Genomic DNA, 57,671 nt, shown 5'->3' on the forward strand with positions numbered 1-57,671 from the left:
TATTAACATAAAGGCGCGTGGGACACACGCCCTCAAAGCTCAATCAATGTCCTCATAGAGGAGTCGTTGAGAAGCCCACACTCACCCGAAGGGGAGTGTGTGGAGTATGTCACAAAGGCTTCTATTACTGGTGACTCATTTTCTAGCATTTCTTTGCCAAATACCTCGATGTAGCAGCGAATAGCTGATTTGATATCTGCTACAGCTTCTTCATAGGTATCGCCCTGACAAACTATAGCTCCTTTGATCCCCAGCGGATAGGCAACATAACCATCAGAGTGTTTTTCGACAATAATTTTGATTTGTTTCATATCTTGTTCGCTTGCTTAAAGAAGTAGATGGTGGGTTAGCAACAGGGTAACCCACCTTACTTTTAATTATCTGGCTCAATCCCCGCTGCTCGCAATTGTGCTGCTAGTCTTTCAGCGCGTTGTTTTTCTTGTTCAGCGCGTTGTCGTTCTTGTTCAGCACGTTGTTTTTCTTGTTCAGCGCGTTGTTTTTCTTGTTCAGCGCGTTGTCGTTCTTCTTCGGCTAATTCTGAACCCCAAAGTAGTAGGTTTCCTTGTTCATCCCACCACCGCAACCATTTTCCTGTGCGGTTTTCACGAGTACCTAACCAGACACCCAGGTAAAGATTCATTTCTGCTATCAAATAACGCTGGTTGTCGTTGGCGGTTTGGACAATGTACCTGCCTGTATTATTGTCTAGGCGATAAACTTCTATGTTGCCGCTATCGGGTTCAAAGATGGCATAGTTAGGGACTTTTAAGACATTTTCATAAAAAAACCATTTACCTGGTGGGTAGGTGGGTTTGATCGAATATTCCCCGCCTTCGGTGTCAGAAAGGAATTCCATGACAATTACGGGGATGTCTCCTTGTAGCTGGGGGGTGTAACTGCGCTTGACTTCTTCTCTATCTACGCTAATTTTGGGGATATACGCCCAATCAGGTGCTTTAATGACAATTTTGCCGTTTAAGGTGGCGCAGATGCCGTAATTAGTTGGTGTGAGGGCGTTGGGTGGAAGTTTGCCTGCTATTTGTAGACTTTCTGTGAGGGCGGCGGCTAAGGCTGGTTGGTTGATGTTGTCCACTGGTTCATCTGGGAGGATGTAATCATCGGGTAGTTTTTCCCAAGTGATTTGGTAGTCTTGGGTAACTGTCATGGTGGGTTTTCCTTGGGTAGGGGGTAAAATTACTCTTCGTTATCGTCGTCGGATTCTAAATCTTCTGCTGTGATTTCTTGATGGGGGATGGCGGCGATAATCGCATCTATTACTTTGGATACTGGTAAAATCTCGATGTTTAGGTCTGGGAATTTTGTTCCTTTGGGAACGATCGCTCTTGTGAATCCTAATTTGGCTGCTTCTTTCAATCTCAGTTCCATTTGGGAAACCGATCGCACTTGTCCCCCTAAGCCAACTTCCCCAATTAACACGGTACCGGGATCAACGATGCGATCGCGAAAACTGGCAACAATGGCGATCGCTATTCCTAAATCTACCGCTGGTTCTTCCACATTCAAACCGCCGGCGGAAGCAACGTAAGAATCCAATTTTGACATGGGTATTCCCACCCGTTTTTCTAACACGGCGAGAATTTGCACCAAGCGGTTATAATCCACGCCAGTACCCGCACGACGGGGAGAAGGGTAACTGGTGGGACTTACCAAAGCTTGTAACTCTACAACTATCGGACGAGTACCTTCGCAAGCCACTACAATGGCAGTACCAGGGGCGGGATCATCGCGGTTGCCTAAAAATAACTCTGAAGGATTAGCAACTTCCCGCAGTCCTTCCGCTACCATTTCAAAGATACCAATTTCGTGAGTTGCCCCAAAGCGGTTTTTGACTGTTCTTAATAACCGATGGGAGGCAAAGCGATCGCCTTCAAAATACAATACTGTATCTACTAAATGTTCTAAAACTTTCGGCCCGGCGATCGCACCTTCTTTGGTGACATGTCCGACAATTAGCATGGTGACATCTTCGTGCTTTGCCACCTTCATCAGTGCTGCTGTACATTCCCGTACTTGCGCTACTGAACCCGGTGCAGATGTTAACGCCGGAAAAAACACGGTTTGGATACTATCAATCACTGCCACATTTGGCTTTAGAGAGTCTATTTCCCGCAAAATTTCTTCTAAATCAGTTTCTGGCAATACATACAAATCTGCACCTATACTGTCAGGATCTACAGGAATTGTGGCATCAACCCCTACTGCCACATCTCCTTCACCAACCACATTTACAGGTTTTGATACTCCCAAACGAGAAGCGCGTAATTTTACCTGTTGTCCTGATTCTTCGCCAGTTACATAGAGAATACGGTATCTCTGCGCTAGCTGATTTGATACCTGTAACAGCAGGGTAGATTTACCAATTCCCGGATCGCCGCCAATTAGTACCATAGAACCGGGGACAACCCCACCGCCCAGCACCCGATCTAATTCTCCATAACCAGATTCCCAACGGGCAATTTGGCGATCGCTAATTTGATCGAAAGTCAGAGAAGCACGTGGTTTAGCTGGTTTACTAGATGATTTGGCATTAGTTTGGGCAGCGTGCCAGCTACCTACCCCCCCACGACCGGGCGTATCTACAGCATAAGGGGCAGGCGTTTGCTCTACTAAAGAGCCATAAGTGCCACATTCTGAACACTTCCCAACCCATTGGGCAGACTCTGCCCCACAATCGTTACAAATGAAAATAGTTTTAGATTTTGCCATTATTAAATCTTGTTAAATAATCTTAATCTTTGATTATTTTCCGGAAAAGACTAAAATCTAATAATAGTAGTAGTTATAGCCTTTTCCAAATTGATAGATGGAATGATATCTTAATATTATGGTATTAAAAATTAATCATGAAAAATTTTAGTTAGGGAGCGTTGAAAAACTTGGAAAGCCATAAAGAAAAAATCCTGGTGGTAGACGACGAAGCCAGCATTCGCCGGATTTTGGAAACGCGCCTTTCCATGATTGGCTACGATGTAGTGACGGCTGGCGACGGGGAAGAAGCTTTGGAAATTTTTCGCAAAACAGAACCTGATTTAGTGGTTTTGGATGTAATGATGCCAAAGCTAGATGGCTACGGTGTCTGTCAAGAATTACGCAAAGAATCAGATGTCCCTATCATCATGCTAACAGCCTTGGGTGATGTAGCCGATCGCATCACCGGGTTGGAATTGGGCGCTGACGACTATGTAGTTAAACCATTTTCTCCCAAAGAGCTAGAAGCCCGTATTCGCTCAGTATTACGACGGGTAGATAAAACCGGTGCTTCTGGTATCCCCAGTTCTGGGGTGATTCATGTCGGGAATATCAAAATCGATACGAATAAGCGACAAGTCTACAAAGGCGATGAGCGCATTCGCCTGACGGGGATGGAGTTTAGCTTGCTAGAGTTATTAGTGAGCCGTTCTGGAGAAGCTTTTTCCCGTTCGGAAATTTTGCAGGAAGTTTGGGGATACACGCCAGAACGCCACGTAGATACTCGCGTCGTAGACGTGCATATCTCTCGTTTACGGGCAAAATTAGAAGACGACCCCAGCAACCCAGAATTAATTCTCACCGCCAGAGGTACTGGTTATCTTTTTCAACGGATAATTGAACCAGGAGAGGAATAAGAGCAGTATCCAAAAGTCAATAGTCTTAGTCTAATGACTAATGACTAATGACCTGTTTGACCCTTCGGGTTCGCCAGTTGCTCATGGGGGAAACCCCCTGTTCTGCGCACTGGCTCACCAATGACTAATGACCTGTTTGACCAATGACTAATGACAAAACCTGATCCGAATCGAGTTTTGCGGCGTCTACCCCTAGTAGTCGGGGGGTTAGGCGCTGTACTGTTGCTGATCAACCGTTTATTAACACCGGAACTTACAGAATCCCAAGCACGGGGGGATGTGCTAGGTGTGATTTTGAGTGCGGTGTTAATTTTGACTGGTTTAATTTGGCAGCAAGTACAACCGCGATCGCCTGATACTGTAGAACTAATTGGGAAAGAAGGTTTTGTCCTCGCACCAGATTTGCCAGAAACCGTGAAAACAGAACTAGCCTGGGCATCGCATTTATTATTGACTAATACAGTCACGCGATCGCTGATAGTTTACTATCAAGGCAAAGTTTTGTTGCGTCGCGGTATTCTGGCTAATAAATCAGAAATTGTACCAGGAGCCATCTTAAAACGGGTACTGGAAACACAAAAGCCGATTTATTTAGTAGCTCTGAAAGTTTATCCCGGTGCAATTGAGTTTGATTATTTGCCAGAAAATACACAAGGTGTAATTTGTCAACCAATTGGCAACCAAGGTGTCCTGATTTTGGCAGCTAATGCACCTCGTAGTTACACCAAACAAGACGAAAACTGGATTGCAGGAATTGCTGATAAATTAGCAGTAACCCTCAGTTGCAATATGCTAGCTGATTCGGAAACTTAAAACTTTATGCAAATTATTTATTGGCTATTGATTGCCCTCATGGTTGTGGGTATCATCGGTGCTGTAGTTCCAGCTATCCCCGGCAGCAGTTTAATTTTAATTGCCATTATCATCTGGGGAATCGTCAGTAGTTCCTTCTCGGCTATTAAGATTCCCCTAATTGTGACAATTATTGTCTTACTCCTGAGTATGGGAGTTGATTTTTTAGCTGGGTACATAGGAGCAAAACAAGCAGGTGCTAGCAAATGGGGACAAATTGGTGCAGTTGTCGGTTTGCTGCTGGGATTTTTCGGATTATTGCCAACTCTGCCTTTTGGTGGGCCGCTTTTAGGAATTTTATTCGGCCCGCTTTTAGGAGCAATTGTCGGTGAGTTCCTTTACCGTCGTGATTTAGGGTTAGCTGTGAAAGCCGGCATCGGAATTACTGTAGGAACGGTGGTAGGGAATTTACTTCAAGGTATTTTAGCCGTTGCTGCTGTGACAGTTTTTATTTTCACCACTTGGTCCCAGGTTTATTGAAAAACACCCCATTGCCAGAAATGTCTTTTGCTAAACTAACTGTAAAGATTTTTTCGCCTCATTAGCGATCGCTTCTATTTCATCATTCACCAAAGTTTCTAAAATAGACTTAGCATCAGCACCACCCAAACGACTCAAAGCTTGGACAACTCTGTAACGGACTTGCCAATCTGAATTAGTCGCAAAAGGAAGCAACAGGGGAATCGCTTCTAAATTTCCCAATTCACCCAAAGAACTAATAGCAGCAGTTTGGATTAACTCATTATCTGAAGCAAGGGCTAGTTTGAGAAGTGCAAAACCTCGCGGATCACCCAACTCTCCCAATGTAGCGATGATGCTGAATTGTACCAACCACTCAGGGGTTGTATGGTAAAGCTCCTGCAAGTCTTCAAAAGCTGCGTGTAGTTTCAAAGCACCCAAACAGTCTGCGGCTGCTGCTTGAACATCAGGTTCGGGATCTTTCAACAAAGCCCGTAATAGATTCAAGGATAACTCTAAATTCTGGGTTCCCAGTGTATCCATTTGACTCACCGCTGAGTAGCGAACACGGGAATTACTATCACCCATAGCAAGTTGAAGCAGTTCAAAGGCGATCGCACTTTCCAAATCCCGGATTTGATTCACTGCACGCAAGCGATCGCCCAAATCCTCAGAACTCAGCAATTGCTTCACAGACTCAGGAGTAATACTCATTTAATTATCCTATGTTTTAAATGTATTTCGTTCAAGCTCTTGACCAATGACTACTCCGCAGCCATTGAGCGAATAATGTCACCACGAGTGAGAATACCAATTACCTGACCCGCGCTGTCAAGTACTGGCAGACGGTGAATACTGCGATCGTGCATCAGCTTGGCAGCTTCCCTTAAAGTCTGATCAGGGGAAATAGTGATGGGATTTTTACTCATTACTTCCCCAACAGTTTGCCCCAGTGCCTTATGCAAATCACGTTCATAAGTAGCGGGATTTTGTAAATAGATGACACTATCCAAAAACATGATGTATGCTGGCGGAGTTACACCAGTTTCTTGCCACATCAAGTCTGTTTCTGATATAATACCAACCAATTTACCGTCATCATCCACAACAAGCAAACCGCTGATACGGCGTTCTGCAAGAGTTTGGATCGCTTCTTTTAGCGGAGTTTCACGCCGGACGACAAGCGGCTCATGAGTCATCACCTCGGCAACAGTTTTAGACATTTGTTTTCTGACACCTTTGATCTAAGTCTCTGGCATCATTGTAGAAAATTGCGGGTCGTAACCGTATGCAGTTAATACATCGTTACTTGTGGACTAGTCCAAACACTGCCTCAACGCGGCGATAATTTGAAAATTCGCCTTGGGGAAAGTAAACTGCTCCAATTCTTCCAAGTTTACCCAGCGAATTTCGTCACATTCGAGCGCTTGGGGAACACCTGCCAGATATCGGCAGTGATGCACCATTAGGGTAACGCGCAGGTGTGTATAGGTATGATCAATAGTGATTAGATGTTCTCCCACTTCAATCGCTATACCCAATTCTTCATCAATTTCTCGCTGTATACACTCTAGAATCGTTTCACCAGGCTCGATTTTACCCCCAGGAAATTCCCACAAACCGCCCATTGCCCCTTCTGGACGACGGCGATCAATTAAAATTTGCTTTTGGTCATTCCAAATTACAGCAACGCCAATGATTTTATGGGGTAGGAAAGAACTGGTTTCATTCATGGTTGATCGAAGAAGATAAAAAATAATTAATCATAAATAACTAAGTAGAGCAACGTAAATAATTAAAGGTTTGTAGTAAGCGGCTCTCAGCCCTACTTTGTAAAGAGAAAGCGGGCATAGCTGCGCTTACCGCGGAGCGTCGACCACAGGAGATAGAGAGGGCTAAAGCCCTCACTACGAGCTAATTTCAGCATTTGTTACTTTACTTAAAATAAACTTGATTTCTTTTTGCATACTTACTTAATCACAAAACTCGGCAGGCTTGATCTCTACCGAGTTTGTATTTATTACCAATTTTATAAATTCGGGGCTAGGGTTGACTTTGGTAGTTGCGCCGCTCCAAAAATGCTAACAATTACTAACAATTGCCCGCTTTTTCTTCCTATTTCTTCCTGGAAGTGTCGGCACTATCTCCAATCAATAAATTTCGTAATTTTGGACGTTTTTATTAAAACTTGGTTAATGCCTAGCTGACAATTAGGGACTGATCTAAGGTATAGTGGGAGGATTTCGCAGAGGAGTATTTTTGAATTGCGCCGCCGCGATTCCTAAATTCCGCACTATTATTCACCTTCGCTATTGTTAGCTTCAGTCCCTTGTAAAGCAATGTCAAAGGTCATTCTCTGTTCTGCGTTACGCAAGAAGTAACCACTAATCATAGCTGAGGCTAACATCCGACCTAGACTTTCTCGACTGGTAGTAATGGTAACGCCAAAGTGTTCTGGAGGCAGGTTCCCCAATAGTCCCATGATATTCCGTTCCATTACCTGAAAAACTTCTCCTGAAGTGGGTTTAGATAGTTGGGTGACTGTCTCTGGACTTAAGGATTTAACGTAATGCCAAAGTAAATTGCTAGTTTCGGACTCACTATTAAAAAATTCGGAAACTCGATTGGATGGGTTACTCACGCTTTGCCTCCTGTACTACCACTTATAACTGTGGAGTTTACGACTGGAATCATAAACACCTATTTGGTATTTGGCTTAGTTGACTAATAGGCGTTCATATCAACTAATGTAACAGGCTATTTCTTTCCTAGTAGTCGGTGTAACCGTACCAAAAGCAGGGTATTTTCTCACCTAATTAGTCATTAGTCATTGGTCATTGGCTACTAATGACTAATGACTAGGGACTTTTGACTAACTGGCCAAATATTCATCCATGTTGGCTTTAGATTTGCGAAGTTTGGTTAAGGCTTCCCGCTCGATTTGCCGGACTCGTTCGCGGCTGATGTTGAGAATTTCACCAATTTTGGCGAGAGTCAAAGCTTGACCATCGATTAACCCAAAGCGCAGTGTAATCACTTCCTTCTGTTGTGGAGTGAGTTCTGCCATTAGGCGTCCTAAGTCATAGGATAGGGAAGATTGCATGACAAACTCTTCTGGAGAAGCGCCTGGGTCTTCTAACATTTCTCCGAGTTCGGTGTCGTAGTTGTCTCCTAGGCGCAAATCTAGGGATAGGGGCAGCCGTGCCTTCTCTAGGTACTCTCGTACCTGCTTCGGGGTCAATTCTAATTCTTGAGCTAGTTCCGAAGCTGTTGGGGCGCGTCCTAGTTGCTGGGATAATTGGCGCTGTGCCTTTTTAATTTTATTTAATTTTTCGGTAATATGAATAGGCAGCCGAATGGTGCGGGCTTTTTCGGCGATCGCACGGGTGATGGCTTGGCGAATCCACCAGTAGGCATAGGTAGAAAACCTATAACCTTTTGTGGGGTCAAATTTTTCCACGCCCCGTTGCATCCCAATGCTACCTTCTTGGATCAAGTCGAGTAAATCGACATTGCGCTTAATGTACTTTTTGGCTACGGATACAACCAGTCGCAAATTAGCTTCTACCATCTTGCGCTTGGCAATTTCCCCATCAGCGATCGCATCGTTCAACTCTGCTGGTTCTAGCTTTGTGGCTGCTGCCCATTCTTCTAGGTTCGGTTGACGACCTAACTGGGTAGCAAGAAATTCCCTTACCTCGTGCAATGCTGTGGCTCGTTGCACCTGTTTACCATAAAAAATTTCCTCTTCATGGGTTAGAAGTGGCACACGGCCGATCTCACGCAGATAAGTCCGCACGAGGTCTGTGGCTGTCTGAGCGGTCTTCATGGCGCTACTCTTTGGTAATGATGGTTTTTCTAGTAGGGTCATTAACTAATAAATGCCTTGGGAGGGTGCTACCCAGTCTGACTGGGAACCCATACTATGGTTTGCAACTTACGCGCCCAATAAAGTCCTTTGCTGCTCATAATTCATCAAATTCAAGCTCTCTTAACTGCTAGACGTTACAGTTATTTCTCTGTTTTTACAAGTATCTACAGTTAGATAAAAGGTAGTGTAAGTAACATTTTTTGTATTTTCCTATCATTAATAATTGTAACATTTATGAGAAGAATTTGACTACCAGTCAGATAGAAATTTTGTGGCTCTTGGAAGTCGTATAGTGCTGCCGTTTGACTCAAGGCAGTCTAGGAGCCACTTTCATAAATTCTCTAAGGAGGAAATAATCTTCCTCATATTTGTTAAAATATCTCAATGATAACTATAATGATTCTCTTATAACAATTGCTTAATTTTTGGTGAGGATTGGGGATTGGGGATTGGGGATTAGGGATTGGGGATTGGGGAGAAAAGGCAAAGGCGAGGAATTTATTACCCATTACCCATTACCCATTACCCATTACCCATTACCCATTACCCATTACCCATTACCCATTACCCATTACCCATTACCCATTACCCATTACCCATTACCCATTACCCATTACCCCTATTGCCCACTAAAGAGTTTTGCCGTAATCTTGGATAGCTTTTACTTCCAGAGTCGTAGTTTGTAAAGAACGGATAGCGGCGACGGTGGCTCTTGCTCCTGCGATGGTAGTAATCATGGGAAGTTTGTAAGCTAAGGCTGTGCGGCGGATTAACCTGGCATCAGTCTGGGCTTCTTCCCCGGAAGGTGTGTTGATAATCAGTTGGATTTTTTGGTTTTTGATGGCATCAATGACATTGGGGCGGCCTTCATGAAGTTTGAGTACTGACTCAATGTTTAAGCCCTGTTCTTGAAGGACGAGACGTGTACCAAAAGTAGCCATTACAGTAAAGCCTAAATCGATAAACTCCTTGACGACAGCCACCGCAGCAGTTTTATCGCGATCGCTCATTGACACAAACACTGTGCCTTTGAGGGGTAAACGCTCTCCAGCACCCAATTCTGCCTTGGCGAAGGCGCGGCCGAAGTCGCTATCAATGCCCATCACTTCACCAGTTGAGCGCATTTCCGGTCCGAGAATGGTATCAGTACCGGGGAATTTATTAAAAGGCAATACTGCTTCTTTAACAGCAATGTGAATGGGGATGACTTCCTCAGTGAAGTTCAACTCCTCTAAGGTTTTACCCGACATGACTAAGGATGCTAGTTTTGCCAGTTGTACCCCCGTTGCTTTAGAAACAAAGGGTACAGTGCGCGAGGCGCGGGGGTTGGCTTCCAAAATGTAAACTTGGGGAGAATAGCTGCTGGCACCAATCACGGCAAATTGAATATTCATCAGCCCCACAACCGAAAGAGCCTGTGCTAATTGGACTGTCCAAGTACGAATTTGATTGAGAACTGCTGGCGGGAGGGAAATAGACGGTAAAGAGCAAGCGGAGTCTCCCGAATGAATCCCTGCTTGTTCAATGTGTTCCATAATACCACCAATCACAACTCTGCCAGTGTGATCGGCGATCGCATCTACATCGACTTCAATGGCATTTTCCAAAAATTTGTCAATGAGAATTGGATGATCTGGTTCTACTAGCACCGCAAAGGTCATGTAGCGCTCTAACTCAGCATCAGAATAGACGATTTCCATCGCCCTTCCCCCCAGCACATAGCTAGGACGCACCACCACCGGATAACCAATGCGTTTGGCGACAATTAGGGAATCTTCGTAACTCCGAGCCATGCCATTGGGCGGTTGGGAAATATTCAACTGTTTGAGAATCTTTTCAAACCGTTCCCGGTTTTCTGCCATATCGATAGAATCTGGCGAAGTTCCCCAAATTTGAGTTTGGATTCCTGATTTTTGAGTTGTGAGAAACTCCTGAAGCGGGATAGCTAACTTTAATGGTGTTTGTCCGCCAAACTGGACGATTATCCCAACAGGATTTTCCGCTTCGATGATGTTGAGGACATCTTCCTTTGTCAACGGCTCAAAGTAAAGGCGATCGCTAGTGTCATAGTCTGTGGAGACTGTCTCCGGGTTGGAGTTGACCATAATCGTCTCATACCCCGCTTCCTTCAAGGCATAAGCAGCGTGACAACAACAATAATCAAACTCAATTCCCTGGCCGATGCGGTTGGGGCCACCACCCAAAATCATCACCTTTGGCTTGGTAGTGGGTAAGACCTCTGTTTCTGCTTCGTAGGTGGAATAGTAATAAGGGGTAAAGGCCTCAAATTCAGCAGCGCAGGTATCCACAGTTTTGTAAACCGGGACGACTTCTAGCTGTTTGCGGTAGGCTCTAACTTCGTCTTCATGGGTTTTGGTAGCATAGGCAATTTGGCGATCGCTATAGCCATCTTGCTTGACTGCATACATTTGCTCTTTTGTTAACTGCTTTAAAGGCGTCCGTTTCAGGAACTTCTCCACCTCCAGCAGATGCTGCATTTTATCTAAAAACCAACGGTCGATAGCGGTGAGTTCGTAGATTTCCTCAATACTGATGCCGCTTTGCATCGCATGACGCACAGCAAAAATGCGATCGGGATTAGGTGTCCGCAACTGGGCGCGAATTTGTTCACCACTGGGTAATTTTTCCGCTTTGTCGCAACCCCAGCCAGCGCGGCCAGTTTCCAGAGAACGCAGGGCCTTTTGGAAGGATTCGTTAAATGTCCGCCCAATAGCCATCGCTTCTCCGACTGACTTCATTTGCGTTGTCAGCACTGCTTCAGAACCAGGAAACTTTTCAAAAGCAAAGCGGGGAATTTTTGTCACCACATAGTCAATTGTCGGCTCAAAAGATGCTGGGGTTTGCTTGGTGATGTCATTTTGCAATTCATTCAAGGTGTAGCCGACAGCTAGCTTGGCCGCTATCTTGGCAATGGGGAAACCCGTAGCTTTAGAAGATAAAGCGGAACTGCGAGATACACGAGGGTTCATTTCAATGACCACTACATCCCCATTAACGGGATTAACGGCAAACTGGATATTAGAACCGCCAGTTTCTACGCCAATTTCGCGGATGATTTTAATTGCCATATCCCGCAGCCGCTGGTATTCCTTGTCGGTGAGGGTTTGAGCGGGTGCGACGGTGATAGAATCGCCGGTATGGATACCCATCGGGTCAATGTTTTCTATAGAGCAGATAATGACAACGTTATCTGCCAAGTCGCGCATCACTTCCAACTCGTATTCTTTCCAACCGAGTAGGGATTGGTCGATGAGAATTTGAGAAACAGGACTGGCATCGATACCTACCTGAGCCATTTCTTCAAATTCTTCTTGGTTATAGGCAATACCACCGCCTGTGCCCCCCATGGTGAAGGCAGGACGGATAATTAGGGGATATGTGCCAATTTGGCGGGCGATCGCTTTTGCTTCTTCTAAAGTTGAGGCTGTGCCACTAGGACATACCGCTACCCCAATTTTTGCCATCGCTTCGTTAAACAGTTTTCTGTCTTCGGCTTTTTCAATCGCCGGTAGTTTAGCGCCAATTAACTCAACGTTGTATTTATCTAAAACACCATTTTTTGCTAAAGCTACAGCCAGGTTGAGGGCGGTTTGCCCTCCCATCGTTGGTAATAAGGCGTCAGGCCGTTCTTTGGCGATCACTTTTTCGACTAGTTCCGGGATTAACGGCTCAATATAAGTGCGATCGGCCGTTTCTGGGTCGGTCATAATAGTCGCAGGATTGGAGTTAACCAACACTACTTCATACCCTTCTTCTCGCAGCGCTTTACAGGCTTGAGTGCCAGAGTAGTCAAACTCACAAGCTTGTCCAATCACAATTGGGCCAGAGCCTAACAGCAGAATTTTCCGGAGGTCATCACGGCGGGGCATAGTCGTTGCCTTGGAGTAGGAGAATACAAATCCTGATCATTTTAAGGGTCTTTATCCCTCCTCATACTGTTTATTATCCAGTTTTCCTGGTTTTGACGATAGAGAGGGGAAAAGAGGACATGGGGGCAATAGGGGGGAATAGGGAATAAATTCCTCGCCTTTGCCTCTTTTCCCCAATCCTCAATTTAATTATTTTCAATTTTTAATTTTTATCTGTCTAAATTTTATTAAATAACGGTCAGAGATAGTTTGTAGTTTATTGCAAATAATTTTTATTTACTTGGCGGACGGTAGGCAAAATCGGCAACTTTTATATTGCACATATATATATGCATCTCTCTCTATTCATTCATCTAAAATATAGGGATAAATCAAAATATTTCTGAACTAGCTAATTAATAATTTATAGCAATTAAATATCTATCTATATGCTAAAAATGGCAGAGCAGGTATAGATACCAATCTCCGCCATTTTTTATCGTCCTTTAAAAGCTACTGCCCAACTTTTTATTTAATCTAGAGCAAATCAATCTAGATTATGAAAAAATTAGTTTTGAGCAGCTTGAACAAATCCCAAGGTTAAGCTGTCTTTGGCGAGGAAGTGAGCCAAATGGTATGCCCGCTCCTCAGTTTTTAACAGAATTTTTTCGTATAAATAGCGTGTACCACGGTCGCCCAAACTCTCTGCCTGAGCGGCTTGACGGCGAATTACACCAATTAAAGCTTGTTCTGCTACCAGGTCATTTTCTACCATCTTGCGGGAAGAGTATGCCCCATCAGCTTCTGGTTCAAAACAGCATAATTCTGCTAATTTACTAAAACTAGCAGCTGGCACACCACCCAGTCCATTTAAACGCTCTCCAATATCATGGATGTGACCTTGGACTTCTTCGTAGCTTTCGTTAAAAAACTGATGCAGAGAGTAAAACTCTGCACCTTCAACTACAAAATGATGCTTTTGGTACTGCAAGTACAGTGCCTGAAAACTAGCTAGTACGACATTAAATCCTTCGACCACTGGGGCAGTTACGCTGTGATCCAGCAAAACAGGATTGTCATAAACCTGACCGAACTTTTGTAATATAGTTTGCGTATCAGACATGGTTCCCCTCTCTTTTTAGCAGTTATCATTTTTAACTGCTTATTCTCTATATATTAACATTTAAAAAAGAAATGCAAGCCTATTCAATTTCACACACTGTTGGCTTTTTGACTGCGGCAAATCTCAAGTTTACTTTTTCCTGGGGTGATGAAAGCCAAGTCCAGCCGTGTTTCTCCACTACTATCCTTGATATATAAGCAAAAATATGCATACCTCATAAGTAGGAAATAAAAAGATAGAGTGGTTGCCAGAATTAATTTTTTTTGCTAACTTATTGATAATAATTTGCACTTAAGGTATCTTAATTGAAGAGCCTAAACTCCCGCAATGTTCTAAAAATAGGGTGTCAAAGGGCGGTAATTACTGCAAATATGTTGCATTTTGAGGGCAATTGTTTTGAAATCGTCTAGTTCAGAAACAGAAATAAAGCAAATTGTTGAGGTGAACTGGGCAGACCGCTGGCAAGTCTATCAACGTCTACAGGAGCTAGATATTCCCTGTTGGTGTGAAGCTAACCAGCCATTGCGGGTTGAAGTTGGTAATCCCATAGCAGCTGTTCAACTTTGGAGCGTGATGCGGCAATTCACAGCCTGTCGTCAAGACCTAATTGGGACTCTTGAGCATAGCTGGCGAAGTCGCTACCGAAAGTTCTAATCAACTACTTATAGCTTGTATTCATCCAAAAACAGGTCAAAAAACATGAGTATATACCAGATGAATGAAGTAGCAGAATTCTGCATTGAGGGCAGATTTCTCGATTTTGTGATCAAAGACGGCTATAAGCTCAAAGGCTTGCTGTTGGGGACTGCTGAAGGAGAATTCTATGTTAAATTAGCTAAACATTTACGGGTCGCTTTTGATTTGCGCTTACCGCGAGGCACTTGGCTGCAAGTGGTAGGTACAAAAAAGTACGACCCGAAAGATGGTCAGGTAACACTAAAAGCTGAACGTGTGATGGCGGCACGGGGACACTTGACTGAAGCTAAGACCATTACCCCACCACAGCAACTACCATCAGTCAATGATGTTAAGGCAAAGTCAGCTAAGGCTAAAGCGACTATTTTGGTGTGTCAAAAGTCAGATTGCATGAAACGCGGTGGTAAAGGGGTTTGCCAGGCGTTAGAGGCGGCTTTAAGCGATCGCGGTTTAGAAGATCAAGTCACCATCAAGGGTACTGGCTGTATGAAAAACTGCAAAGCAGGGCCTAACTTAGTGATGCCAGACAAAACCCGCTACAGCCGGATTCAAGGGCCACAAGTCTCGGCAATTATGGATCAGCACTTTGCTGACAAGAGTCAGGACTTAGCAATAAATATGGCAACTTTAGCCGAAACTACTACTTAAATTTTGAATATTTAATGAGAATAATTAGCTCAGAAATTTATCAGCTGATTCTTTCAACACAGGATCTTAGCTCTTGCAATCTATTTGCAAGAGTTTTAATTATGGCTGAATTAATGTAAATTTTCTTATAGTTGAGTGGGCATAGTCCAGCTTAAGCTCTATGGGGTGCAATACATTTTGACCCTATAGTTAAGTTTTTACAATTCACCTGACGCTAATTGATCAAGATATATAAACTCAGGAGCCTTAACTCCCGCTTCTTCTCTAATTCTCACCAGTTCAGGCGACTCAAAGAATGCTCTTGCATCTACTATTGATGTCCAAGCCGAGAAATGAACTATTTTATTGGGTTCATTTTCATATTTTAAGACCTGATAGATTCTCTCACCAGCTTCTTTTCGGATGCTGGCAGCATTATCAAATACTTTTTTCCAAGCTTCATAATCCTTAACTTCATGAATTATGAGCACATATTGCATTTTTACCTCCATATTACATAGAATCGAGCCGACGACGTAATTGGCTACTGAAGCCATCAATTAACGTAACTACTACCAACAGCACCAGCATCATGGTTGTGGCTTTAGTATATTCAAAACCATCTATATAACTTTTTAACTGAAAGCCGATACCACCGGCTCCGACTACACCCAGCACGGAAGCAGCACGGATATTGTACTCAAACATCCACAAGGTATAACCCAATCCGAGGGGTAGAACTTGGGGGACAATGCCGTATTGGGCAATTTGTAACCGGGATGCACCGATAACTTTTAAAGATTCCAGAGAACGCGGTTCAACAGCTTCAATTGCTTGTTGATAAAATTTAGCCAGGTAGCCAATGGTGTAGATTCCCAAGGCTAAAGTGCCTGCGGGTGCGCCTAAACCGGTGGCGGCGACGAAAATTAGTCCTAAAATAATCGAGGGGACGGAACGCACGGCGTTTTGCAGCAAATTCGCTAACCATTGCAGCCAACGTGGTGCAACATTGTTGGCGCTAGCAACGGCAATGGGGAGAGAAATAATTGCCCCGATGGTAGTTCCCCAAAGAGACATCTGCACGGTTTCAATTAATGCCTTAATTGCTATATCTAAAACTCGCCAATCGGGGGGAAATAACCGGGAGATAAAGTCGGTGATGTAAGGCCAGCTAGAACGAAGCACTTCAAAGTCGACTTGTAAACCTTGTATTGCCCAAGTATAAACCCCAACAATAATTAGGAAGATGAGTAGAGGAATCACCCAGGGGAAGCGGCGTAGGTGTGGGGAATTGAAAAAGTAACTCATGATTCTTTCCTAATGGGGATTTTGTCCTCTAAACTCAAAATTTGGGCAAATTGAGATTGCAGGTTTTCGCACTTTCCGTCATAAACTATCCGTCCGGCATCTAGGACGATCGCACGCTGGGCATATTCGGCGGCTATTCCCAAATCATGCAAAACTGTGACTATAGTTAAGCCTTGCTGGGTGTTGAGTTCTGCTAAAGTCTGCATTACTTGTTGGGAAGCGACGACATCTAAACCGGTGATCGGTTCATCGGCTAAGAGAATTTGTGGTGATTGAATTAAAGCACGTGCGATCGCCACCCGTTGTTGTTGTCCACCGCTGAGTTGACTGGTTTTTTGATGCGTTTGCTCTTTTAAACCCAAATCTTCTAGTAACTGTAATGCTAAGAGGCGATCGCGTTGGGGAAATCCAAACAGGGTTTGTCTCGTTGTTCTGATACCCAAACGACCACATAAAACGTTATCCAGTGCTGATAATTGGCGAATTAGTCCGCCTCCCTGAAATAACATGCCAATTTCTCGGCGAATTTGCGGTAACGTTTGGGGAGACATCTTCAAACCATTGATGTGAATCTCTCCTTTTACCAATGGTACCAACCCAACAAGCGATCGCAGCAAGCTAGACTTACCCGCACCATTAAGTCCCAGCAAAACAACAAACTCACCAGGATTAATCTGGCAATTAATCTCCTTCAGGATGGGACGATTTAGAGATGCAACATAAGCCGTCTCTAAGTTGTGACATTCAATCTGTTTCACGCACTTAAGGATTGGGTAGAAAAATGTTTGTAGTAAGCACAGAGCGTGCTTAATTCAATTAACTATAAGCACAGAGCGTGCTTACTACGAACTGATTATGGATCGATGCCGGCACGTTGGAGGGCGTCCCGGACGGGTGCTAGATGACGGGTATGATCTACTCTCACCAATTCTGTGGAGTTGTATAAGTTGCGTAGCAGTTGATTGTTTTGTGACTGATTTAACTTGAGTAGGGCGTTAATAATTTTTTCTCGGTCAACTACTGGCACATCATCATCAATCGCGATACCGTGAGCGGGGACACCTGAGATTTTATGCAGTATCCGTAACTGACTCTTTTCTTCTGCTGTAATATACGGTGGGAAGAGGGCATATTCTGATACTACAGCCACATCTGCCTGACCGCGCACCACTGCTTGCAAGGCTTTGCTGTAATTACCACCGTAGGAAATTTGACTAAAGAAACTTTCCAGGCGATCGCGATTAGGAACAAATCCCTGTTTTACCAACTCACTGATAGGGAAAATAAACCCTGAACCGGATGTCGGGGAAGTAAAAGCCATTTTTTTGCCCCGCAGTTGTTCAAGGGTAGCTTTGGCTGTATTTTTAGTTTTCAGGTTGCTCTTGTTGGGAACAACAAAGACTGAGTTATAAGTATATCTACCAGAGTAATTTTCCCGGACTTCAGCTAGATACAAGCGGGCCTTTGCCAATTGTTCAGCTTTCAACGCCGGACGGCTGCTCAAAAAAGCTACATCAGCCCGATTTGCTCTCAAGGCTTCTACAGCAGCGGTGTCATCACCTATTTGCGCTTTCACTGGTATTCCCAACTCTTTCGACAAAAGTCTGCCTATAGCATTGGCTTTATTTTGCACATCCGTAGAATCAGCCCGACTAGGAAAAACTATTGTTAAGGTTTTTAACCTTTGGGCAATTAAGCGTGGTGCCTGTTGATTGGCATTAGGATTTGCAATCGCTCCTGGCATTCCCCCCAACGTGCTGATAGCTAAACCCGTAAGCGCCACCAATGCCGCGCCAGCACCCAACAAGCCTTTTTTACTCACACTCATTTGTCGGTCTCCATTAGGAAGTATTATCAATATTTTTGCAAATTACTTGCAACTAGTTCGATAAATGAATCTAGAACTTTTAGGTACAAAAGTCAATATTATGTGTGTAATTGCTCCCTCTAACCCCTTTAAGAAAATGGGCAATGAATCAACTTTTGCCCCTCTTGTTAAGACTACGGTGAACACACAAGTCTCTCTCAATGCAATTTATGGTTGAAATAACCGAGGAAACAAAACCTCACCCTGGTTCTGCTATGCACAACCTGTCCCTCTCCTTGTGAAGGAGAGGGATGTCCGTCAGGACAGGGTGAGGTTTTTCAAGATTTTTGGGTAATTGGATAACTTGTGTGTACACGGTAGCTTTTTAAGGGGAGCCAGTCGCTTGCGGGGGTTCCCCCCGTTGTGCGAACTGGCGTGGATTGGGGGTATCTGCTTTTTTGCAGGGGAGGGTTAAATATGCTTCACCGAATCCTGTTGGCTAAACTAGGAATTATGCGATCGCTTCCAACGGACAAAAATTCCCTGACTGGAACGAAACCCAACATTTCAGCGACTTTGTTGGGTTAAGGGGACACTTATGAAGAAGATTTAGTTGACGTTAAAACAGCTATTTGATGCCATATAGCGGTTGTCGTTTTTTTTTATGCAATACACTTTGACCTCGCTTCCATTCCTCTCCCCTTGCAGGGGAGAGGCTTTGAGGTTTGCTCCCATTCCCAGCAATAAAAGCTTTTCCTTTCCCCTCCCCTCGTAGGGGAGGGTTAGGGAGAGGTTGTTGGGGTTGGGGGTTAGGTCTGTATTGGATTCAACTGCAAACCGCTCGCTATATAGAAATATTTGGTAAAGAGGTTTTAGAAGATAAACCACCGATTTTAGAAGCTTTTGTGGTTGAATTTGAATATCAATTATCCTAAACCGAATAAGTTAGCTATCGCAGGTAATAATTTGTTAGCCTCTTCCACCAACTTAGCAACAGTAGGCAAACCTATAAATAAACCCTTCAACATAGTGATAGCTGTTTTTGCAGTCTTTTGTTTAGTTGCTTCTTGAGGACTTTTCCCTGCTTCTGCTAAATTTTGCACCTGTGATAATGCTTCGGCTTTGTCGTCTGCTGACAAATCTGAAGACTGGGAAATTGCTTCTTGCAACTGCGTTAATAATTTTTTTATTCCTGGCTTATCTACATCTGGTGAATCGGGTAAATCATTGATAGCAATACTCACATTACGGCTGATAGTTCCCAGATTAGCAACAGAACCACCGCCAGCAACACCGCTGACATTACTACTACCTTGAATATTAATACCGCTAATATCAGACACGTTATTATCTCCTTGTGAATAAAACTTCGGCTGCTGAATTGCAGTCGTGATCATAGTTTCTAAACTACGAATGCGATTATCTTTTTCCACCAGCAATAATTGCTGACTTTGGTTTAAAACTTTAATTTGATTATAATCATCAAAATATTCGGCACTCAGTTGAGATTTATCTCTACCTACGGCGGTTTTCGCTCTCAGCAAGAATTTATCTTCGCCCCGTTTCTCCATTGCGATAATTTCTAACTCCGCTTCGGGATTGCTTTTTACCAGCTTTTTGAAAGCAATAGCAATAGCACGGGGGTCAATCTCTTGATTGTGGTAAAGGTCGAGGGTGTCAAAAATTGGCTTAATAAAGTCAGCAAAATCTCTATCCGCGAATACCTCTTCGTTATTATCTGGTTTGCGGAGGGGGTCGGGGTGTTCTTTGGTGGGAAGGTGCATAAAGATATATTCACATCTCACTCCATGCAGCTTAGTCCCTCTGGTAATACCCCAATCTTCAATGTAAGCACCTGTAATACCCTAAAGCTTGGAAGTTCCACCCTAAAGCTGTAAACTTTCACCCTAAAGCTTGAAACTTTGAGCTTAAAGCTTGGAACTTTGAGCCTAAAGCATAAAACTTTGACCTCAAAGGCTCGAAACTTGCAGCCTAAAGCTGGAAATTTGGAGCCTAAAGCTTGAAACTTCGAGCTTAAAGCTGGAAACTTTGACCTCAAAGGCTCGGAACTTTCACCCTAAAGCTTGGAACTTTGAGCCTAAAGCATAAAACTTTGAGCTTGAAGCTCGAAAAATGAAGCTTTGAGCTTGGGATGTCGAGCTTTTACCTTCAACATTTAAGCTCAAAGCTATAAATTTCCATCTTTTAGGCTAATTAATGGGGGTTCTCAGAAGGGTGAGGTACAGACTATAGCGGTTCTCGGTTGCCTACAATACACAATGTAGAGACGTTACATGTAACGTCTCTACATTCTTAGCAGGATTTATGGGGCTGGAGCCTCTGGTTTCTTGGTTTTACGGGCAAATCTGCGCCCTAATTCATCAAGTGCAGCGTCTAAACCTTGGGTGTTACCGCTGACTTTGGCGTAGTTATAAACAGTTAGTGCAGCGACATAAGCTTCACTACCAGCAGCTAAACAAGTATCATCAATTAATGCTTGTAGCTGGGAGAGTGATAGCACTATGGGATATAAAGCCTCAAAAAGTTCCACATCCCGACGCATTTCGTCAACATCGAAATATCTAGGTAAAATATCTGGGTTTTGTGTGGCTACTTCCAAGGCTTTAACCACAAACGCCCGACTCTTATCACCTAGCTTGGGTAAAGCGATGCGCTCGTCTTTTGACAGGTCGATTAAAAACGGTAACTTTTCCTTGATGGTAGCTACAGCCTTTAATACCGCTTCTCGGTCTGCGGGGGAAAGAGTAGCATTAATGCGATTTTCAGCCATGTTGGTAAATCTTGGTAAGTCATTAATACTCAGTGTTCCCAAAGCAGGAATAGCGATCGCACAACAAGCTTAGATCCAAAAAGCTCAGATCCCCGACTTCTTAGAGAAGTCGGGGATCTTGTTGTTCACGAGTTTAACCAGCAATTACCGCAATACAATCAATCTCCACCAGCACATTTTTAGGCAACCGCGACACCTGAACACAAGCACGCGCCGGGGCGGTATCTTCCGAGAAATATTTACCATAAACCGCATTCACAGCGGCGAAATCATTCATATCAGCTAAAAATACAGTAGTTTTCACCACATCTTCAAAAGTTGCACCAGCTTCTGTCAAGATAGCTTCCAGATTAGCCATTACTTGCTCAGTTTGCTTTACCACATCATCGGTGTAGAGAACATCACCCAACCGGGGGTCAATCGCAATTTGCCCAGCCACAAACAACATTTGACCAGTAGCCAGAATTGCTTGATTATATGGCCCAACCGGTGCAGGTGCTTTATCAGTGCGGATAACTTTATTAGTCATAGATACCACTTTGTTTAACGGTGCTTCTTGCTGATTGAATTCCCAAGAGGTAGAAGTTAGTTTATAAACTTCTCCATCAGGCATTATCGCACCAGTCAGGTCAGCATTTTCAAAGGTTGCACCGTAAATATTTGCACCAGTTAGATCAGCCCTTCTCAATTTTGCACCATCGAGATTTGCATTCATCAAGTTTGCATTTTCAAGACAAGCTCTTTCTAGATTTGCTCCTTGCAGACAGGCATTTCTAAGGGTTACATTTCCCAAGAAGACACCAACTAAATCTGCTTCAGCTAAATTTACCCCTGACAAATTACATTTATCTAAATTTGCTCCTCGAAATTTAGCTTTTTGGAGATTGGCATTTTGGAGTGATGCACTAGTGAGGTTTGCCTGAGTCAAGTCTGTTTCTGCTAAGTTTGCCCCAGTTAGATTTGCACTATCCAGGTTAATTCTATTCAAATTTGCCTGATATATGCTGGCATTACTCAAATTGGCATTACTCAAGTTTGCTCCAATAAACCAAGCACTGTTGAGGTCTGCCCAGCTGAGATTTATTGAAGACCCCTCTATCAAACGCAAATCAGCATCTTTCAGACAGGCTCTAGTAAGAACAACATGATTAAGTTTCGCTTTTATTAGGATTGCGTCACTTAAATCGGCTCCATTCAAATTTGAATTATATAGGTCTATCTCACTTAGCTCTGCACTTTTGAGTTCTACCCCTCCCAAGTGTACTGAATGAAATTTACGTTCCCCAGCGGCGTATTTCTCCAAAAGCGTTTTAGCGTCCATAAAGCACCATTAAATACCCTTACGCAGTATAAACCCAGATTTTGCGCCACAGGTATTTCTCCCTTCACCCCTTTTCCTTCTCTTCTCCCTTCTTCCCTTCTCCCCTCTTCCTTCTCTTCGAGACGCTTCGCGAACGCGCTCTTTGCGTCCTTTGCGGTTCGTTACCCCAACCTCGGACGAATCCCATAATGCCGATATCGCCAATAATCGCGCAAAATGCGATCGTGGTCAAAACACAAATTACCAGGAACACACCAAGACTCAAAAATCCCCACACCCTTAGCATCATCCCCCGCTAAAGGCTCACCCATAGCTGTAGCCAAAAACACAATACTAATTGTATGCTGCCTGCGATCGCGACTAGGGTCAGAATACACCAGCAACTGTTCAACTAACTCTACCTGCAAACCCGTTTCTTCCTCAGCTTCTCGCCGTGCAGCCACCTCCACCGCTTCCCCATAATCTACAAAACCACCGGGAAGCGCCCAACCGAACGGTTCATTGTGTCGCTCAATTAACACTATTGGTCGATGTGGTCGGTCAACTAATTCGATGATGATATCAACCGTCGGCGCAGGATTTCTGTAAGTCATAGTTATGAGTCATTAGTCATTGGTCATTAGTCATTAGTCATTAGTCATTAGTCATTGGTCATTGGTCATTGGTCATTGGTCATTAGTCATTGGTGAGGAATTATTCACCCCGGCGCCCCATCACCCCCTCTACCCATCACCCCGTTAACCTCTCACCCTTTCGACAAGTTTCAAAGCTGGCCTTACCATGATAAATTCGATGGGATCGCTTCTTGTTAGAGTTTAGGTTATTTATGCCCTTTCCCAGATCCAGTGGCATTCTGCTACATCCGAGTTCCTTTCCCAGTCGATTTGGCATTGGTGATTTAGGTTTAGAAGCTTATAGTTTTATTGATTTTCTTCAACAGAGTTACCAGCAATATTGGCAAGTTTTACCCTTAGGCCCCACTGGGTACGGTAATTCTCCTTATATGTGCTACTCAGCAATGGCGGGAAATCCCCTGCTGATTAGCCCAGAAAAGCTGCTGGATGAAGGTTTGCTAGTTAAAGAAGATTTTGCTCATTTGCCTGGATTTCCGACAGAACAAGTAGATTTTGAGCAAGTTGTCCCAATCAAGATTAATCTGCTAAAAAAAGCTAGCGAGAACTTTAAAACTCAGGCGACAGCTATTCAGCAGAAACAGTTTGAGGGTTTTTGTGATAGCAAAGCCTATTGGCTAGATAATTATGCCTTGTTTATGGCGCTTAAAGATGCCCATAACGGTGCTAGCTGGCATACCTGGAAGCCAGAACTTGCCAAGCGCAAACCAGCGGCTTTAGATTTGGCACAACAACAGCTAACTGAGCAGATTTTTTATTACAAGTTCGTCCAGTATGAGTTCTTCCGCCAGTGGTCAGCACTTAAGAGTTATGCCAATATGCGCGGTATAGAAATCATTGGTGATATACCTATTTACGTAGCTCATGATAGTGCTGATGTTTGGTCTCATCCCGATATTTTTTGTCTAGATGAAGAGACGGGAGAAGCTGCCCAAATGGCGGGAGTGCCACCAGATTACTTTAGCGCCACAGGTCAATTGTGGGGCAACCCAGTTTATAACTGGGAGGAATTGCAAAAACAAGACTTTAAATGGTGGGTGCAACGCTTTGAAGCGATGCTGGATTATGTAGATATTATTCGCATTGACCACTTCCGGGGATTTGAGGCTTATTGGTCTGTACCCCAAGGGGAAGAAACAGCGATCAATGGCGAATGGATTGAAGCGCCTGGGGATGCTTTTTTTGAAGTTATTAAACAGAAATTGGGCAAACTACCGATTTTGGCGGAAGATTTAGGGGTGATTACCCCTGAAGTGGAAGCGCTGCGAGATAAGTTTGAATTTCCGGGGATGAAAGTTTTGCAGTTTGCTTTTGGTTCTGATCCCGGTAATCCGTTTTTACCATTCAACTACTCGCGCAATGCTGTAGTTTATACTGGCACTCACGATAATGACACAACCGTGGGCTGGTACAACACAGCTAGTGATTGGGAAAGGCGAAATTTATGGCTTTATTTGGGTTGTATCAGTCCTGAAGGCATTCACTGGGATTTAATCCGACTGGCTTTGAATTCCATAGCGAATCAGGCAATTATTCCTTTACAAGATGTGTTGGGATTGGGGAACCAAGCGCGAATGAATTTTCCCGGTACCGCTGAGGGTAACTGGGGTTGGCGCTATCAAGCGGCAGTTTTAACTGAGGAATTAGGCGATCGCTTAAAAATTCTCACCACAGTCTTTGGACGTGCCCCTAGACAGTCCTGAGTAACGAGTCCTGAGTAACGAGTCCTGAGTTCTAAGTCTCAAAAGGAATTCCTTCTTAGCACTCAGCACTCCATACTCCATACTCCATACTCAGCATGGGCTACGCCCCGCACTCACTACAACACTGCTATATAAAACCTAGACAAAGCTAGACTTTACTTTCTACTTCAACGGGAGCATGGGAGCGGTTATCCCTCAGTAGACTTAAACGCTGTAGCCCAACGCCATCTTTCTTGTTTTTAGATTCTCAAAAAGACTATCACTATCATTGCTTGGTTTTCGCGTCAGCAACAGTCTTATTCAATATTTGGGACATGGGAATTATATATCGAGTATTTGATTTTTTCAACTAAAATATATTGACAAAAGTCAATATATGTATAGCTTTGTCTAGAAAATTGTCAGCTTAGGACTAGCTCTTTAAGATTTGGGTTTGGCAGCAATCTTGACTTCTTCCACTGTCCCAGGCTCTCCCATTTCCTTAGCTTCTTCCTGATTAACACTCATCAGCACACCACCAGCATTATCAGTTTTCACCGTCAGTTGCTGAGTGGCTTTCCAAGTGCGGCGAGTACCTTCTGGCAAAATTCCCTCAAACTCAGTTTTGCCGTCGGCGATTACGCGAATCCAGGAGGACGATTTTAAAGTGACACCAATTTGTACTGACTGACCTTCTTTATTGCTACTAACAGGTTGAATTTCTGGTGAATTGTTTGGTTGAGTTAGTTTTGGTGTTAAAACAGATTGTTTTTGCGGAATTGGGCGAATTTGGCTATTATTCGCTTGTAATGCGGCATTATTCAATAACTGAGATAAGCCATTGATAGAGAATAGAATCAAGAAAATGTAAAGCAAGTAAAGATGAATCGGTCGTAATTGTTCAATGGGTGTATTTTTCCAAGTAGATTGGAGGGTCACCCGTTGAGTACCAATAGGAAACGTGCTGGCAAATTCTGCTCCATTAAAGCCCAAGGCGTCGGCAAATTGCCTGATCAGACCTTGAAGATAAATGGGTTCTGGCAAATCATCTAAATTACCTTCTTCAATCGCCTGCAATAACCGACGAGGAATTCTGGTCAATCCAACCATTTCCTCTAAAGATAAACCCTTGTCTTGACGCGATGCACACAGTTGAGATCCGAGTTCTGCCAACTTTTCAGATTGTTGTTGTTCTATAGAAGGTGTCGTCTGATGATCATCCTTCCTTCTTAGCCATTTCATGCTTTTTCTACACTCCTTAACTTAACTGGATCTTTCACTTTCATATGTTTTAACTGCTTTTGTAAAAAGCCAATCTCATCTTTTGTTAGAGAACGATAGTTACCCTCGTGTAAAAATGGTGCTTTTGGGGTTTGTAATTGAATTGAACCGATAGCAGTCCGATGCAGCTTGATGACTGGATAGCCCAACTGTTGAGCTACACGGCGAATCTGGCGATTTCTTCCCTCCTGCAAAATAATTTCTAAACAGCTTTGCTCGGCAAAACGTTCCATCAAGCGTACCCCAGCTGGTTGTGTTTTTCTTCCTTCTAATACCACACCCTGACGCCATATCTCCAGTACTGCTTCTGGTGGATGTCCTTTGACTAAAACATGATATGTCTTAGAAATACTATGGCTGGGATGGGTTAGTCCAAAGGTCATGTCTCCATCATTTGTCAGAATTAATGCGCCGGTAGAGTTTGCATCTAGACGCCCAACCGGGTGAATACCTGAACCCTGTTGTAATTCTTTCGGTAGTAGATCCAGGACTGTCGGTCTTCCCTGGGGATCGTAGCAGGTAGAAACCACTCCAACGGGTTTATGCAGCAACAAATATGTTAAAGCCGGACGGGGCTTTTCAGACACGGGTTTACCATCGACGGTGATTGTATCTCTTTGGGGGTCAACTTTTTGGCCTAAATTTGCCAATACACCATTGATCCGCACCCGCGATTGCCTAATCATTTCTTCGGCTTCACGACGTGAGGCAATGCCCCATTGAGCGAGAATCTTTTGTAACCGTGCCTCCATGTAGAAATTGCTTATTCTTTGGTTAATAAATAAATCATAATATTTGCATTTTGTAGTTAATAGGCATAAATGTTACATTTAAGGCTCGTTTAATTTCTGTCAGTTGTTGAGCAAGTATCCATAATCAGAGTGGTTAAATGCTAGAACCAGATTCCCAAGCAACAAGTGGAAAGAAAATAAGGATAATTACCCAAGTTCTGACAACTGCGCTCAAGCTATGGCTAAAAGCACAAGTAAGCCAAGTATCTCAGATTGAGGTGGAGATTAGAGCAAGCGATCGCCAAATTCTTTCTGGGCTTATCCCCTGGGTATCGATTTTTGCTAGTCATGCAGTTTATCAAGGTCTCCATGTTACACAAATTCAACTAGAGGCGGAAAATATTCGCTTAAACGTTGGCTCAGTACTTAAAGGACAGCCGTTACGGCTATTACAAATAGTACCAGTAAATGGTGAGATGATTGTCGAAGAAAAGGATCTCAATGACTCCCTCTCATCTGAATTATTATCGACTGCTTTAAATGACGTACTGGTTAAACTTTTACCAGAACACTGCCCAAAATCCAAGCCGATTACTTGGCAAAAGATTATGCTTGAGCATAAGCGAATCATACTGCATGGGAACCAAGCATCTGAGTGCGAATTCAAATTTCTGGAAATATTTTTCGGCTTAGAGTTACTCAACTCTCAACAATTGCAACTGGCTCAGATCCAGATCCAGCGCCAAAAAGAGGCGCTATTAGAAGATAATTATGGGTACAATCTGGATCTTGGCTCTGATGTCGATATCCACGAATTAACGCTGATCCCTGGCCAACTCGTCTGCCGTGGACGTATTAACGTTAACCCCTAATGATTAAAAATTGAAAATTGTCAATCCTAACTCTATTACTTTAAATTATAGTTCTCACCACATCTGTTGTGATTCGAGAGCAAAATTTATTTTTAGGTAGTTCCGCCAAAATCCCCAAGCCGCCCCAGCCAGCAAATATCACACTGAGCGCTCTCATGGCGGCTGTTTTCTGAAGTGCTGTCTAATATTCCTGGTCTAGAAGGGGAAGATCCGGAATTTTTCCCACAACCAATCATCAAGTTAACGGCACGGTCAATAATTTGCCAACAACGGTAACACAAGGGTGACGAAATAGTAAACCAAAGGAGCTGTGAAAATATAACTGTCAGTCCGGTCTAAAATACCACCGTGACCAGGAATTAACTGTCCTGAGTCCTTTACCCCAGCATCGCGTTTAAGCAGAGACTCGGTGAGGTCGCCTAAAAGACTAGCAATGCCAATCAGCAAGCCTAATGCTACACCAGTGAAGGCAAATCTGGGTAAGTGAAGATAATTTGCTCCTGCTAAGGCGACTGCAACGCTGGCTGTGATCCCAAAAACTGCCCCTTCCACAGTTTTTTTGGGGCTGATGTCAGACAGACGGGTTTTACCAAAAAATTTACCAATAATGTAAGCGCCAATATCAGCTGCCCAAATGCACAGAAAAGTTAGCACTGTCACTGTTAAACCTTGTGGTAGAGAGGCTCCATTGGCTGTTGAGAGAAAATCGTTCCAGCTTACAGGCCAGTAACCGCCTAAGGGCAGATTGCTAACAGCCGCACTATGGAGATCACGCAACCGCACCCAATAACTCGGCAAGTAACCTACATAAAATAGACCCATAATGGAAGCGGAAACATCGGCGATTGTGGCAAATTGGGGCTGAAACAGTAGGTAAAAACAAATAAGTGTGCCAGCTATCGGCATCACAGCATCGGCTAAATTACCATCAAGGGTACAAATTGCTAATAAGATTTGGCTGACAAGCATGGTAGTTTTAGCAGCTGGAGCTATGCCTCTGGCTCGCACCAAATTAAAATATTCCTGTTGACCTAAAAAGACGACGATCGCGATCGCAATGGTAAAGTACCAGCCCCCCAACAGGGTTGACAACAGTGCAAGAGCGATGGCAATAATTCCACTAATAATCCGAGACCAAGGCATATAAGTATTTTAGATTTTAGATTTTGGATTTTGGATTTTAGATTTAATCCAAAATCCAAAATCCAAAATCCAAAATCGAATAGATTTAGTCTAGTTTCTCACCACTGAGAATAAAAATGGGATCGGCGGCGACAAAGATTTGAGAGAAGCCGCGTGTCTCTAAGCGATTAACCGCAGACTGGACAACTTCGATATTTCTGGCTCTTAACTGAGAAAAGCTCTGGGAAATAGCATACAGACTCTCTAGATTAACAGCTGTAGCGACTACTCGACCTGATGGTGGCAAATAATGCCACACGGCTTGCAAAATGTCCTGGATGGGTCTTCCTCCCTCAATACAGACGCGGTGAGGGGCAAGCTTGAGGTCATGCAAGCAATCTGGGGCGCTGCCTTCAACTACTTCAACATTTTTGATATCAAAGCGATCGCAGTTGCGCTTAATCAAGGTAGCTACTTCTTCATCCCGTTCTACGGCAATAATCCTTCCATTTGGACACAACAATCCCACCTCTACGGGAATTGTACCTGTCCCTGCACCAATATCCCACAACACTGAATCGGGTTTTAGCCGCAGTTGGGAAATCAACAGTAATCGCACTTCTCGCCCGCTTAAGGGAATTCCTGGTAAATGCTCGAACAATTCATCAGGAATACCAGGGGTAATGTAAGGCCAAAGTTTGGAGGGCATAGAACCACACAATTATACTAGGGATATCGGCTTGCCCCGTTTGACAAGCTATAAGCTATCAATGTTTTTCAACGTAGGGCGATAATTAATCATCATGATTGGGCAAATATTAGGTAATCGCTACGAAGTTCAGCAGCAGTTGGGAAAAAAGGCAGGGCGGCGGACGCTATTAGCTAGCGATGGCTTAACTGGTGAATTAGTGGTTGTCAAGTTACTCTCTTTTGGCGGTGATTTTGAGTGGGATTCACTCAAACTGTTTGAACGAGAAGCCGAAACCTTAAAATCTTTATCACATCCCTTGATTCCTCGCTATTTAGACTATTTTGAGGTAAATTCACCAACTATCAAAGGATTTGCCCTAGTACAAACTTATATCCCCGCCCGGACTTTAGAGCAATGCATCGAAACAGGGCGGACTTTTACCGAAGCTGAAGTTAAAAAAATAGCCAAAGCACTTTTAGAGATTCTAATTTACCTACATGGGCTACATCCGCCTGTGATCCACCGTGATATTAAGCCTAGCAATATTTTATTAGGCGATCGCTCTGGTAATAGTATCGGTCAAGTTTACCTAGTAGACTTTGGCTCGGTGCAGACAGTCATACCCACAAAAGGTGGGACTCGAACCGTGGTAGGTACTTATGGCTATATGCCACAGGAGCAATTTGGCGGACCCACAGTGGCTGCATCTGACCTTTATAGTTTAGGTGCAACGTTGATTTATTTGGTGACGGGTACTCATCCTGCGGATTTACCCCAAAGGGATTTTCGCATTCAGTTCGAGCAAACAGCTAATCTAAGTGCCAGTTTTACTCACTGGTTGCAGTGGATGACTCAACCGAGTTTAGAAAAGCGATTGAGTTCTGCAAGTGCTGCGCTGACAGCGTTGGATGAATTGCAGTTTCCCAGTAGTGCTGTTTTAACAGTAAGTAAACCCGCTGGTAGTAAAATTCAACTGACCAAAAATGAAGATGCTCTCTTAATTCTCATTCCGCCGGTTGGGTTTCAACCATCGATGGTGTCTATCGGTTTATTTGCGATCTCCTGGAATTCCTTTATTCTATTTTGGACAATTGGCGCTCTCTCAGCACCGTTTCCTATCAACATTCCCTTTGCTTTATTCTCACTTCCCTTTTGGGGTGCTGGCTTTTCTATGGTGTACACCCTATTGTCTGGTTTATTTGGCAGGATGCGACTGCGTATAGATCGCCAGCAAATTGCCTTCACTTATGAGTTATTCGGATTTATTTTCCATCGCCCCCGGCCATCTCCCAGAGAAAGTATCAGCAAGCTAGTTTACATTCCAACACACTTTACTAAAGATTCTGAGGGAAACCAAACTCAGACGCCAGCGCAATTGGATATTTGGGCAGGAGTACAAAAGTATCATCTTGTTTCTGCTAGCGGAATTAAATCTGAAGCCGAACTGGAATGGCTAGCTGAGGAATTGAAGTATTACTTAGGTATGGAGATAACGAGAGAGAAAATCTAGCTCAAATCACATCTAGCTCCAGATGAATCAATCCACAAAACTCTAAAAAATCCTAGCTATGATTGGGGAAATATTCGCGAATCGCTACGAAATTCAACAAAATTTGGGTAAAAAGGCAGGGCGGCGGACGCTACTAGCCCGTAACTTAGAAACTCAGGAACCAGCCATCATCAAGTTACTCACCTTTGGCGGTGATTTTGAGTGGGATGATCTCAAGCTGTTTGAACGAGAAGCCGAAACCTTAAAATCTTTATCACATCCCTCTATTCCTCGCTATTTAGACTATTTTGAGGTAAATTCACCTACCATCAAAGGATTTGCCCTAGTACAAACTTATATCCCCGCCCGGACTTTAGAGCAATACATCCAAACTGGGCGGACTTTTACCGAAGCTGAAGTTAAAAAAATAGCCAAAGCACTTTTAGAGATGCTGATTTACCTACATGGGCTACATCCGCCCGTAATCCACCGTGATATTAAGCCTAGCAATATTTTATTAGGCGATCGCTCTGGCAATAGTATCGGTCAAGTTTATTTAGTAGATTTTGGCTCAGTGCAGACTGTCTTAGCCACAGAAGGCGCAACTCGGACTGTGGTAGGTACTTATGGCTATATGCCACAAGAGCAATTTGGCGGACGCACGGTGGCTGCATCTGACCTTTATAGTTTAGGTGCAACGTTGATTTATTTGGTGACAGGTACTCAGCCAGCAGATTTACCCCAAAAAGATTTTCGGATTCAGTTTGAGCAAGTTGCTAATATCAGCCCTAGCTTTAGCCATTGGTTAAAGTGGATGACAGAACCGAGTTTAGAAAAGCGTTTGAGTTCGGCAAATGAAGCACTTCAAGCTTTAAATAAGCCAAAGGTTCAAAGTACAGATACTTTAACTGTAATAAAACCCGTTGATAGTAAAATTAAACTGACAAAAAATAGAGATTCTCTAGAAATTATTATTCCGCCAATTGGCTTTCATCTGTCCACAATGCCCACAGGTTTAGCTATCATATTTATTAACTTATTTTTCCTACTTTTTTTAATTACATCTTTCCAGCAACCTTTTGCTGGCAGTCTATTTTACTTTTACTTGTTTCTTTTACTTTTTGGTATTAGCTTGGCTTTACTATATAACTTTCTCTTTGGGTTGTTTGGAAGTATCCGGCTGTCCCTGAATCAGCAGAAAATTTCTTTAACCCGCGAAATATTTGGAGTTAAATTCAATTTTCCTCAACCAGCACAGCGCCAGGACATCTGTATGCTCCAACGCATCAGAAAATATGTGCAAAAAGATTTTGCACGTACTTCATATCAGGTAAAAGCGCAGATTATTATTTGGGCTGGAAAACGGAGAAAATATGAAATTGGAGGTAACGATGAGTTAATTACTGAACCAGAAATCGACTGGCTTGCTCATGAATTGAGCGACTGGTTAGGTATACCGATTAGAAAGGAATAACCATTATCAGCAAGTTAATGTTCCAATCAGTTTCCAGCAGTTGGATCAGAAAAAATTCTCTTAAACTGGTATGGTTCTATAGTTAATTAAACAGGCTTTAGAGGTAACTGAATATGTTTGGACTAGGATTACCAGAAATAGGTATAATTGCTATTGTCGCCTTGCTGATTTTTGGCCCAAAAAAAATTCCCGAACTGGGAAACGTCTTCGGTAAAACCCTCAGAGGTTTTAAGGAAGAACTGAAAAATACTAATGAAGAAACAAATCCAGAAGAGGAAAAAATCAATAGTAGAGACGGATGAGTTACGTCTCTACTATGTGACTAGAGGAGCGTATTGACAACAGAAGAAGGTGTAGTCCCATTTTGAGAATCAACGATCGCTGTTGTAGAGTTTTGTGGCTGTATCTCCTCATTGACTACACCACGCAGCTTAATTAACTTAATAGCGCGGTTGACGCTTTCTGGCAAAATTACTACCAAACTGTTATCAGGCGCCATATCCAAGGCTTTGTTAATGGCTTGGGTTTCGTCCAAAATTGATTCAAAGCGGCAATCAGGCTTGACTTGGGTGATGCCTTTAGCAATCAAAGTAGCGGCTGATCCCCGTGGACGTCCCCTGGTGTCATCATCTTCCTTAACGATGATGTAGTCAAAAATATCTGCTGATAGTTTGCCCAAAGTGACAAAGTCTTCGTCACGGCGATCGCCAGGCCCTCCAAGTACACCAATCCGTTGTCCCGTAGTCCAATTGCGGACAAATGCACCCAATGCTTCATAACTGGCAGCGTTGTGGGCGTAGTCTACCAAAGCGTGGTATTTCCCCAAATTAAATAGATTCATCCGCCCTGGCGTTTGACTAACTGAAGCGCGGAAAGTCTTTAAGCCAGCACGAATCTGCTCTATAGTGACGTTTTGCACGAAAGCAGCCAAACTTGCTGCTAAAGCGTTGGCGATCATAAATGGCGCACGTCCGCCCATTGTCAAGGGTATATTTTCTGCTCTTTCTATCCGGTGTGTCCAATCACCTTTAACAATTGACAGATAGCCATTTTCATAGACTGCTGCTACACCTCCCTTTTGGATATGCTTTCGCACTAATTCTGAGTCTGGGTTCATGGTGAAGTAGGCAATATTCGCTTTAGTCTTCTCTGACATGGCTGCTACACGGCGATCGTCGGCGTTGAGTACCGCATAACCATCAGGGAATACAGCTTCTGCTACGACACTCTTCAGGTTAGCTAACTGATCGATGGTATCGATATCACCGATTCCTAAATGATCAGCAGCTACGTTTAACACCACACCCACATTAGCAGCTTCAAAGCCTAGTCCAGACCGGAGAATGCCACCACGTGCCGACTCTAGTACCGCTACTTCCACCGTTGGATCTTGCAGAATGACATGGGCACTTTGGGGGCCAGTGTTGTCTCCAGCTTCTACTAAATAATCACCGATGTAAGTGCCATCGGTTGTTGTATAGCCAACTACTTTACCTGTTTGTTTGTAAATATGTGCTAACAGGCGAGTAGTGGTGGTTTTACCATTTGTGCCCGTGACGCTGAGGATGGGAATTTGGCTAGATTGTTCATTGGGGAACAACATATCCATCACTGCGCCGGCGACGTTGCGGGGGATACCAACGCTTGGGGCTACGTGCATCCGGAAGCCGGGAGCAGCGTTAACTTCAACAATCACGCCATCCACATCCCGTAGGGGGCGGCTAATATCTGTAGTCACGATATCCAGTCCGGCAATATCCAAACCGATAATCTTGACTACCCGTTGTGCTAACCAAACGTTTTCGGGATGGATTTCGTCCGTGCGGTCTACAGCACTACCGCCCGTACTCAAGTTTGCTGTTGCCCGCAGATAACAAATAGTCCCCTTGGGCGGCACGCTATTCAGGGTGTAGCCTTGTCTTTCTAGTAGCTGGTAGCTGGTGCGGTCTAATTCAATCTTGGTGAGGACGTTATCATGTCCTTCGCCGCGATTGGGGTCAAGGTTTGTTTCCTCTATGAGTTCGGCGATAGAGGATCTGCCATTGCCAATCACATGAGCTGGCACGCGTTCGGCAACTGCCACTACCTTGCCATCTACCACCAGTACCCTATGGTCGCGCCCGACGTAATACCGCTCAACAATGATAGCTCTGGAAACCTGTCTGGCGGCTTCATAGCCTGCCTCAGCTTCTTCCCAAGTTCTGATATCGATGGTGATCCCGCGTCCATGATTGCCATCCACAGGCTTGAGGACGATGGGATAACCGCCAACATGTTCAATGGCTTCTTCCAAATCGTCCAAGAAGTTGATCACCGTTCCTCTAGGTACTGGCACGCCAGTGGCAGCTAGGATGCGTTTGGTGGCTTCTTTGTCGCAAGCTAGTTCTACCCCTAGGATGCTGGTGTTATCGGTCATTGTTGCCTGCATCCGCTTTTGATTGACGCCGTAGCCCAGCTGAATCAAAAAGCGTGCAGGAAGCGACATCCAAGGTATGCCTCTTTTTTCTGCTTCTTTGACAATTGCTTCTGTAGATGGGCCTAAGGAAGCATCACGCCAGAAATCTTTCAGGTCTTGGATGTCTTGCTCTAGTTCTGCCTTTGGGTAACGACCTCGATCAACAATACTTTGGCACAGCCGTACTGCTGCACGTCCAGCGTAGCGTCCCGCTTCCTCATTCAGGTATTCGATCACTACCTGGTAAATTCCAGGTGTGGCGGTTTCGCGGGTGCGACCAAAACCTACGTGCATACCAGCTAATTCCTGGAGTTCTAAGGCTACGTGTTCCACGATATGGCCCATCATGGTGCCTTCTTTCACCCGCATCAAAAAACCACCGCGACAGCCGGGGGAGCAATAGTGACCCTCCAGACTTGGCAGCGCCTCAACTAATCCTTCATAAAAGCCAGGGATTTCATTCGAGGGCGTCTCGGCAAGGTTTTCTAGATCGAGGCGCATGACGATCAGCTTGTGGCGTCGAATGCTCCAGTAGTTTGGGCCGCGTAAGGTCTGGATCTTGAGGATTCTCATGGGAATAGGTAGATGGAGATTCGGAACCAAAATTCTAGTTTCTTACTGGAATTGACCGCTAAACTGTTTGTAATGAACAGTTTTTTCTTTTTACATGGTGTTCTTCTGATGTTTTTACAGCAAGAAATAAATGCACGGTCAAGTCAGTGTAACCTCAGATACTCTATCCCGTCAGCTGGAGATCCGATGCACGGCGGGTAAAACAGTGCGCTGGTAAAGATGGAACCTATCTCCGTAGCTGAGGATATGTAGACGTAAATTATGCACGGTAAGGGGTTCGTTGGCACTGACTTGGGGTTCGTTGGTATGGGTAATTTCTGTGGGATCAACAATTGTCACGCTGCCTTTCCCCATCACCTGCAACCAACCATCGCGTTCAAACACAGCACAAGTATCTTCATCAATGCCAATGCCTAAGCGATCAGGATGAGCAGCGATCGCACTTATTAGTCTCCCCATGCGATTACGGTTGTGAAAGTGTTGGTCTACTATCACTTCGGGAATAAATCCCAAACCTGTAGCCATATCTACGAGGGAACGATTTGGTGTTTCACCACTACCACCGCCAGCAATCATATGGTGCCCCATCACTGCGGCCCCGGCACTAGTACCTGCTAAGGTCAGTTGCCCGGCCCTCACCCGCTGTCGGATAATTTCCATCGCTGGCGTATCTGACAGGACTCCACAGAGACGCAGTTGATCCCCTCCTGTCAAAAATACCCCACTACAAGCTTCTAGTGATGCTTTGATCTGGGGGTTCTCACACTGTTCCCGTTCGCGAATGTCTAAAATCTCAACCTTGTTAGCACCCATTTCTTCAAAAATGCGAATATACCTACCACCGATAATGGCAGGTTCGCGGGAAGCTGATGGAATTATTGTAATATACGCCTTGCTAGCACCAGCACGACCAAAGAAAGTTCTCAGGATTTCGCGTCCATGAACTTTGTCTTCTGCGCCTCCGATAACCAGAACGGCGGTTTTAGTTGCTTGGGGTGTCCTCATTTCCAGCGATTTAGCTTCTAATTGCGGCATTGCGTTTCTCCTGTCAACAACTTCAGGAGCCATCGCCTTGGACGGGTTCCCCGGCTTGTGGCGAATGGCGTGTGAATTTAACAAGGTTTAGTAGCCTGTTTATTTTCGCCCTTTGCTTCTTTGAGAGGACACTGCTTGACGCACACGACGCCTCAGTTTTGTCATGTCCGTTGCCGTTCCTCAAAGCCAGCGCCCTGTTTTTAACCTATCCACTTTTTCCAGACTGGTTTTCATAGTGCTTAGGGGGCTAGGGGAGGACATTTCTCTGCGGGGGGGGGAAACTGCCCAGGCTGTGCCTTCTGTTGTAGACGCCGTCCGGGCGGCTTCCCTGCCGTTAGAATTTGCCCATTTACCCTCTGGGCTTGGGGTTAGGGTTCCCCTCTGGGCTTGGGGGCGAGCAGGTCTTGACACGCTTTTTTCTGAGGCTGGCTCGATGCATCCTGGAAGTTGTTAACTTTGGTCAGATTATTAAATTAAATGTAGTAGTGACAATATTTAAACACAAATTAAGTAATTAGAAAAACTTTTGATCCTACCAAAAAACCAAGACTTCTGGTACTTTTGTATACTATTGATGCCATCTAAGTGTAGTTTTACCTGACCTTGGCTTCTTGTGTTTGCTAGATATTTAAATCTAAGATTAGTGTCCTTGAATACGAATTACTGTGCGCTTTGATATAGTTACGCTTTTTCCTGACTGTTTTACCTCGGTTCTTAGTTCTGGTCTACTGGGCAAAGCCTTAGCTAAACAGATTGCCCAAGTGCATCTGGTTAATCCCAGGGACTTTACTACCGATAAGCACCGGAAGGTAGATGACGAACCCTATGGCGGTGGCGTGGGGATGCTGATGAAGCCTGAGCCGATTTTTGTCGCTGTGGAGTCGTTGCCGATTCTACCTCGAAGAGAGGTCATTTTGATGAGTCCCCAAGGACAAACCATAAATCAACCGCTGTTACGCGAATTGGCCACCAATTATGACCAGTTAGTCGTAATTTGCGGCCATTACGAAGGGGTGGATGAGAGAGTTTTGCATTTAGTTACCCGTGAGGTGTCTTTGGGTGATTTTATTCTGACTGGTGGAGAAATTCCGGCAATGGCGTTGATTAATGGCGTGGTGCGCCTCCTACCGGGAACTGTAGGCAAAGCAGAGTCCATCAAATCAGAAAGTTTTGAGGAGGGGTTGTTGGATTTTCCCCAGTATACTCGTCCTGCTAATTTTCGCGGGTGGGAAGTGCCATCCGTCTTGCTGAGTGGGAATCATGCGGAAATTGCCCGCTGGCGTTACTCTCAACAAATCAAAAGAACAGGCTCCCGTCGTCCTGATTTGCTGAAAACCTGGGAGCAGCAGAAGCAAGAGGAACAGGGGGAGAATTCCTAAATCCCCAAATCTAAAATCCCAAATCTAAAAATTGACAAGATGAATATTCGTATTGGTAACGGCTACGATATCCACCAACTGGTGAGCGATCGCAATTTAATTTTAGGCGGAATCCACATTCCCCACGAATTAGGTTTATTGGGGCATAGTGACGCTGATGTACTCACCCACGCCATCATGGATGCCATGCTGGGGGCATTATCATTAGGGGATATAGGCCATTATTTTCCCCCCAGCGATCCCCAATGGGCAGGGGCAGATAGTTTAGTACTATTAACTCAAGTACACCAGCTAATTCGCGCTCAAGGTTGGCAAATTGGAAATATTGACTCGGTAGTAGTCGCAGAACGTCCCAAATTGAAACCCCATATTTCCCAAATGCGCGACAAGTTAGCGACGGTTTTGGAAGTTGAACCAAATCAAATTGGCATTAAAGCTACCACCAACGAAAAACTCGGACCCACCGGACGAGAAGAAGGTATATGTGCTTATGCTGTCGTTTTGTTGGTAGCTGCTGATTAACTCACAAATTAGAAAATGGCTAGCATAGAGATAAACGAGAAACCCTCAACTACTTGGGAGAAATAGAACAATGGAAGCTATAAAATTTCCAATTCCTAATTATTGGTCTGACGCTGATCTTGTAGGTGACGATGAGCAAACTTACTTATTAGTTAAAGTCAAGGCTAAGAAACTCGAAGATAAATTAAAGCAAAGCGCTATTTCCGAATTAGAGAATTACTTCCAACCTCGAATATATAATCTTCGTTTTGCCATGCTAGTAGACTTAGAAGAAATTGAGATTATAAAAGTAAATGATGACAGTAAAATCGAGGCTAAGATTTCACTTAAAAGTGATGATGTTTTAAGCCATTACGATCCAGAATTCAGCAAAAAACGCATATTTGGGTTCTACCTTCAAACACTTATACAATCTTGGTTAAGAGACTTAGCATATCACTGGAAATCTGAAACACCGCCAGCATCGAGAGAATTAGCAGAAATAGGCTTGTTGCAACTATTGGAAAGTGGACATGGACATTATTATTTTCAGGTAAACTAAATGCCGATACTTTACGTTGAAACAAATTTTTTGATGTCCATCGCTAAGGGACAAGATTTGGAGGCAGATCAATTACTGCGTAATTCTCTTGCGTCACTTCACATAGTCATACCAGATATTTGTTATATTGAAGCTATCAAGACCTACAAAATACTTCGGAAAGACCGCTTGCAATTTGAAACAGAAATGAAGAAGCAAATTAATGAGTCAAGTCGAGATAAAACTTCCACTCATGCCAAATCTTTTCTTGGACATTTAGAGCAGGCGTATATTGAAAATGCATTATTACTTAATGATATTCAAGGTCGTCTTTCTGAAACTATTAATTGTCTGCTTACAAATGCAGAACTAATTAATTTAAATAGTATCATAATTCAAGAGATAGCCAATCAAACTCTTATAGAAGAAATATTACCCATTAAAAATGACATAATGGATAACTTGATTTTACAATGTATTCTTAGTCATGCAAATTTGCATCCCGCAGAAGAAAAAGTATTCCTGAGTGGCAATAATAAAGACTTTGGGAAACCGGAAGTTCAAGAAGCTTTGCGTAATGCTGGAATAAATAAGTATTTTACTAATACACAAAACTTTTTGGAATGGCTAAAGTCTCAGTCTATTTAAATTCACTAATCATGTATTAAAATTATGAAATTAGCTATTAAGCTTTTGCCTGCGCTCAAGCAATTTTGGTTACTAATAATAATTGCTGCAATAACAGCAACTTCAATTGCCGCCTGTAACCCAACTAACTTTAAAAGCGCTGCTGCTCAAGTACCGCAATTGGTAATGAGCATTCTCAGCGATCCTAAAACTTTTAATTATGCCCTAAGTTCAGAATTTCCAAATATTTTTGGATTGACTTATGAGGGATTAATCACCGAAAGCTATGAGACGGGTAAAGTTGAGCCAGCTTTAGCAGAATCCTGGAAAATTTCTGATGATAAATTAAAGATTGTTTTTACTCTGCGGGAGGGTTTGAAATGGTCTGATGGAGAACCTTTGACAGTAGATGATGTGGTCTTTACCTACAACGATATTTACCTCAACACAGAAATCCCTACAGACACCAGGGATGTGATGCGGATTGGTGAAAGTCGTAAACTGCCAATTGTGAAAAAAGTTGATAATCGCCGGGTTGAGTTTACCGTACCAGAACCATTTGCGCCATTTTTGCGTACTACTACAGGTGCACCGATTTTACCGGCTCATGCACTACAAAAATCGGTAAAAACAAAAGATCAAGATGGAAAACCGCAGTTTCTCACAAAGTGGAGTGTTGATACTCCGCCAGATAAACTGATAGTCAACGGCCCTTATAAACTAGAGCGCTACGATACCAGTCAACGTGTAATTTTCCGGCGCAACCCCTATTACTGGCGCAAGGATGCTCAAGGAAATCCCCAGCCTTATATTGAAAGAATTATTTGGCAAATTGTGGAATCAACAGATACTGCTCTGCTGCAATTTCGTTCTGTGGGATTAGATACTGTGGGGGTAACGCCAGATTATTTTTCTTTGCTAAAGAAGCAAGAAAAGCAGGGTAATTTCAAAATATATAATGGTGGGCCAGCCGCTGGTACATCGTTTGTTTTGTTTAATTTAAATAAAGGTAAAAGAGACGGTAAGCCACTGGTTGATCCCATCAAGTCGCGTTGGTTTAATAATGTAGAGTTTCGGCAGGCAGTAGCCTATGGGATTGACCGACAAACGATGATTAACAACACTTTCCGCGGCTTAGGTAAACCGCAAGATTCACCAATTTCTGTGCAAAGTCCCTATTATTTATCGCCGAAGGAAGGATTAAAAACCTACGATTATAATCCAGAAAAAGCAAAGCAACTGCTAAAAAAAGCGGGATTTACGTACAACGATAAAGAACAGCTAGAAGATGCTGACGGCAACCATGTTCACTTTACTTTGCTGACGAATTCTGGGAATCGGATTCGTGAGGCAATGGGATCACAAATTAAACAAGACTTGAGTAAAATCGGTATGCAAGTCGATTTCACTCCCTTGGCGTGGAATACTTATACAGACAAGCTGTCTAATTCCTTAGACTGGGAGGCTTCCTTGCTGGGTTTAACTGGCGGTTTAGAACCAAATGATGGGGCTAATGTTTGGTCTCCTGAAGGTGGATTACACATGTTTAATCAAAACCCCCAAGCAGGACAAAAGGCGATAGAGGGTTGGGAAGTGACTCCTTGGGAAAAGAAAATTGGTGAACTTTATATTCAAGGGGCAAGGGAATTAGATGAGGCGAAGCGGAAAAAAATTTATGCCGAAACCCAACAGATTACTCAGGAAAACCTGCCGTTTATTTACTTAGTTAACGCTTATTCATTGTCAGCAGTGCGTAATCGCTTTGAAGGCATAAAATTTTCTGCTCTTGGTGGCGCCTTCTGGAACATTCATGAAATCAAAATTACCAAGTAGAAAATAGGTGACAGAAAAAGTGAGTGAGATGAAGAATATATTATTTCCCTCTTCCCCAATCAGGATTTAAGGATAAAAGGATGAGCACTCCTTAATCTAAATCATCTATCAATCATGTTAATCCTTTAATCTGAGAATCTTGATCCCAACTACCAATCAGGATTTAAGGATAAAAGGATGAGCACTCCTTAATCTAAATCATCCATCAATCATGTTAATCCTTTAATCTCAGAATATTGATCCCAACTACCAAAAATTGCTGTGACTCAACCCGAAGCTTTGCGATCGCTCCTAGAAGCGGTGAAAAATGGTAACATTACCCCAGATAAGGCATTAGACACACTGAAAAACTTGGCTTATGAACCTGTAGGTGAGTTTGCCAAAATTGACAACCATCGCCCTCTGAGAACTGGGTTTCCAGAGGTAATTTGGGGGCCAGGTAAGACACCGGATCAGATTGCTCAAATTATGGAGGTGATGCGCCACCGTAACCCGTTGGTGATGGCCACCCGGATTGAACCAGCGGTGTATGCTGCACTGTCCGCCAAAGTAAGCGGTTTGCGATACTACGAAATGGCGCGAATTTGTGCCATTGCGCCCCCGAATCTCGAACCAAAGTTTGGGGGTCTAATCGGCATTCTTTCTGCTGGTACTGCTGATTTATCCGTTGCCGAAGAAGCAGCAGTGACAGCTGAACTTTCTGGTTTTTGCGTCCAACGCCTTTGGGATGTCGGTGTGGCGGGGATTCACCGCTTGCTGAGTAACCGTCACCTGATCGAGTCAGCATCAGTATTAATTGTTGTGGCGGGGATGGAAGGCGCTTTACCCAGCGTTGTTGCTGGTTTGGCAGATTGCCCAGTGATTGCCGTTCCTACCAGCATCGGTTATGGCGCAAGCTTTGGCGGTTTAGCACCTTTATTGACAATGCTCAACTCTTGCGCTGCTGGTGTAGGTGTAGTAAATATCGATAATGGTTTTGGTGCAGCAGTTTTGGCCGGACAAATTTTGCGGACAGCCGAGAAATTGCGCTTGGCATCGGCGACATCGTAAGGTAATGAAAGTGAAGTACTCACCATAATAGTGCTGAGTAAAGAAAGTGAAAATTACACTCGGCATAACAAGCTCTGTAACCTATAAACCTTGAATTACCAAGCATGAACTTTTTTAATGATTCGATATCTCAGTTACTTTGGCAAATGCCAGTAAATGCGACTGTGCTAGCTCAAAACATTACCGATCCTGATCTTCTAGGCCAAATACAACGTTCTTGGGCACACTTTATACAGACAGGACAAGTTTGGGCACTGTTGATTGGTTTGGTTATTGGTTATATGTTTCGGGGTTTAACTAGCTACAGTTAAAGTGATTTTAGATTTTGGATTTGAGATTAATCTTAAGTCCGAAATCTAAAATTGATTTCCCCTTCTCTCTTCACCTTTATGACCGAAAAACAAATTTGGAGCCAGCGGTTTGAATCAGCGCTGCACCCGGCAATTGCCCGTTTTAATGCAAGTATAAGTTTTGACATTGAATTAATAGAATATGACCTGACTGGTTCCCAAGCTCATGCCAAAATGCTGGCTCACACGGGGATTATTTCCCCAGAAGAAGGAGAGCAATTAGTTGCAGGTTTAGAACAAATTCGTCAGGAATACCGCCAAGGGAAATTTCACCCTGGTATCGATGCGGAAGATGTACATTTTGCCGCTGAACGGCGACTGACGGAAATTGTCGGCGATGTGGGTAAAAAGCTGCACACGGCGCGATCGCGTAATGACCAAGTAGGTACTGACACTAGGCTTTATCTCCGCGACCAAATCCTACAAATTCGCCAGCAATTGCGGGAATTTCAAAGCGTCTTACTAGATATAGCTGAAAAAAACGTTGAAACCCTGATTCCTGGTTATACCCACCTACAACGCGCCCAGCCTGTGAGTTTAGCTCACCACCTCTTGGCATACTTTCAGATGGCGCAACGGGACTGGGAACGCTTGGCAGATGTTTCTCGCCGGGTGAATATCTCACCCTTGGGGTGCGGTGCGTTGGCGGGAACCACTTTCCCCATTGACCGCCATTACACAGCCAAACTCTTGGATTTTGACAGTATTTATGCTAACAGCTTAGATGGAGTGAGCGATCGCGATTTTGCCATCGAATTCTTGTCTGCTGCCAGTCTGATTATGGTTCACCTCAGCCGCCTCTCAGAAGAAGTTATCCTGTGGTCAACGGAAGAATTTCGCTTTGTTACCCTCAAAGACAGCTGCGCCACAGGTTCCAGCATCATGCCCCAAAAGAAAAACCCCGACGTACCAGAATTGGTGCGGGGAAAAACCGGACGTGTATTTGGTCATCTCCAAGCCATGTTAGTAATTATGAAGGGGCTACCCCTGGCATATAACAAAGACTTGCAAGAAGATAAAGAAGCTATATTTGACAGCGTCAACACAGTCAAAGCCTGCCTGGAAGCAACAACAATTTTGCTGCAATTCGGTTTGGAATTTCGCACCCAACGCTTGGCAGCAGCAGTGACAGAAGACTTTTCTAATGCCACCGATGTAGCAGATTATCTAGCCGCGCGGGGCGTCCCCTTCCGCGAAGCTTACAACCTTGTAGGCAAAGTGGTGAAAACCAGCATTGCCGCAGGTAAACTCCTCAAAGATTTGAAATTAGAAGAGTGGCAACAAATCCATCCAGCATTTGAAGCAGATATTTATCAGGCAATATCCCCTCGTCAAGTTGTTGCGGCCCGCAACAGCTACGGCGGTACTGGTTTTATACAGGTAAATCAAGCAATCCTTGCCGCCCGCACTCAAATCGCTGCTAAATGAATAGCGCTGATTCTTGAGTAATCATCAAGTTTTGAGTCCTGAGTGAGAATACTGCACTCAGAACTCAATAAATAAGGGCGTACTAAGGTACGCCCTAAATGCTGAAAGGCTCAAAGAGCAAAAATTTTATCAGGCAACTTATTCAGCATCAACTGCTGCTGCGCCTTCATCTTCATCACTCTTAGGCGGTCTTTGTTGGAACCTTCTCTGCATTCTTCCTGTCGTAGTCCGTTTACGAAACTTTCTGGCATAAGCCTGGTTCCGTAGCGCCTTTTCTTTTTTCGGATTGCGGCGCTTAGCCATGTTCACCTCATGAATAAACAACAAAAAATTTGCACTCAGGCATCACGTAGGCAATATCAGCTAGCGATGTTATTGATATAGTTCCACAAAGCACAGGCATTTATCTCATGCTTGAGGTTAGCCGGGTAAAACCCGACGGGGAGAACTACAACGCCATACCACTTGCTACAACTCTGGTAACCAGAGCAACGCAGTGGCTCCCCTATCCCTAGGCTAAAAGCTGTTGGGATTACTTTTAACTGCATCACGCCAGAGGGAAAAATGTTTATGCATACTAACTTTACTCTCGGCAAACAGTCAAGCCTTCATAGTCCAATTCTTATGGACAAAATTGGTGTACCACCGAACTATTGACTATGAATTTTGATGCTGGCCTATAAACTGAGTTAAGTTTTGCAATACTTTTAGCCTAGTGCAATCTGCAAAATACTTTTAACAGTATACTAGCCTACCGTATTATACTATCTTATGTCAAGATAATATTATGAGCATCTCCCCATCAGCTAGGGATTACGAGGGAATAAGCAACAGACTGATATTGTATACAAGTCAATTTTAATAGGAAAATAGTAGATGGTTACAATCTACAAGTAAATTCTAAAAATTTATTTATGTAAACAGTCAGTAAAATAATACTTTTGTTCGGACTGAGGGAGAAATCTTTTTCCACAAGGATTTAGAGGACTTTAGTCCTGACTACGAGAGCTTCTGTTTTAATTTCATTTTCCTACTTAAATTTAGCGAATCTATATTTTCAGATTAATTATCCGAAGATATTATATTTTGTGTTGATTGAAAACTACTCTTGATTACTGGTTTCAGCAAGGAGAAGGGGAACTATCAACTGAAAAAATTTTAGTATTTCATCAATAGTTGATCTTGACAAATACAATGCCTTTATTAAAATCAGATGTTAAAATTGGCTTATTCTACGTAAATCGTTAGGATAAAACCCAATCACAAACATTTTTGTATAAAACAAAACTCAACCAAAATTTAATTAGTTGAGTTTATGTAAGTAATTGGGAATTAATATTACAACCCAAAAATTTGAAGATTGAACATTCTTGCTTTTTTTCCGGCAGTGATCAAGTCCACACGTAGCTTATGGCACTTTGGACAAACGATATTAGGGATTATTTTCCGTCATCCCATCACTGGCACTAGTATCATTTCCATTTTACCCGATGGTCGGATTGTGTTGATTCGGCGGAGTGACGATGGTCTCTGGGCATTACCTGGCGGTATGGTGGACTGGGGTGAGGATGTCACGAGTGCAGTCCGTCGGGAGTTGATGGAAGAAACTGGACTAGAGTTGGTGAAAATTCGGCGTTTGGTTGGAGTTTACTCAGCACCAGACCGAGATCCCCGAATCCATTCAATTTGTATTGTGGTTGAAGCCGATGTCCAGGGAGAAATGAAAATTCAAGATAGTTTGGAAGTTCTAGAAATCCAGGCTTTCCCTGCCATCTCCTTACCTAAACCACAGATGTCTCATGACCACAAGCAGCAGTTGCAAGACTACTTTGACGGGTTGACAACACTGGACTAAGAATATTTTGAATTATAGATTTTAGATTACGGATTTGATCTAAAATCTATAATCTAAAATCTGTTGAGAGTTAACTACTAAATTAAGATGTATACGCTATTTCGCAACTCCCGCAGAAAACTTTCTCAAGGGCTATTGTTCTGGCGTGAAGTTGGTGAAGGAACTGCTGTAATTTTCTTACACGGTGCTTGGAACGATAGCAGTCAGTGGGTATCGGTGATGGAGTCACTTTCCTCTGATTTTCATTGCTTTGCACCAGATTTATTAGGATTTGGTGAATCTGAAAATCCTAATATTCACCATTCGATTGATTTGCAAGTGGAGTGTCTAGCGGAATTTTTGTATGCTTTGAAGCTAGAAAAGGTGTATTTAATAGGACATTCCCTAGGGGGTTGGATTGCTGCTAGCTATGCTTTAAAGTATCCAGAGCGAGTTTATGGTGTGGTACTTCTAGCGCCAGAGGGTGTAAAAATGGAAGGACAAGAAAAGTATTGGCGCCAAATGCGGCGATTAGTCAACTTTTCACCACTATTAATTAAACTCTTACGTTTACTAAGTCCTTTAACTAAAATTCTTGGTTGGCAAGAAAAAATTGACCAGGACTTGCAACTACGCCAGGAACTGTTGCAATATCCGATAGGCTGTCACCTACTGTTTAAACGGCAGCGTCCAGAAATTGAGGCAGAATTGCTGCAAAGCCGTTTGTACTTAATAGAAGTTCCATTTTTGGTTTTACAAGGTGGTAATGATACACCAAGTGCGTTAGCAATGAGTAAGACTTATGCTCAACTGACTCCAAATGTCGAGTTGAAAATGATTGCTCATGGAGAAAATGATTTACCAGAATCTTGTGCTGGTGTTGTGGCGGTCGATATTCGGGATTTTATTAAAGGTAATGGGTAATGGGTAATGGGTAATTGGTGATTGGTAATTGGTAAATTAAACTAAATTATCAAGAGTTTACTGCCAATATGCCACCGATATTGTTTCGCTTTCAAACCGCGATATAGAAATAGAAAATCATTCGTGATAGCGCAGCGTGGCGTTAGCCATACAACAAGATACCCTCAGATCCCCGACTTCTTAGAGAAGTCGGGGATCTGAACAAGTCAAGACTCTGACTGCCAATTCTGGTTTAAAGCTGCCTCAATCTGAGGATAAACTTCTTGATTATATCCAGATTCGTCAGCCATTCATTAACTAGTTCTATTACCTTTTGTAAGGAATCATCTGAAGGGGTAATTTTAGATTTGGAAGTACAATAATACATGGTTTATCAAGGATAGAAAGATTTAATAATTCTCAATTACTATTTTACCCATTCCCCAAAAAATTAGATTTTGTTCTATAAACAACCGTGTAGCTATTTCTGGAAACTGGGTTTGGAGATGCTTTTTTAATAAAGTACGATCGCCTCCTGTAAGGGCAATTTTACTCTCAGGAAATAAAAACAACCACGCCTCAATAAAATCTTTAATCCCTGCTAACAATGTGTAAATCACGCCGCTTTGAATCGCTTCTGGCGTATTTAAGGCAAAACGTGGGGGTAGAGCCTTAATTAATTGCGCCTCTAATAATGGTAATTGTCCTGTGTTTTGTCCGAGAGTCGCCAACTGTAAACCTAACCCTGGTAAAATTGCCCCCCCAACTAAACACTGGTTAGCATCTGCACCTGTCAAACTCAGTGCTGTTCCGGCATCTATTACCAACATGGGAAAGCCCCAAGTCTTTGCTGCACCCCACAATGCTAGGGCGCGGTCAATTCCCAGTGTGGGGTATACGCCCAACAGGGGTATTTTATCTAAGGTGATAATGCGAACATTAGGTAAAGTTTGCCAGAGTGCTGTTTGACTAGGAACTACAGAAGCTAGAGTAATTGGGTAGGGGACTGACAATGCCGTGTCCCTAGGAATGGTGCTTAGTTGGGAAATTACACTAGGGGGGAATTTTTCGAGTGTGTGAGCTTGAGCGAATTGCTGTATAACAGACTCAGGTAGATAATCTGTATCCCAAGCTGAGTCTAGGTTTTCACCGATAAACAATGCCCAATGTAAGCGGGAATTGCCAATCATTAATCCTAACCAAGGATTTGCTCTATACATATGATTGTCAAGGTTCACACTTTTAACTTTTTTAAGTCATTCATAGGTTTTTTAATAAAATTTAACATTCAAGCCGTGGCACAATAAAACCAGAGGAATAAATACTCATTTTGTCAAGGAGGGGGTTATGGTAGCGCTCACCGAAAGAATTGAAAAAAGGCTCACCATAGAGCTGGTGGAAATTGCTGAAGATACTACGGCAATTCGCTCTCTGGACTGGGATCGCGATCGCTTCGATATTGAGTTTGGTCTGCAAAATGGCACAACCTACAACTCATTTCTCATTCGCGGTGAGCAGACTGCTTTGGTTGATACCTCCCACGAAAAGTTTCGCCAGCTATATTTTGATACACTCACGGGTTTGATTAACCCAACTGAGATTGATTATTTAATTGTCAGCCACACGGAACCAGACCACAGCGGCTTAATTAAAGATTTGTTGCAAATGGCTCCAGAAATCACCGTTGTGGGTTCTAAGGTGGCGATTCAGTTTTTGGAAGATTTGGTACATTGGCCGTTTAAGCGGCGGATTGTGAAAAATGGCGATCGCTTGGATTTGGGTAACGGACATGAATTTGAATTCGTCATCGCCCCAAATTTACACTGGCCTGACACCATCTTCAGCTTCGATCACAAAACCAAAACTCTCTACACCTGCGATGCTTTTGGGTTGCATTATTGCTCAAATAGCACCTTTGACGATGACTTGACAGCTATTGAAGCAGATTATCAATATTATTACGACTGCTTGATGGGGCCAAATGCCCGTTCTGTATTATCTGCTCTCAAGCGGATGGCGGAACTCAAAACCATCAAGATGATTGCCACTGGACACGGGCCGCTACTATACCACAATGTGGAAGAATTGACCGGGCGTTATCGCACTTGGAGCCAAAGTCAAACCAAGGCTGAAGCGGCAGTTGGGATATTTTATGTGGCTGATTATGGATATAGCGATCGCCTCGTGCAAGCGATCGCCAACGGGATCAGCAAAACCGGTGTAGCGGTGGAATTAGTAGACTTGAAAGCCGCAGTTGATTTACAAGAAATCCGGGAATTAGTGGGACGCTGTGCGGGTTTGGTCGTCGGGATGCCGCCAGCAGCAGATATTGCGACCATTCAAGCCGCACTCAGCACCGTTTTAGGTTCCGCCAAAGATAAACAAGCCATTGGGATTTTTGAAACTGGTGGCGGCGATGATGAACCAACTTATCCCCTATTAAACAAATTCCGTGCTTTAGGCTTGCACGTAGCTTTTCCCGTAATTGAAATCCGCGACACATTCACAGAAAACACCTACAAGCTGTGTGAAGAAGCGGGAACAGACTTAGGACAATGGGTAACACGCGATCGCAGCATCAAAGCCATGAAATCCCTAAGTGCTGACCTCGATAAAGCATTAGGCAGAATCAGCGGCGGATTATACATCATCACAGCCAAAAAAGGCGATGTTTCCAGCGCCATGTTGGCTTCTTGGGTGAGTCAAGCCAGCTTTAAACCCTTGGGATTCTCCATTGCAGTAGCCAAAGACCGCGCCATAGAATCACTGATGCAAGTTGGAGATCGCTTTGTTCTCAACGTCCTTGAAGAAGGCAATTATCAACCATTGATGAAACACTTTTTGAAACGGTTCGCCCCTGGTGCAGACCGCTTTCAAGGTGTGAGAACCCAGCCAGCCCAAAACGGTACCCCCATCCTCGCCGACGCCCTGGCCTACATGGAATGTGAAGTTGTTAGCCGGATGGACTGCGGCGACCACTGGGCAGTATTTAGCACCGTTGATGCCGGCAGAGTCAGCAAACCTGAAGCATTGACTGCGGTACACCACCGCAAAGTCGGAAACCACTATTAGATTTAACTCACGCAAAGACCCTAAGAGATTTTCAACCTTTGCGCCTTTGCGTGAAATAAAAATTCCTGATTACTCATATTTATCAAGCTATGACATCAACAAAACCCCGTGACGTTCAGATACTCCCCATCGGAACACATACAACAGTCATGCGATCGCGCAGTTGGGCCAGGCTAAGATTTGAAATAGAATATGCCCTAGCCAAAGGTACAACCGCTAACTCTTACATAATTCAAGGAGATAAAACCGCCATCATCGACCCCCCAGGGGAAACCTTCACAGAAATTTATCTCCAAGCCTTACAGCAGCGGTTTGATGTCAAATCCATCGATTACGTAATTCTCGGTCACGTCAACCCCAACCGCGCTGCTACATTAAAAGCATTACTGGAACTGGCGCCACAGATTACCTTTGTCTGTTCTAATCCAGGGGCGATCAATTTACGCGGCGCCTTAGAAAATCCAGACTTGCAAATTCTCGTCATGCGGGGAGAAGAAACCCTAGATTTAGGTAAAGGGCATAATTTGCAATTTATTCCCACACCTAACCCCCGCTATGCAGATGAACTTTGTACCTTTGACCCCCAAACAGAAATTTTGTACTCCGATAAATTATTCGGGGCACATATTTGTGGAGATCAGGTATTTGATGAAGGCTGGGAAATCTTTAACGAAGACCGACGCTATTATTTTGATTGTTTAATGGCACCTCACGCCCGTCAAGTGGAAACGGCTTTAGATAAATTATCAGATTTGCCGGTGAGACTGTACGCCACCGGACACGGGCCTTTGGTGCGCTATGCTTTAATCGAACTTACCAAAGCTTATCGGGAATGGACTCAGCAGCAAACCTCCGCCGATTTGACAGTAGCGTTGATTTATGCTTCTGCTTATGGGAATACAACCACCTTAGCTCAGGCGATCGCACGGGGAATCACCAAAGCCGGCGTTAGTGTAGAATCAATAAACTGCGAATTTGCCGACCCCGAAGAAATCCGCACCGCCGTAGAAAAAGCAGCAGGCTTCGTAATTGGTTCACCAACCCTTGGCGGCCATGCACCCACACCCGTAGAAACAGCATTAGGAATCGTCCTCTCTACAGCCACCAACAATAAACTCGCCGGTGTCTTTGGTTCCTTTGGTTGGAGTGGAGAAGCCGTTGATTTAATTGAAGGTAAACTCAAAGATGCCGGTTACAGATTTGGTTTTGAACCCATCCGCGTCAAATTCAAACCCAACGATGTCACCTTGCAAACTTGCGAAGAAGCCGGTACAGATTTTGCCCAAGCGTTAAAAAGAGCAAAAAGAAAAGTTGTAGCAAGACTTCCCGCTACCACCGTAGAACAAGCAGTCGGGCGGATTATTGGTTCTCTTTGCGTAGTTACAGCCAAGCAAGGCGATGTCACCAGCGGCATGTTAGCCTCTTGGATAACACAAGCCAGCTTTAGTCCTCCTGGTTTAACAATTGCAGTAGCCAAAGACCGGGCAATGGAACCACTTTCCCACTCAGGAAACCAATTTGTAGTTAACATTTTGGCTGAAGGAAAGGAACTCAGAAAGCAGTTTATGAAGACTTTCACCCCAGGACAAGACCGATTTGCCGGCTTAAAAACTGAGGAAGCTAGTAACGGTTGTCCCATTCTTACTGATGCTCTAGCATACCTAGAGTGTTCCGTGGAATCCCGGATGGAAGCCGGCGATCACTGGTTGGTTTATGCGACTGTGGATAATGGTAAAGTCCTAAATCAAGATGGCGTAACAGCCGTTCATCATCGCAAGTCAGCGAATTATTATTAAGAACCCCACCCCGATTTTGTACAAGCAAAATCGCCCCTCCTCCGCAGTCGCCTCAACGGGGGGAACCCCCGCACAGCCCTGCTCTCCGCCAGGGAGGAGGGGTTAAACATTATGTATACAATATAACTCTTGTGGGGTGGGCATCTTGCCCGCCCAAATTCCCTTACCACGAGGAGGGGTTAAATATGTATAAAATAACTCTTGTGGGGTGGGCATCTTGCCCGCCCAAACAATGCAAATTAGGTTTGCAACAGCTTATCATTTGGGTAAAGCTGTAAATTGTAGGGATAAATCATGAACATTGAATTAAAACCTGAACATGAGCAATTTATCCAAGCTCAAATTGCCAATGGTAGATTTACAAATGCAGATGAAGTAATTGATACGGCATTTCAACTGCTAGAAAACTTAAATACTGATTATATTCATTGGGTGGAAGCAACTCGCCAAAAAGTTGATGTCGCCATTGCAGAACTTGAACGAGGCGAAGGTTTGGACGGTGAAACCGTTGTCATGCAAATCTTGGAAAGATTCAAAAAAGCTCGTGAGGCTTAGAAATGAGTCGCTACATCATCGCACCATCTGCAAGCCGCGATTTAAATGCAATTGCTGATTATTTTCTCGTGCAAAACATGGAAGCAGGAGAAAAACTATTTAGAGAATTCAACAATAAATGCCAAAATTTAGCGAAATTCCCGAATATAGGACGCAGTTATGCTCATATTAGACCTTTATTGCGTGGCTTGCCGCTAGATGGGTATATAATTCTCTATCGAGTGCTTGATGATGGAGTTAAAATTTTGCGGGTTGTCAGCGGCCGCCAAGATTTAGAATCTTTATTCGCCGAGTCGGATGATGAGTAAAAAGCCTGAAACAGCCTAATTTGGTTATGCATAAAATAGTAAATTTGTACAGCAAGTTAGCAAAGAACTATTTATTGCGTTTAACTTCCAGTTACAAGATTAACGAATAACGAATAACAAGATTGATTTTGCTACTCGAATAACGAATAACAAGATTGTGCTCCTCGATGTGCAAAATTTTGCACCTCGATAAAATAATTATGATATGATATGCATATAAATGGAAAAGGGCAGAGGTCGCCAAACACTCTACCCAATCATCAGGTTATTAAGCTGTCTGCAACACCTACGGGCGATCAATAATACTCAGTAATTTACTGAATATCGAATCCGCCTTCTGAAAGATGTAAGCCACAACTAGAAGTAGTGGCAAACCTAGCAAAAAAAGAACGTATATTTGGTTCATTTTTTTTCAGTGGTTTTTGAATACACAATCCATAACTCCGACCAGCGCCCCGATTTTTATCAGGGTGCAGTTTTGGTTTTTTATGCGTACTTGTTAGATTTTAGCATTCCTAATGTAAGAACGCGCATAAAAACGCACAAATAAATTTAATTCCTCGATACCAGCCCGTAAATAGACAACTATTTGCCGAAATACTCTAAGATTTAAACCAAATCTTCAGTCTGATGAATACAGTTGTACTAAATCTAGAGCCAGTAATTCGCCTGACAGATGAGCAGTTTTATCAAATCTGTATGGCAAACAAAGATGTCAATCTAGAACTCAATGCACAAGGAGAACTGATTATTGTGCCACCAGTGGGAGGAGAAAGCGGCCGTCGTGAAGCAACCCTGATTATCAAATTAGGTATTTGGAATGAGCAAACAGAATTAGGAATAGTCTTTAGTTCCTCTACAATCTTCAGACTTCCTAATGGTGCAAAGCGTTCTCCTGATGCTGCTTGGATAAAATTAGAACGATGGGAAGCGCTGACTGATGAAGAGCGCAAAAAATTTCCACCACTGACACCAGATTTTATCATTGAACTTAGATCGGAAACAGACCGATTACAAACCCTGCAAGAAAAGATGCAGGAATATATAGAAAATGGTTTGCGCTTGGGTTGGTTAATAAATCCTCAAGGGCAGCAAGTAGAAATTTATCGACCAGAAAAACCTGTAGAAATCGTGCAACTTCCCGCGCTGCTTTCTGGGGAAGACGTTTTACCTGGCTTTGAATTACAACTTTAACATCAGCACAGCAAAAAAGACCTCACCCTCTCCTGACAAACATCCCTCTCTATGCGTTGGAGAGGGACAGGTAAAGCGATAGCAGAACCAGGGTGAGGTTTTCGTTCCAAGCATAAATTGCACCGAGAGAGACTTGGCATGCAACGTCTCTACATTAGTAAGAGAGAGGAATGTTCGCGAGGTTTTGCAAATCCCGTAAAAAGGACTCGAAAAAATGGAGCCTCCCATTTTTAAGACGGGTTGGGGGGATCTTCCAGTGTCTAAATCTGTCCGGGTATTCACCAAAAGGATACGTTAATTATTTACAGAAGAACTAGGCACGATAAATATGAACTTTGACTACAACATCTCACCCCGTCTGTCAACATTATTTATCTTTCTGATCAGAGAAGGCATCACCCCAGATCAGATTATGGTGGGTATCATTCAATTGGCAAATGAGACTCAAGATTTCCACGGCATCAATGCCTCAGTTGAGTGCCTGCGTTGCCTAATTGGAACAATGCGCCCAGACACTGCTGCTGAGGGCATTTCAGCCTTTATTTTATCACTAGCAGCAGAGAACGTTACCACATTAATGTTACTAGATGCATTAGCGATCGCCTGTTATGAATGCGCCTTAGTAGATTGTGAAGATATCATTCGCATCACTCACCAAAAACTACTGCAAGCAAAAACAGGCCGTTCTTGCTAAATATGCCCTTAAGCCGTTCCTGATTTAATTTGCATACAGTCAGCTAATGGATTTTTCATTTTGAATTTTGAATTGCTTCCCTGTATTCCCCCAGAACCGACGAGCAATGTAGCTACACTGGGGGAATAAAACCTGAAAAATCTATTCAGCCGTTAAAATTTAGTCACAGTCACGCTAAGACCAGAATCAAGCCGAGGAACCTTTAAATACTCAACTGGCTCGCTACTTTGAGGAGTTTGGTTATTTTTTGATTCACATTGCTGCTGGAAAAAAGCATCTGGATTGTTAATGTAATCTAGAGGAGTTAGTTTTTTGCATCCTTGCTCCCGTAATACCACAACCGAATCAGCAGGTTGTGTTGAATTATTAGTTTGCTCAATGACATGATTCCACTTATTATTAATTGTCGCTGGTTCTGTCATCAAAGCCGCAGCCTGATTAGGTTTACCTTTTGCGGAAGGAACCTTCTGTTGGTTAGCGTAGGCACTCTGGTTGATAGCCAGCGCACTAATGGCTACAACTAAAGCTATGGGAAAGTATTTCATAATTAAATATCTCAAAATTTAATGCCAGCTTAAACATTACAAACTGCTAGATGCCGAAACTGAATACATAACACCAGTGTAAACCTAATCCCAGTTTCCCCCAGAACTGAAAAGCGATCATCGCTATTAAATAGCGATTTATGGGGAGTTTTTTATCACATTTACATAATATTTTTTTATATAAATTTCGAGGCTCAGATCCCCGACTTCTTGAAGAAGTCGGGGATCTTTTTGAAACGTAGGATTGCTATATACACAATCAACACACCATTCAGGAGAAATCAGCCATACCTGAAAAGCTGCCAAACTTCATAATTCTTAATCTTGCTAACTTGTCTCTGTAGCTGACAGAAGTCCCATAATCCCATAGGCTGATCTAGAGTGGTGATTTTTCACTTCCAGCCTGAGAGGATGTTTGAAAAATATTCGGAACCCCCAAACCCCTTACTTAACAGGGAATGGGGAGTATAGAGACGTTTTTAAGTAAGTTTTATAACTTTCCTCACAACCTCTGAGAATATTGCTCATCGTCAATCATCACGTTAATCCCAACCTGTAAACAAAATGCCTATAAAAATAGTCCAGAACTTTGATAGTAGTTTCACCCTTGAACCGCAAGCACAAGAAACGCTCTTCAAATTATTGACGAGTGAATCATTTTTAAGCCAAATTTGCCAACAGTGCCAGTTTGAAAAAGTCGAATTTACAGAATTACTATTTCAGCCAGTTCCCTACACATTAAATACGCCTAAAGGGATGCCAGCAGAATTTGAGAAATATCATGAGTCTGATGATTACACTATCATCAACATACCGCCAAACTTCATGTTTACTGCTAAAATTTTTCGTCCCAGTCGCCTTTGTGCAATTTACAAAAAAATAGGATAATAATTAAGTTAAGGAGGTAGGCGCATTAAATACTAAAATAATTAATAGATAGTTATTTGCACCCATTGACTTACTGTAAATTGTTGTTTTTGTTTCTGATAAAAGCTAACAAATGACAAAATTGACTAGCGATTTTTCAATTTAATTTATGACCACTGAAACGAATATTTCCTCTTTAGCAACTCTAGAATACTTTCCTTATATTGACGAAAACGGTCAATTACCTGAACAATTTTCCGGTAAAATCGGAGTCTATGCCATTTTTGACCAACAAAAAGCGCTGCAATTTGTTGGCTATTCTCGCGATGTTTGTCTTAGTCTCAAGCAGCATTTAGTTCGGCAACCACAACAATGTTATTGGGTAAAAGTTCAAACTATTGAACGCCCTAACCGCACAATTTTAGAAAATATTGAAAATACTTGGATGGCTGAAAATGGTATAGTCCCTGCGGGAAATGGGGAAAACAAACAAAAATGGACTGACCCCATTGATGCTAAGGCAGTCATGACACCGGAAGAACAGGCTAATTATCAAAATCCATTAATTGATGATTTGATGCAAATGAAAATCATTAAAAATGTAGCGCGGCGGGTCGAAGCAGAAATTTTAGCGGTGTTAGCAACGCGAGGTTTACAGATGCAAGTTCGCTTCAATCCTAAATTAAAAGAAGAGGGATTACTTGATTTGAAGTAGGGTGTGTTGTGTGAATATCAGAAGATTTACAGCAACTTGTATTTGAATACTGAAAAGCGCTGTAATATATTTTTCAAGGTTAACCGCAGGGCCAGCTTTCCATGACAATACGGCTGCTGAACGATCGCTATCAAGTTATCCAGGTACTCGGTGCTGGTGGGTTTGGCGAAACCTTTCTCGCAGAAGATACCTATATGCCCTCGAAGCGCCGCTGTGTGGTAAAACAGCTAAGACCAATTCAAAATAATCCCCAAATTTACCAACTCGTACAAGACAGGTTTCAGCGGGAAGCAGCAATTTTAGAAACACTCGGTGGTGCAGCTGACCAAATTCCCGGTTTGTTTGCTTACTTCTCCGCTGAAGGACAATTTTATTTAGTTCAGGAGTGGATTGAAGGGGATACTCTCACAGCGAAAGTTCAAAAGCAGGGATTATTTACCGAAAGCGCTGTTTTAGAATTGTTGGTGAATTTGTTACCTATTTTGGAGTACGTCCACTCCCAGCACATCGTTCACCGCGACATCAAACCAGATAACATCATTTTGCGTCTTCGTGATGGTAAACCGGTGCTGATAGATTTTGGTGCGGTGCGGGAATCAATGGGAACGGTGGTGAATTCTCAAGGTAATCCTACCAGTTCGATTGTAATTGGTACTCCTGGATTTATGCCCAGCGAACAAGCAGCCGGTAGACCAATTTATTCTAGTGATTTATTTAGTTTGGGGATGACGGCAATTTATTTGCTGACTGGAAGACAACCACAACAACTAGAGACAGATTCACAGACGGGTGAAATTGTGTGGCGTCAATATGCTAGTCATCTTAGTCCAATGATGGCAGGGGTAATCGATAAAGCGATCGCCTATCATCCACGCGATCGCTACCCCACCGCCAAAGCCATGCTAGATGCCTTAGAGAGCATAACAAATCCACTTCCTCCAACCCAACCGCCAGTATATTCACCTTTACCTGAGACTGTAAATGTTGCACCACCACCTCAGCTTAAAACTCAAGGTAATAATCAGAATAATAATATCCTTATTGGAAGTTTGATTGCAGGTGGGTTAATCGGTGCATCTGTAATTATTAGTC

The 57,671-nt window shown here is 43.3% G+C and carries 57 protein-coding genes (1 of these 57 running past the window's edge); 29 read left to right on the forward strand and 28 right to left on the reverse strand.

The annotated features are described in order from the left end of the window. Positions 1 to 32 precede the first annotated feature (32 nt). The 3 genes from H6G32_RS03705 to radA all read right to left on the reverse strand — a co-directional run bounded on the left by H6G32_RS03705 (position 33) and on the right by radA (position 2,727). Positions 33 to 311 carry a type II toxin-antitoxin system HicB family antitoxin gene (locus H6G32_RS03705; protein WP_242046491.1) on the reverse strand — a complete coding sequence of 93 codons (279 nt, stop codon included), beginning with the start codon at positions 309 to 311 and terminating at the stop codon, positions 33 to 35. A 62-nt stretch (positions 312 to 373) separates the two neighbouring features. Next, the gene (locus H6G32_RS03710; protein ID WP_190454969.1) at positions 374 to 1,165 is read right to left on the reverse strand and encodes a Uma2 family endonuclease; all 792 of its coding nucleotides are present in this window, start codon (positions 1,163 to 1,165) and stop codon (positions 374 to 376) included. Positions 1,166 to 1,194: 29 nt separating this feature from the next. Beyond that, positions 1,195 to 2,727: a DNA repair protein RadA gene (radA, locus tag H6G32_RS03715; RefSeq protein WP_190454972.1), complete on the reverse strand. Its 1,533-nt coding sequence runs from the start codon at positions 2,725 to 2,727 to the stop codon at positions 1,195 to 1,197. Between the two features lie 170 nt (positions 2,728 to 2,897). Here radA and rpaB point away from each other — a divergent pair, with 170 nt between their 5' ends. The 3 genes from rpaB (at position 2,898) to H6G32_RS03730 (ending at position 4,958) form a co-directional block, all read left to right on the forward strand. After that, complete coding sequence (gene rpaB / locus H6G32_RS03720) at positions 2,898 to 3,626, forward strand: response regulator transcription factor RpaB (protein ID WP_190455356.1); 729 nt, start codon at positions 2,898 to 2,900, stop codon at positions 3,624 to 3,626. A 150-nt stretch (positions 3,627 to 3,776) separates the two neighbouring features. Next, complete coding sequence (locus H6G32_RS03725) at positions 3,777 to 4,439, forward strand: cofactor assembly of complex C subunit B (RefSeq protein WP_190454975.1); 663 nt, start codon at positions 3,777 to 3,779, stop codon at positions 4,437 to 4,439. Positions 4,440 to 4,445: 6 nt separating this feature from the next. After that, complete coding sequence (locus H6G32_RS03730; RefSeq protein ID WP_190454978.1) at positions 4,446 to 4,958, forward strand: DUF456 domain-containing protein; 513 nt, start codon at positions 4,446 to 4,448, stop codon at positions 4,956 to 4,958. Between the two features lie 30 nt (positions 4,959 to 4,988). On the opposite strand, the gene nblB is transcribed toward H6G32_RS03730, so the two are convergent. The 7 genes from nblB to H6G32_RS03765 all read right to left on the reverse strand — a co-directional run bounded on the left by nblB (position 4,989) and on the right by H6G32_RS03765 (position 13,800). Further along, on the reverse strand, positions 4,989 to 5,651 hold the full coding sequence (nblB, locus tag H6G32_RS03735; protein WP_190454981.1) for a phycobilisome degradation protein NblB: 663 nt from the start codon (positions 5,649 to 5,651) through the stop codon (positions 4,989 to 4,991). Between the two features lie 50 nt (positions 5,652 to 5,701). Continuing rightward, on the reverse strand, positions 5,702 to 6,160 hold the full coding sequence (locus H6G32_RS03740) for a CBS domain-containing protein (protein WP_190454984.1): 459 nt from the start codon (positions 6,158 to 6,160) through the stop codon (positions 5,702 to 5,704). Positions 6,161 to 6,253: 93 nt separating this feature from the next. Continuing rightward, positions 6,254 to 6,670: an 8-oxo-dGTP diphosphatase MutT gene (gene mutT / locus H6G32_RS03745; RefSeq protein WP_190454987.1), complete on the reverse strand. Its 417-nt coding sequence runs from the start codon at positions 6,668 to 6,670 to the stop codon at positions 6,254 to 6,256. Positions 6,671 to 7,233: 563 nt separating this feature from the next. Beyond that, the gene (locus H6G32_RS03750; protein ID WP_190454990.1) at positions 7,234 to 7,578 is read right to left on the reverse strand and encodes a DUF760 domain-containing protein; all 345 of its coding nucleotides are present in this window, start codon (positions 7,576 to 7,578) and stop codon (positions 7,234 to 7,236) included. 231 nt (positions 7,579 to 7,809) lie between these two features. Then, the gene (locus H6G32_RS03755; protein ID WP_190454993.1) at positions 7,810 to 8,766 is read right to left on the reverse strand and encodes an RNA polymerase sigma factor, RpoD/SigA family; all 957 of its coding nucleotides are present in this window, start codon (positions 8,764 to 8,766) and stop codon (positions 7,810 to 7,812) included. Positions 8,767 to 9,437: 671 nt separating this feature from the next. Next, positions 9,438 to 12,698 (reverse strand): carbamoyl-phosphate synthase large subunit, encoded by a 3,261-nt coding sequence (gene carB / locus H6G32_RS03760; protein WP_190454996.1) that lies wholly within the window; start codon positions 12,696 to 12,698, stop codon positions 9,438 to 9,440. 547 nt (positions 12,699 to 13,245) lie between these two features. Continuing rightward, positions 13,246 to 13,800, reverse strand: coding sequence for a Dps family protein (locus H6G32_RS03765; RefSeq protein WP_190454999.1), 555 nt, complete (start codon positions 13,798 to 13,800; stop codon positions 13,246 to 13,248). A 396-nt stretch (positions 13,801 to 14,196) separates the two neighbouring features. Here H6G32_RS03765 and H6G32_RS03770 point away from each other — a divergent pair, with 396 nt between their 5' ends. Further along, a complete protein-coding gene (locus H6G32_RS03770; protein ID WP_190455002.1) occupies positions 14,197 to 14,454 on the forward strand; it encodes an Asr1405/Asl0597 family protein in 258 nt (85 codons plus the stop codon). A 45-nt stretch (positions 14,455 to 14,499) separates the two neighbouring features. Next, a complete protein-coding gene (locus tag H6G32_RS03775; RefSeq protein ID WP_190455005.1) occupies positions 14,500 to 15,144 on the forward strand; it encodes a (2Fe-2S) ferredoxin domain-containing protein in 645 nt (214 codons plus the stop codon). A 197-nt stretch (positions 15,145 to 15,341) separates the two neighbouring features. Here H6G32_RS03775 and H6G32_RS03780 read toward each other — a convergent pair whose 3' ends face one another. From H6G32_RS03780 to H6G32_RS03815, 8 genes are all read right to left on the reverse strand, one after another. Beyond that, entirely contained in the window at positions 15,342 to 15,623 is a 282-nt protein-coding gene (locus tag H6G32_RS03780; protein ID WP_190455008.1) for an antibiotic biosynthesis monooxygenase, read from the reverse strand. Between the two features lie 13 nt (positions 15,624 to 15,636). Continuing rightward, complete coding sequence (gene phnE / locus H6G32_RS03785; RefSeq protein ID WP_190455011.1) at positions 15,637 to 16,431, reverse strand: phosphonate ABC transporter, permease protein PhnE; 795 nt, start codon at positions 16,429 to 16,431, stop codon at positions 15,637 to 15,639. Next, positions 16,428 to 17,189, reverse strand: a complete 762-nt coding sequence (locus H6G32_RS03790; protein WP_309232558.1) for a phosphonate ABC transporter ATP-binding protein — start codon at positions 17,187 to 17,189, stop codon at positions 16,428 to 16,430. Before H6G32_RS03790 ends, phnE begins: the two co-directional genes overlap by 4 nt. A 95-nt stretch (positions 17,190 to 17,284) precedes the next feature. After that, complete coding sequence (locus tag H6G32_RS03795; protein WP_190455014.1) at positions 17,285 to 18,259, reverse strand: phosphate/phosphite/phosphonate ABC transporter substrate-binding protein; 975 nt, start codon at positions 18,257 to 18,259, stop codon at positions 17,285 to 17,287. Between the two features lie 905 nt (positions 18,260 to 19,164). Next, complete coding sequence (locus H6G32_RS03800; protein WP_242046493.1) at positions 19,165 to 20,022, reverse strand: hypothetical protein; 858 nt, start codon at positions 20,020 to 20,022, stop codon at positions 19,165 to 19,167. 539 nt (positions 20,023 to 20,561) lie between these two features. Further along, positions 20,562 to 21,029 (reverse strand): hypothetical protein, encoded by a 468-nt coding sequence (locus H6G32_RS03805; protein WP_015210387.1) that lies wholly within the window; start codon positions 21,027 to 21,029, stop codon positions 20,562 to 20,564. Positions 21,030 to 21,162: 133 nt separating this feature from the next. Beyond that, on the reverse strand, positions 21,163 to 22,350 hold the full coding sequence (locus H6G32_RS27195) for a Rid family detoxifying hydrolase (protein WP_190455017.1): 1,188 nt from the start codon (positions 22,348 to 22,350) through the stop codon (positions 21,163 to 21,165). A 161-nt stretch (positions 22,351 to 22,511) separates the two neighbouring features. After that, entirely contained in the window at positions 22,512 to 22,943 is a 432-nt protein-coding gene (locus H6G32_RS03815; protein ID WP_190455020.1) for an NUDIX domain-containing protein, read from the reverse strand. A 233-nt stretch (positions 22,944 to 23,176) separates the two neighbouring features. Here H6G32_RS03815 and malQ point away from each other — a divergent pair, with 233 nt between their 5' ends. Continuing rightward, the gene (malQ, locus tag H6G32_RS03820) at positions 23,177 to 24,685 is read left to right on the forward strand and encodes a 4-alpha-glucanotransferase (protein WP_190455023.1); all 1,509 of its coding nucleotides are present in this window, start codon (positions 23,177 to 23,179) and stop codon (positions 24,683 to 24,685) included. Positions 24,686 to 25,105: 420 nt separating this feature from the next. Here the strand turns inward: malQ and H6G32_RS03825 are convergent, their stop codons facing one another. After that, positions 25,106 to 25,906 (reverse strand): helix-turn-helix domain-containing protein, encoded by an 801-nt coding sequence (locus H6G32_RS03825; RefSeq protein WP_190455026.1) that lies wholly within the window; start codon positions 25,904 to 25,906, stop codon positions 25,106 to 25,108. After that, positions 25,903 to 26,697 (reverse strand): pseudouridine synthase, encoded by a 795-nt coding sequence (locus H6G32_RS03830; RefSeq protein ID WP_190455029.1) that lies wholly within the window; start codon positions 26,695 to 26,697, stop codon positions 25,903 to 25,905. Before H6G32_RS03830 ends, H6G32_RS03825 begins: the two co-directional genes overlap by 4 nt. A 137-nt stretch (positions 26,698 to 26,834) precedes the next feature. On the opposite strand from H6G32_RS03830, the gene H6G32_RS03835 reads away from it, so the two are divergent. After that, positions 26,835 to 27,548 (forward strand): LmeA family phospholipid-binding protein, encoded by a 714-nt coding sequence (locus tag H6G32_RS03835; protein WP_190455032.1) that lies wholly within the window; start codon positions 26,835 to 26,837, stop codon positions 27,546 to 27,548. A gap of 252 nt (positions 27,549 to 27,800) precedes the next feature. Here H6G32_RS03835 and H6G32_RS03840 read toward each other — a convergent pair whose 3' ends face one another. Beyond that, positions 27,801 to 28,691, reverse strand: coding sequence for a phosphatidate cytidylyltransferase (locus tag H6G32_RS03840; protein WP_190455035.1), 891 nt, complete (start codon positions 28,689 to 28,691; stop codon positions 27,801 to 27,803). A gap of 85 nt (positions 28,692 to 28,776) precedes the next feature. Further along, entirely contained in the window at positions 28,777 to 29,379 is a 603-nt protein-coding gene (gene cbiT, locus H6G32_RS03845) for a precorrin-6Y C5,15-methyltransferase subunit CbiT (RefSeq protein WP_190455038.1), read from the reverse strand. Positions 29,380 to 29,473: 94 nt separating this feature from the next. On the opposite strand from cbiT, the gene H6G32_RS03850 reads away from it, so the two are divergent. From H6G32_RS03850 to tatA, 3 genes are all read left to right on the forward strand, one after another. Continuing rightward, positions 29,474 to 30,871 carry a serine/threonine protein kinase gene (locus H6G32_RS03850; RefSeq protein ID WP_190455041.1) on the forward strand — a complete coding sequence of 466 codons (1,398 nt, stop codon included), beginning with the start codon at positions 29,474 to 29,476 and terminating at the stop codon, positions 30,869 to 30,871. Positions 30,872 to 30,929: 58 nt separating this feature from the next. Next, the gene (locus tag H6G32_RS03855; protein ID WP_190455045.1) at positions 30,930 to 32,324 is read left to right on the forward strand and encodes a serine/threonine protein kinase; all 1,395 of its coding nucleotides are present in this window, start codon (positions 30,930 to 30,932) and stop codon (positions 32,322 to 32,324) included. A gap of 113 nt (positions 32,325 to 32,437) precedes the next feature. Next, the gene (tatA, locus tag H6G32_RS03860; protein ID WP_190455047.1) at positions 32,438 to 32,626 is read left to right on the forward strand and encodes a twin-arginine translocase TatA/TatE family subunit; all 189 of its coding nucleotides are present in this window, start codon (positions 32,438 to 32,440) and stop codon (positions 32,624 to 32,626) included. A 20-nt stretch (positions 32,627 to 32,646) separates the two neighbouring features. On the opposite strand, the gene cphA is transcribed toward tatA, so the two are convergent. The 3 genes from cphA to H6G32_RS03875 all read right to left on the reverse strand — a co-directional run bounded on the left by cphA (position 32,647) and on the right by H6G32_RS03875 (position 36,798). After that, positions 32,647 to 35,352 carry a cyanophycin synthetase gene (gene cphA, locus H6G32_RS03865; RefSeq protein ID WP_190455364.1) on the reverse strand — a complete coding sequence of 902 codons (2,706 nt, stop codon included), beginning with the start codon at positions 35,350 to 35,352 and terminating at the stop codon, positions 32,647 to 32,649. Positions 35,353 to 35,523: 171 nt separating this feature from the next. Next, the gene (locus H6G32_RS03870; RefSeq protein ID WP_190455050.1) at positions 35,524 to 36,387 is read right to left on the reverse strand and encodes a cyanophycinase; all 864 of its coding nucleotides are present in this window, start codon (positions 36,385 to 36,387) and stop codon (positions 35,524 to 35,526) included. 180 nt (positions 36,388 to 36,567) lie between these two features. Further along, on the reverse strand, positions 36,568 to 36,798 hold the full coding sequence (locus H6G32_RS03875; protein WP_190455053.1) for a hypothetical protein: 231 nt from the start codon (positions 36,796 to 36,798) through the stop codon (positions 36,568 to 36,570). 254 nt (positions 36,799 to 37,052) lie between these two features. On the opposite strand from H6G32_RS03875, the gene trmD reads away from it, so the two are divergent. The 8 genes from trmD (at position 37,053) to argH (ending at position 44,096) form a co-directional block, all read left to right on the forward strand. Then, the gene (gene trmD, locus H6G32_RS03880) at positions 37,053 to 37,766 is read left to right on the forward strand and encodes a tRNA (guanosine(37)-N1)-methyltransferase TrmD (protein WP_190455055.1); all 714 of its coding nucleotides are present in this window, start codon (positions 37,053 to 37,055) and stop codon (positions 37,764 to 37,766) included. Between the two features lie 39 nt (positions 37,767 to 37,805). After that, on the forward strand, positions 37,806 to 38,288 hold the full coding sequence (ispF, locus tag H6G32_RS03885; protein WP_190455058.1) for a 2-C-methyl-D-erythritol 2,4-cyclodiphosphate synthase: 483 nt from the start codon (positions 37,806 to 37,808) through the stop codon (positions 38,286 to 38,288). A 70-nt stretch (positions 38,289 to 38,358) separates the two neighbouring features. Continuing rightward, positions 38,359 to 38,829 carry a hypothetical protein gene (locus tag H6G32_RS03890; RefSeq protein WP_190455061.1) on the forward strand — a complete coding sequence of 157 codons (471 nt, stop codon included), beginning with the start codon at positions 38,359 to 38,361 and terminating at the stop codon, positions 38,827 to 38,829. Continuing rightward, positions 38,830 to 39,456, forward strand: coding sequence for a PIN domain-containing protein (locus H6G32_RS03895; protein WP_190455064.1), 627 nt, complete (start codon positions 38,830 to 38,832; stop codon positions 39,454 to 39,456). 24 nt (positions 39,457 to 39,480) lie between these two features. After that, the gene (locus tag H6G32_RS03900; RefSeq protein ID WP_190455068.1) at positions 39,481 to 41,268 is read left to right on the forward strand and encodes an ABC transporter substrate-binding protein; all 1,788 of its coding nucleotides are present in this window, start codon (positions 39,481 to 39,483) and stop codon (positions 41,266 to 41,268) included. 261 nt (positions 41,269 to 41,529) lie between these two features. Further along, complete coding sequence (gene larB / locus H6G32_RS03905; RefSeq protein ID WP_190455071.1) at positions 41,530 to 42,318, forward strand: nickel pincer cofactor biosynthesis protein LarB; 789 nt, start codon at positions 41,530 to 41,532, stop codon at positions 42,316 to 42,318. A gap of 104 nt (positions 42,319 to 42,422) precedes the next feature. Then, positions 42,423 to 42,629: a hypothetical protein gene (locus H6G32_RS03910; RefSeq protein WP_190455075.1), complete on the forward strand. Its 207-nt coding sequence runs from the start codon at positions 42,423 to 42,425 to the stop codon at positions 42,627 to 42,629. 78 nt (positions 42,630 to 42,707) lie between these two features. Next, a complete protein-coding gene (argH, locus tag H6G32_RS03915; RefSeq protein WP_190455078.1) occupies positions 42,708 to 44,096 on the forward strand; it encodes an argininosuccinate lyase in 1,389 nt (462 codons plus the stop codon). A 138-nt stretch (positions 44,097 to 44,234) separates the two neighbouring features. Here the strand turns inward: argH and H6G32_RS03920 are convergent, their stop codons facing one another. Further along, on the reverse strand, positions 44,235 to 44,399 hold the full coding sequence (locus tag H6G32_RS03920; protein ID WP_015210411.1) for a hypothetical protein: 165 nt from the start codon (positions 44,397 to 44,399) through the stop codon (positions 44,235 to 44,237). Between the two features lie 1,057 nt (positions 44,400 to 45,456). On the opposite strand from H6G32_RS03920, the gene H6G32_RS03925 reads away from it, so the two are divergent. Next, positions 45,457 to 45,951 (forward strand): NUDIX hydrolase, encoded by a 495-nt coding sequence (locus H6G32_RS03925; protein ID WP_190455083.1) that lies wholly within the window; start codon positions 45,457 to 45,459, stop codon positions 45,949 to 45,951. A gap of 87 nt (positions 45,952 to 46,038) precedes the next feature. Next, positions 46,039 to 46,854, forward strand: a complete 816-nt coding sequence (locus H6G32_RS03930) for an alpha/beta fold hydrolase (RefSeq protein ID WP_190455085.1) — start codon at positions 46,039 to 46,041, stop codon at positions 46,852 to 46,854. Between the two features lie 389 nt (positions 46,855 to 47,243). Here the strand turns inward: H6G32_RS03930 and H6G32_RS03935 are convergent, their stop codons facing one another. After that, positions 47,244 to 48,053: a pantothenate kinase gene (locus H6G32_RS03935; protein WP_190455367.1), complete on the reverse strand. Its 810-nt coding sequence runs from the start codon at positions 48,051 to 48,053 to the stop codon at positions 47,244 to 47,246. Positions 48,054 to 48,180: 127 nt separating this feature from the next. Between H6G32_RS03935 and H6G32_RS03940 the strand changes: the two genes are divergently transcribed. The 6 genes from H6G32_RS03940 (at position 48,181) to H6G32_RS03965 (ending at position 54,452) form a co-directional block, all read left to right on the forward strand. Beyond that, complete coding sequence (locus H6G32_RS03940) at positions 48,181 to 49,905, forward strand: diflavin flavoprotein (protein ID WP_190455088.1); 1,725 nt, start codon at positions 48,181 to 48,183, stop codon at positions 49,903 to 49,905. 89 nt (positions 49,906 to 49,994) lie between these two features. Further along, positions 49,995 to 51,701: a diflavin flavoprotein gene (locus tag H6G32_RS03945; protein WP_190455091.1), complete on the forward strand. Its 1,707-nt coding sequence runs from the start codon at positions 49,995 to 49,997 to the stop codon at positions 51,699 to 51,701. 294 nt (positions 51,702 to 51,995) lie between these two features. Beyond that, the gene (locus tag H6G32_RS03950) at positions 51,996 to 52,256 is read left to right on the forward strand and encodes a ribbon-helix-helix domain-containing protein (RefSeq protein ID WP_190455094.1); all 261 of its coding nucleotides are present in this window, start codon (positions 51,996 to 51,998) and stop codon (positions 52,254 to 52,256) included. 2 nt (positions 52,257 to 52,258) lie between these two features. Beyond that, positions 52,259 to 52,564, forward strand: a complete 306-nt coding sequence (locus H6G32_RS03955) for a type II toxin-antitoxin system RelE/ParE family toxin (protein WP_190455097.1) — start codon at positions 52,259 to 52,261, stop codon at positions 52,562 to 52,564. Between the two features lie 630 nt (positions 52,565 to 53,194). Beyond that, on the forward strand, positions 53,195 to 53,758 hold the full coding sequence (locus H6G32_RS03960) for a Uma2 family endonuclease (RefSeq protein ID WP_190455100.1): 564 nt from the start codon (positions 53,195 to 53,197) through the stop codon (positions 53,756 to 53,758). 328 nt (positions 53,759 to 54,086) lie between these two features. Further along, positions 54,087 to 54,452: a hypothetical protein gene (locus H6G32_RS03965; protein ID WP_190455103.1), complete on the forward strand. Its 366-nt coding sequence runs from the start codon at positions 54,087 to 54,089 to the stop codon at positions 54,450 to 54,452. Between the two features lie 152 nt (positions 54,453 to 54,604). Here H6G32_RS03965 and H6G32_RS03970 read toward each other — a convergent pair whose 3' ends face one another. Beyond that, complete coding sequence (locus H6G32_RS03970; RefSeq protein WP_190455106.1) at positions 54,605 to 54,997, reverse strand: hypothetical protein; 393 nt, start codon at positions 54,995 to 54,997, stop codon at positions 54,605 to 54,607. Between the two features lie 564 nt (positions 54,998 to 55,561). On the opposite strand from H6G32_RS03970, the gene H6G32_RS03975 reads away from it, so the two are divergent. The 3 genes from H6G32_RS03975 to H6G32_RS03985 all read left to right on the forward strand — a co-directional run. Beyond that, a complete protein-coding gene (locus H6G32_RS03975; protein ID WP_190455109.1) occupies positions 55,562 to 55,885 on the forward strand; it encodes a hypothetical protein in 324 nt (107 codons plus the stop codon). 148 nt (positions 55,886 to 56,033) lie between these two features. Then, positions 56,034 to 56,579 (forward strand): GIY-YIG nuclease family protein, encoded by a 546-nt coding sequence (locus tag H6G32_RS03980; RefSeq protein ID WP_190455112.1) that lies wholly within the window; start codon positions 56,034 to 56,036, stop codon positions 56,577 to 56,579. Between the two features lie 101 nt (positions 56,580 to 56,680). Beyond that, positions 56,681 to 57,671 carry the 5' portion of a protein kinase domain-containing protein gene (locus H6G32_RS03985; RefSeq protein WP_190455116.1) on the forward strand. The gene runs 461 nt beyond the window's last position, so the window shows 991 of its 1,452 coding nt (coding positions 1–991); it begins with the start codon at positions 56,681 to 56,683; its stop codon lies beyond the right edge, outside the window.

Source organism: Cylindrospermum sp. FACHB-282 (assembly GCF_014697195.1).
GTDB lineage: Bacteria > Cyanobacteriota > Cyanobacteriia > Cyanobacteriales > Nostocaceae > Cylindrospermum.

Bases quoted from the DNA above. Each gene is read 5' to 3' on its own strand.
- H6G32_RS03950 (WP_190455094.1), top strand. From the start codon at position 51,996: ATGAACATTGAATTAAAACCTGAACATGAGCAATTTATCCAAGCTCAA.
- H6G32_RS03855 (WP_190455045.1), top strand. From the start codon at position 30,930: ATGATTGGGGAAATATTCGCGAATCGCTACGAAATTCAACAAAATTTG.
- malQ (WP_190455023.1), top strand. From the start codon at position 23,177: ATGCCCTTTCCCAGATCCAGTGGCATTCTGCTACATCCGAGTTCCTTT.
- H6G32_RS03965 (WP_190455103.1), top strand. From the start codon at position 54,087: ATGAACTTTGACTACAACATCTCACCCCGTCTGTCAACATTATTTATC.
- H6G32_RS03730 (WP_190454978.1), top strand. From the start codon at position 4,446: ATGCAAATTATTTATTGGCTATTGATTGCCCTCATGGTTGTGGGTATC.
- H6G32_RS03960 (WP_190455100.1), top strand. From the start codon at position 53,195: ATGAATACAGTTGTACTAAATCTAGAGCCAGTAATTCGCCTGACAGAT.
- H6G32_RS03945 (WP_190455091.1), top strand. From the start codon at position 49,995: ATGACATCAACAAAACCCCGTGACGTTCAGATACTCCCCATCGGAACA.
- H6G32_RS03980 (WP_190455112.1), top strand. From the start codon at position 56,034: ATGACCACTGAAACGAATATTTCCTCTTTAGCAACTCTAGAATACTTT.
- H6G32_RS03840 (WP_190455035.1), bottom strand. From the start codon at position 28,691: ATGCCTTGGTCTCGGATTATTAGTGGAATTATTGCCATCGCTCTTGCA.
- H6G32_RS03765 (WP_190454999.1), bottom strand. From the start codon at position 13,800: ATGTCTGATACGCAAACTATATTACAAAAGTTCGGTCAGGTTTATGAC.
- H6G32_RS03705 (WP_242046491.1), bottom strand. From the start codon at position 311: ATGAAACAAATCAAAATTATTGTCGAAAAACACTCTGATGGTTATGTT.
- cphA (WP_190455364.1), bottom strand. From the start codon at position 35,352: ATGAGAATCCTCAAGATCCAGACCTTACGCGGCCCAAACTACTGGAGC.
- H6G32_RS03895 (WP_190455064.1), top strand. From the start codon at position 38,830: ATGCCGATACTTTACGTTGAAACAAATTTTTTGATGTCCATCGCTAAG.
- H6G32_RS03935 (WP_190455367.1), bottom strand. From the start codon at position 48,053: ATGTATAGAGCAAATCCTTGGTTAGGATTAATGATTGGCAATTCCCGC.
- H6G32_RS03775 (WP_190455005.1), top strand. From the start codon at position 14,500: ATGAGTATATACCAGATGAATGAAGTAGCAGAATTCTGCATTGAGGGC.
- H6G32_RS03780 (WP_190455008.1), bottom strand. From the start codon at position 15,623: ATGCAATATGTGCTCATAATTCATGAAGTTAAGGATTATGAAGCTTGG.
- H6G32_RS03920 (WP_015210411.1), bottom strand. From the start codon at position 44,399: ATGGCTAAGCGCCGCAATCCGAAAAAAGAAAAGGCGCTACGGAACCAG.
- H6G32_RS03835 (WP_190455032.1), top strand. From the start codon at position 26,835: ATGCTAGAACCAGATTCCCAAGCAACAAGTGGAAAGAAAATAAGGATA.
- nblB (WP_190454981.1), bottom strand. From the start codon at position 5,651: ATGAGTATTACTCCTGAGTCTGTGAAGCAATTGCTGAGTTCTGAGGAT.
- H6G32_RS03910 (WP_190455075.1), top strand. From the start codon at position 42,423: ATGAACTTTTTTAATGATTCGATATCTCAGTTACTTTGGCAAATGCCA.
- H6G32_RS03900 (WP_190455068.1), top strand. From the start codon at position 39,481: ATGAAATTAGCTATTAAGCTTTTGCCTGCGCTCAAGCAATTTTGGTTA.
- H6G32_RS03890 (WP_190455061.1), top strand. From the start codon at position 38,359: ATGGAAGCTATAAAATTTCCAATTCCTAATTATTGGTCTGACGCTGAT.
- H6G32_RS03955 (WP_190455097.1), top strand. From the start codon at position 52,259: ATGAGTCGCTACATCATCGCACCATCTGCAAGCCGCGATTTAAATGCA.
- H6G32_RS03870 (WP_190455050.1), bottom strand. From the start codon at position 36,387: ATGCCGCAATTAGAAGCTAAATCGCTGGAAATGAGGACACCCCAAGCA.
- H6G32_RS03710 (WP_190454969.1), bottom strand. From the start codon at position 1,165: ATGACAGTTACCCAAGACTACCAAATCACTTGGGAAAAACTACCCGAT.
- carB (WP_190454996.1), bottom strand. From the start codon at position 12,698: ATGCCCCGCCGTGATGACCTCCGGAAAATTCTGCTGTTAGGCTCTGGC.
- H6G32_RS03800 (WP_242046493.1), bottom strand. From the start codon at position 20,022: ATGCACCTTCCCACCAAAGAACACCCCGACCCCCTCCGCAAACCAGAT.
- ispF (WP_190455058.1), top strand. From the start codon at position 37,806: ATGAATATTCGTATTGGTAACGGCTACGATATCCACCAACTGGTGAGC.
- H6G32_RS03830 (WP_190455029.1), bottom strand. From the start codon at position 26,697: ATGGAGGCACGGTTACAAAAGATTCTCGCTCAATGGGGCATTGCCTCA.
- H6G32_RS03975 (WP_190455109.1), top strand. From the start codon at position 55,562: ATGCCTATAAAAATAGTCCAGAACTTTGATAGTAGTTTCACCCTTGAA.
- H6G32_RS03795 (WP_190455014.1), bottom strand. From the start codon at position 18,259: ATGAGTGTGAGTAAAAAAGGCTTGTTGGGTGCTGGCGCGGCATTGGTG.
- H6G32_RS03805 (WP_015210387.1), bottom strand. From the start codon at position 21,029: ATGGCTGAAAATCGCATTAATGCTACTCTTTCCCCCGCAGACCGAGAA.
- H6G32_RS03725 (WP_190454975.1), top strand. From the start codon at position 3,777: ATGACAAAACCTGATCCGAATCGAGTTTTGCGGCGTCTACCCCTAGTA.
- H6G32_RS03930 (WP_190455085.1), top strand. From the start codon at position 46,039: ATGTATACGCTATTTCGCAACTCCCGCAGAAAACTTTCTCAAGGGCTA.
- H6G32_RS03755 (WP_190454993.1), bottom strand. From the start codon at position 8,766: ATGAAGACCGCTCAGACAGCCACAGACCTCGTGCGGACTTATCTGCGT.
- H6G32_RS03940 (WP_190455088.1), top strand. From the start codon at position 48,181: ATGGTAGCGCTCACCGAAAGAATTGAAAAAAGGCTCACCATAGAGCTG.
- mutT (WP_190454987.1), bottom strand. From the start codon at position 6,670: ATGAATGAAACCAGTTCTTTCCTACCCCATAAAATCATTGGCGTTGCT.
- H6G32_RS03825 (WP_190455026.1), bottom strand. From the start codon at position 25,906: ATGAAATGGCTAAGAAGGAAGGATGATCATCAGACGACACCTTCTATA.
- H6G32_RS03815 (WP_190455020.1), bottom strand. From the start codon at position 22,943: ATGACTTACAGAAATCCTGCGCCGACGGTTGATATCATCATCGAATTA.
- argH (WP_190455078.1), top strand. From the start codon at position 42,708: ATGACCGAAAAACAAATTTGGAGCCAGCGGTTTGAATCAGCGCTGCAC.
- H6G32_RS27195 (WP_190455017.1), bottom strand. From the start codon at position 22,350: ATGGACGCTAAAACGCTTTTGGAGAAATACGCCGCTGGGGAACGTAAA.
- H6G32_RS03740 (WP_190454984.1), bottom strand. From the start codon at position 6,160: ATGTCTAAAACTGTTGCCGAGGTGATGACTCATGAGCCGCTTGTCGTC.
- H6G32_RS03970 (WP_190455106.1), bottom strand. From the start codon at position 54,997: ATGAAATACTTTCCCATAGCTTTAGTTGTAGCCATTAGTGCGCTGGCT.
- tatA (WP_190455047.1), top strand. From the start codon at position 32,438: ATGTTTGGACTAGGATTACCAGAAATAGGTATAATTGCTATTGTCGCC.
- H6G32_RS03850 (WP_190455041.1), top strand. From the start codon at position 29,474: ATGATTGGGCAAATATTAGGTAATCGCTACGAAGTTCAGCAGCAGTTG.
- cbiT (WP_190455038.1), bottom strand. From the start codon at position 29,379: ATGCCCTCCAAACTTTGGCCTTACATTACCCCTGGTATTCCTGATGAA.
- phnE (WP_190455011.1), bottom strand. From the start codon at position 16,431: ATGAGTTACTTTTTCAATTCCCCACACCTACGCCGCTTCCCCTGGGTG.
- radA (WP_190454972.1), bottom strand. From the start codon at position 2,727: ATGGCAAAATCTAAAACTATTTTCATTTGTAACGATTGTGGGGCAGAG.